The sequence below is a fragment of the Streptomyces sp. SAI-170 genome, assembly GCF_049739565.1.
In the GTDB taxonomy this organism is placed as follows: Bacteria; Actinomycetota; Actinomycetes; order Streptomycetales; family Streptomycetaceae; genus Streptomyces.
On record NZ_JBMGQD010000001.1, the window covers coordinates 1932177 to 1989847 of the forward strand.

Annotated in this window: 46 protein-coding genes and 2 pseudogenes (2 of these 48 cut by a window edge); 26 read left to right on the plus strand and 22 right to left on the minus strand. The window is 72.9% G+C overall.

What is annotated here, in order from left to right:
• Together RKD23_RS08825 and RKD23_RS08830 are read right to left on the minus strand one after the other, a co-directional pair.
• Window positions 1–63 carry the start of a pyruvate dehydrogenase gene (locus tag RKD23_RS08825; RefSeq protein WP_424853170.1) on the minus strand. It extends 1680 nt beyond the left edge of the window, so the window shows 63 of its 1743 coding nt (coding positions 1–63); its start codon is at window positions 61–63; its stop codon lies beyond the left edge, outside the window.
• Between the two features lie 77 nt (window positions 64–140).
• Complete coding sequence (locus RKD23_RS08830; RefSeq protein ID WP_424853171.1) at window positions 141–1145, minus strand: protein phosphatase 2C domain-containing protein; 1005 nt, start codon at window positions 1143–1145, stop codon at window positions 141–143.
• 1713 nt (window positions 1146–2858) lie between these two features.
• On the opposite strand from RKD23_RS08830, the gene RKD23_RS08835 reads away from it, so the two are divergent.
• From RKD23_RS08835 to RKD23_RS08845, 3 genes are all read left to right on the plus strand, one after another.
• Entirely contained in the window at window positions 2859–3842 is a 984-nt protein-coding gene (locus tag RKD23_RS08835) for a helix-turn-helix domain-containing protein (RefSeq protein WP_424853172.1), read from the plus strand.
• 55 nt (window positions 3843–3897) lie between these two features.
• On the plus strand, window positions 3898–4380 hold the full coding sequence (locus RKD23_RS08840) for a DUF456 domain-containing protein (protein WP_424853173.1): 483 nt from the start codon (window positions 3898–3900) through the stop codon (window positions 4378–4380).
• An 81-nt stretch (window positions 4381–4461) separates the two neighbouring features.
• Window positions 4462–4830 (plus strand): PPOX class F420-dependent oxidoreductase, encoded by a 369-nt coding sequence (locus tag RKD23_RS08845; protein WP_424853174.1) that lies wholly within the window; start codon window positions 4462–4464, stop codon window positions 4828–4830.
• On the opposite strand, the gene RKD23_RS08850 is transcribed toward RKD23_RS08845, so the two are convergent.
• The 5 genes from RKD23_RS08850 to RKD23_RS08870 all read right to left on the minus strand — a co-directional run bounded on the left by RKD23_RS08850 (window position 4827) and on the right by RKD23_RS08870 (window position 10239).
• A complete protein-coding gene (locus RKD23_RS08850; RefSeq protein ID WP_424853175.1) occupies window positions 4827–5309 on the minus strand; it encodes a methylated-DNA--[protein]-cysteine S-methyltransferase in 483 nt (160 codons plus the stop codon). The genes RKD23_RS08845 and RKD23_RS08850 overlap by 4 nt on opposite strands.
• On the minus strand, window positions 5306–6715 hold the full coding sequence (locus tag RKD23_RS08855) for a DNA-3-methyladenine glycosylase 2 family protein (protein WP_424853176.1): 1410 nt from the start codon (window positions 6713–6715) through the stop codon (window positions 5306–5308). Before RKD23_RS08855 ends, RKD23_RS08850 begins: the two co-directional genes overlap by 4 nt.
• Before the next feature lie 153 nt (window positions 6716–6868).
• Window positions 6869–7966, minus strand: coding sequence for a ribosome small subunit-dependent GTPase A (gene rsgA / locus RKD23_RS08860; RefSeq protein WP_424853177.1), 1098 nt, complete (start codon window positions 7964–7966; stop codon window positions 6869–6871).
• A gap of 211 nt (window positions 7967–8177) precedes the next feature.
• Window positions 8178–9506 (minus strand): radical SAM protein, encoded by a 1329-nt coding sequence (locus RKD23_RS08865; RefSeq protein WP_424853178.1) that lies wholly within the window; start codon window positions 9504–9506, stop codon window positions 8178–8180.
• A 58-nt stretch (window positions 9507–9564) separates the two neighbouring features.
• Complete coding sequence (locus tag RKD23_RS08870; protein ID WP_424853179.1) at window positions 9565–10239, minus strand: pyridoxamine 5'-phosphate oxidase family protein; 675 nt, start codon at window positions 10237–10239, stop codon at window positions 9565–9567.
• Window positions 10240–10339: 100 nt separating this feature from the next.
• Between RKD23_RS08870 and RKD23_RS08875 the strand changes: the two genes are divergently transcribed.
• The 7 genes and pseudogenes from RKD23_RS08875 (at window position 10340) to RKD23_RS08905 (ending at window position 20913) form a co-directional block, all read left to right on the plus strand.
• Window positions 10340–11584 (plus strand): FAD-binding protein, encoded by a 1245-nt coding sequence (locus RKD23_RS08875; protein WP_424853180.1) that lies wholly within the window; start codon window positions 10340–10342, stop codon window positions 11582–11584.
• A 135-nt stretch (window positions 11585–11719) separates the two neighbouring features.
• Complete coding sequence (locus RKD23_RS08880) at window positions 11720–12967, plus strand: ROK family transcriptional regulator (RefSeq protein WP_424853181.1); 1248 nt, start codon at window positions 11720–11722, stop codon at window positions 12965–12967.
• A 45-nt stretch (window positions 12968–13012) separates the two neighbouring features.
• Window positions 13013–14812: a glycoside hydrolase gene (locus RKD23_RS08885; protein ID WP_424853182.1), complete on the plus strand. Its 1800-nt coding sequence runs from the start codon at window positions 13013–13015 to the stop codon at window positions 14810–14812.
• 174 nt (window positions 14813–14986) lie between these two features.
• The gene (locus RKD23_RS08890; protein ID WP_424853183.1) at window positions 14987–16252 is read left to right on the plus strand and encodes an ABC transporter substrate-binding protein; all 1266 of its coding nucleotides are present in this window, start codon (window positions 14987–14989) and stop codon (window positions 16250–16252) included.
• A pseudogene (locus RKD23_RS08895) lies at window positions 16249–17200 on the plus strand (carbohydrate ABC transporter permease). The gene RKD23_RS08890 and the pseudogene RKD23_RS08895 overlap by 4 nt, the downstream one beginning before the upstream one ends.
• A gap of 59 nt (window positions 17201–17259) precedes the next feature.
• On the plus strand, window positions 17260–18042 hold the full coding sequence (locus RKD23_RS08900) for a carbohydrate ABC transporter permease (protein WP_424858200.1): 783 nt from the start codon (window positions 17260–17262) through the stop codon (window positions 18040–18042).
• 12 nt (window positions 18043–18054) lie between these two features.
• Entirely contained in the window at window positions 18055–20913 is a 2859-nt protein-coding gene (locus RKD23_RS08905) for a glycoside hydrolase family 2 TIM barrel-domain containing protein (RefSeq protein WP_424853184.1), read from the plus strand.
• 16 nt (window positions 20914–20929) lie between these two features.
• On the opposite strand, the gene RKD23_RS08910 is transcribed toward RKD23_RS08905, so the two are convergent.
• On the minus strand, window positions 20930–21442 hold the full coding sequence (locus RKD23_RS08910) for a hypothetical protein (RefSeq protein ID WP_424853185.1): 513 nt from the start codon (window positions 21440–21442) through the stop codon (window positions 20930–20932).
• Window positions 21439–23160 (minus strand): PHP domain-containing protein, encoded by a 1722-nt coding sequence (locus RKD23_RS08915; RefSeq protein ID WP_424853186.1) that lies wholly within the window; start codon window positions 23158–23160, stop codon window positions 21439–21441. Before RKD23_RS08915 ends, RKD23_RS08910 begins: the two co-directional genes overlap by 4 nt.
• A gap of 210 nt (window positions 23161–23370) precedes the next feature.
• Between RKD23_RS08915 and RKD23_RS08920 the strand changes: the two genes are divergently transcribed.
• Complete coding sequence (locus tag RKD23_RS08920; RefSeq protein ID WP_424853187.1) at window positions 23371–28020, plus strand: CHAT domain-containing protein; 4650 nt, start codon at window positions 23371–23373, stop codon at window positions 28018–28020.
• Between the two features lie 2 nt (window positions 28021–28022).
• Here RKD23_RS08920 and RKD23_RS08925 read toward each other — a convergent pair whose 3' ends face one another.
• Window positions 28023–29018, minus strand: a complete 996-nt coding sequence (locus RKD23_RS08925; RefSeq protein WP_424853188.1) for a hypothetical protein — start codon at window positions 29016–29018, stop codon at window positions 28023–28025.
• A gap of 87 nt (window positions 29019–29105) precedes the next feature.
• Between RKD23_RS08925 and RKD23_RS08930 the strand changes: the two are divergent.
• Window positions 29106–29691 (plus strand): annotated as a pseudogene (locus tag RKD23_RS08930) (TetR/AcrR family transcriptional regulator).
• Between the two features lie 5 nt (window positions 29692–29696).
• Here RKD23_RS08930 and RKD23_RS08935 read toward each other — a convergent pair.
• Both RKD23_RS08935 and RKD23_RS08940 read right to left on the minus strand, forming a co-directional pair.
• Complete coding sequence (locus RKD23_RS08935; protein ID WP_424853189.1) at window positions 29697–30596, minus strand: GNAT family N-acetyltransferase; 900 nt, start codon at window positions 30594–30596, stop codon at window positions 29697–29699.
• Window positions 30597–30650: 54 nt separating this feature from the next.
• Window positions 30651–31130 (minus strand): carboxymuconolactone decarboxylase family protein, encoded by a 480-nt coding sequence (locus tag RKD23_RS08940; protein ID WP_424853190.1) that lies wholly within the window; start codon window positions 31128–31130, stop codon window positions 30651–30653.
• 195 nt (window positions 31131–31325) lie between these two features.
• Here RKD23_RS08940 and RKD23_RS08945 point away from each other — a divergent pair, with 195 nt between their 5' ends.
• A complete protein-coding gene (locus RKD23_RS08945) occupies window positions 31326–32237 on the plus strand; it encodes an RNA polymerase sigma-70 factor (RefSeq protein ID WP_424853191.1) in 912 nt (303 codons plus the stop codon).
• Between the two features lie 77 nt (window positions 32238–32314).
• On the opposite strand, the gene RKD23_RS08950 is transcribed toward RKD23_RS08945, so the two are convergent.
• The 3 genes from RKD23_RS08950 to RKD23_RS08960 all read right to left on the minus strand — a co-directional run bounded on the left by RKD23_RS08950 (window position 32315) and on the right by RKD23_RS08960 (window position 36196).
• Entirely contained in the window at window positions 32315–33076 is a 762-nt protein-coding gene (locus RKD23_RS08950) for an isocitrate lyase/PEP mutase family protein (RefSeq protein ID WP_424853192.1), read from the minus strand.
• A 219-nt stretch (window positions 33077–33295) separates the two neighbouring features.
• The gene (locus RKD23_RS08955) at window positions 33296–34996 is read right to left on the minus strand and encodes a DUF2264 domain-containing protein (protein ID WP_424853193.1); all 1701 of its coding nucleotides are present in this window, start codon (window positions 34994–34996) and stop codon (window positions 33296–33298) included.
• A gap of 156 nt (window positions 34997–35152) precedes the next feature.
• A complete protein-coding gene (locus tag RKD23_RS08960; protein WP_424853194.1) occupies window positions 35153–36196 on the minus strand; it encodes a rhamnogalacturonan acetylesterase in 1044 nt (347 codons plus the stop codon).
• Between the two features lie 191 nt (window positions 36197–36387).
• On the opposite strand from RKD23_RS08960, the gene RKD23_RS08965 reads away from it, so the two are divergent.
• Window positions 36388–38067 (plus strand): rhamnogalacturonan lyase B N-terminal domain-containing protein, encoded by a 1680-nt coding sequence (locus RKD23_RS08965; RefSeq protein ID WP_424853195.1) that lies wholly within the window; start codon window positions 36388–36390, stop codon window positions 38065–38067.
• Here RKD23_RS08965 and RKD23_RS08970 read toward each other — a convergent pair whose 3' ends face one another.
• The 4 genes from RKD23_RS08970 to RKD23_RS08985 all read right to left on the minus strand — a co-directional run bounded on the left by RKD23_RS08970 (window position 38068) and on the right by RKD23_RS08985 (window position 43623).
• On the minus strand, window positions 38068–39462 hold the full coding sequence (locus tag RKD23_RS08970) for an RICIN domain-containing protein (RefSeq protein WP_424853196.1): 1395 nt from the start codon (window positions 39460–39462) through the stop codon (window positions 38068–38070).
• 1 nt (window position 39463) lies between these two features.
• Entirely contained in the window at window positions 39464–40498 is a 1035-nt protein-coding gene (locus tag RKD23_RS08975) for a family 43 glycosylhydrolase (protein ID WP_424853197.1), read from the minus strand.
• A gap of 76 nt (window positions 40499–40574) precedes the next feature.
• Window positions 40575–41492, minus strand: a complete 918-nt coding sequence (gene mmuM, locus RKD23_RS08980; RefSeq protein WP_424853198.1) for a homocysteine S-methyltransferase — start codon at window positions 41490–41492, stop codon at window positions 40575–40577.
• A 592-nt stretch (window positions 41493–42084) separates the two neighbouring features.
• Window positions 42085–43623: a carboxylesterase/lipase family protein gene (locus RKD23_RS08985; RefSeq protein ID WP_424853199.1), complete on the minus strand. Its 1539-nt coding sequence runs from the start codon at window positions 43621–43623 to the stop codon at window positions 42085–42087.
• 289 nt (window positions 43624–43912) lie between these two features.
• Here RKD23_RS08985 and RKD23_RS08990 point away from each other — a divergent pair, with 289 nt between their 5' ends.
• From RKD23_RS08990 to RKD23_RS09000, 3 genes are all read left to right on the plus strand, one after another.
• Window positions 43913–44956, plus strand: coding sequence for a LacI family DNA-binding transcriptional regulator (locus RKD23_RS08990; protein WP_424853200.1), 1044 nt, complete (start codon window positions 43913–43915; stop codon window positions 44954–44956).
• Between the two features lie 63 nt (window positions 44957–45019).
• Window positions 45020–45652, plus strand: a complete 633-nt coding sequence (locus RKD23_RS08995; RefSeq protein ID WP_424853201.1) for a VOC family protein — start codon at window positions 45020–45022, stop codon at window positions 45650–45652.
• A 58-nt stretch (window positions 45653–45710) separates the two neighbouring features.
• Complete coding sequence (locus RKD23_RS09000) at window positions 45711–46112, plus strand: VOC family protein (RefSeq protein WP_424853202.1); 402 nt, start codon at window positions 45711–45713, stop codon at window positions 46110–46112.
• Here RKD23_RS09000 and RKD23_RS09005 read toward each other — a convergent pair.
• Window positions 46101–46781 (minus strand): helix-turn-helix domain-containing protein, encoded by a 681-nt coding sequence (locus RKD23_RS09005; protein ID WP_424853203.1) that lies wholly within the window; start codon window positions 46779–46781, stop codon window positions 46101–46103. The two genes, RKD23_RS09000 and RKD23_RS09005, sit on opposite strands and share 12 nt — an antisense overlap.
• Before the next feature lie 17 nt (window positions 46782–46798).
• On the minus strand, window positions 46799–47770 hold the full coding sequence (locus RKD23_RS09010; protein ID WP_424853204.1) for an AraC family transcriptional regulator: 972 nt from the start codon (window positions 47768–47770) through the stop codon (window positions 46799–46801).
• A gap of 81 nt (window positions 47771–47851) precedes the next feature.
• On the opposite strand from RKD23_RS09010, the gene RKD23_RS09015 reads away from it, so the two are divergent.
• Window positions 47852–48679 carry an NAD(P)H-binding protein gene (locus RKD23_RS09015; protein WP_424853205.1) on the plus strand — a complete coding sequence of 276 codons (828 nt, stop codon included), beginning with the start codon at window positions 47852–47854 and terminating at the stop codon, window positions 48677–48679.
• A gap of 5 nt (window positions 48680–48684) precedes the next feature.
• Here RKD23_RS09015 and RKD23_RS09020 read toward each other — a convergent pair whose 3' ends face one another.
• Window positions 48685–49836: a YihY/virulence factor BrkB family protein gene (locus tag RKD23_RS09020; RefSeq protein WP_424853206.1), complete on the minus strand. Its 1152-nt coding sequence runs from the start codon at window positions 49834–49836 to the stop codon at window positions 48685–48687.
• Between the two features lie 112 nt (window positions 49837–49948).
• Here RKD23_RS09020 and RKD23_RS09025 point away from each other — a divergent pair, with 112 nt between their 5' ends.
• The 8 genes from RKD23_RS09025 to RKD23_RS09060 all read left to right on the plus strand — a co-directional run.
• Window positions 49949–51583, plus strand: coding sequence for an acyl-CoA dehydrogenase family protein (locus RKD23_RS09025; RefSeq protein WP_424853207.1), 1635 nt, complete (start codon window positions 49949–49951; stop codon window positions 51581–51583).
• 329 nt (window positions 51584–51912) lie between these two features.
• A complete protein-coding gene (locus RKD23_RS09030; protein WP_424858201.1) occupies window positions 51913–53187 on the plus strand; it encodes a GAF domain-containing protein in 1275 nt (424 codons plus the stop codon).
• Between the two features lie 147 nt (window positions 53188–53334).
• Entirely contained in the window at window positions 53335–54591 is a 1257-nt protein-coding gene (locus tag RKD23_RS09035) for a hypothetical protein (protein ID WP_424853208.1), read from the plus strand.
• A 93-nt stretch (window positions 54592–54684) separates the two neighbouring features.
• Window positions 54685–55257: a GNAT family N-acetyltransferase gene (locus RKD23_RS09040; protein WP_424853209.1), complete on the plus strand. Its 573-nt coding sequence runs from the start codon at window positions 54685–54687 to the stop codon at window positions 55255–55257.
• A gap of 127 nt (window positions 55258–55384) precedes the next feature.
• Entirely contained in the window at window positions 55385–55468 is an 84-nt protein-coding gene (locus tag RKD23_RS09045) for a putative leader peptide (protein WP_309486338.1), read from the plus strand.
• 126 nt (window positions 55469–55594) lie between these two features.
• Window positions 55595–57292: a nitrite/sulfite reductase gene (locus RKD23_RS09050; RefSeq protein ID WP_424853210.1), complete on the plus strand. Its 1698-nt coding sequence runs from the start codon at window positions 55595–55597 to the stop codon at window positions 57290–57292.
• Window positions 57289–57471: a hypothetical protein gene (locus RKD23_RS09055; RefSeq protein WP_404032896.1), complete on the plus strand. Its 183-nt coding sequence runs from the start codon at window positions 57289–57291 to the stop codon at window positions 57469–57471. Before RKD23_RS09050 ends, RKD23_RS09055 begins: the two co-directional genes overlap by 4 nt.
• Window positions 57468–57671: the beginning of a phosphoadenylyl-sulfate reductase gene (locus RKD23_RS09060; RefSeq protein ID WP_424853211.1), read on the plus strand. It continues 507 nt past the right edge of the window; the window shows 204 of its 711 coding nt (coding positions 1–204); the start codon lies at window positions 57468–57470; its stop codon lies off the right edge, out of view. The genes RKD23_RS09055 and RKD23_RS09060 overlap by 4 nt, the downstream gene beginning before the upstream one ends.

A 57671-nucleotide genomic window follows, 5' to 3' on the forward strand; every position in this document is an offset into this window, starting at 1 on the left:
GCGTCTGACCCCGGCGCGGGCGAGGATGTCCACGAACTGCTCGGCGACATTCTGCTTGGCCATGGCTGTGGTGTGCCCCTTCGGTCCGACGGAAGGATTCGCTGGGCTTCGCGCCTTCCATCAATCCACACCCGGCGCCGCTACGCCTCCCACACGGCGGCCGCCGTACGGTCGTCGGCGTACCCCTTGACCCGCACCTGGGTGTCGGCGAGGAACGCGGCGAGGCCGGGCGGTTCCTGGCCGGACCACCGCTCGGTGAGGTGCGCGGGCAGTTCCGGTTCGCCGCGCAGGGGTTCGGCGAGGCCGCCGGAGCACAGCAGGAGGGTGTCACCCGGCCGGGCTACCGAGGCGCGGAAGCGGAAGGGTTCGCGGGGCGGCTGCGGCGCCGGTTCGTAGGGGCTCGGCGGTGTGGGGATGCCGAGGTCCATGGTGAGCCGGTCGCCTTCGGGCGTCTCGGCGGGAGGGCCGGGCGGGCCGGGCGGTGAGCCGAACCCGACGACGGGTTCGCCGGTGACGTCCCCTGCCGTGGGCTCGATGTCCTGCCACACGCCGTCCCGCAGCCGGAACAGTCCGCCCGCGCCGACTCCGAAGAACACGCGCGTACGGCATTCCGGGTCGGCCGGGAGCAGCAGACAGCGCAGGGTGGCCGCGTACTCCTCCGGGGAGACGCCCTGCTCGACCGCGCTGGCGCGCAGCTTGCCCAGGCTGCGGTCGGTGAGGCGGTGCAGCCCGGACTTCAGGTCACCGCGCCGGGCCGCGCGAATGTCCTCGGCGAGCCGGGCGTGACTGCGGCCGACAGCCCGTCCGATCCACTGACACACCTCGGCCGCCGCCCGGTGCGCCCCCGCCGTCGCCCGCGCCCCGGTCGCCATCGCGACCAGCACCAACGCCTGCTCACCTGTGCCGAACCGCGCGACGAGCAACGAGTCCCGCCGCGGCTCCCCCCGATAGCGCGCCGAGTCCCCCCTGACCGACACCGCCCTGAGCGTCCCGCTCCCGCACCGAGCCCCCTCCAGGACGGTGTCCGCCACCAGCTCCGCGAGGTCCTCGGGGTCGGCCGACGGCAGAGCCGTGGGCTCCGGCTCGTACGTGGGCGGCCCCGACCCCACATGAGCGACCCGCGGCCTGTCCTGCACCCCGAGCACGTGCGCCTCACCCGTCGTCGCAGCGGTACTGCCCCCAGGGGCACCGGTCTCAGCCGCAAAGGTCGTCGGCCCTGCCGACCCGGCGGCCGGGGGCTCCCAGGGGGCACGCGGACGGAAGGGACGGGGGCGGGTGGATGGGGCCTGGGCGGGGCGGGGGTCGGCGGTGGTGGGACGGGGGTCCGCGACGGGACGGGGGTCCGCGACGGGAGGGCGGTCCGCGACGGGACGGGGTTCAGAGTCGCGACGGGGTTCAGAGTCGCGACGGGGGTCAGCGTCGCGACGGGGGTCAGCACCGCTACGGGGATCAGCGTCGCGATGGGGATCAGCATCGCGACGGGGTTCGGCGACGCCGGGGGACTCGCCGACCGGGGCGTCCCCCTCGGCGGAACCGGCCCCTGCGTCGGCTCGGGGCGCCGGTACGGGCCTGGGTGAGCCGACTCGGCCGCTGCCGGGCGGGCCCTGCACGGCCGGGGGCCCGTCGGCCGACGCGTCCTGCGCGACGGCGGGGCCGGCGGCCGCCGCATCCGGCACGACAGCAGGCCCCTGGGCCGACGCGTCCCGCGCGCCAGGGCGCCTCTCCGCCGACGCGTCCTGCACGACGGCAGGCCCGTCGACCGCCGCATCCGGCACGACAGCAGGCCCCTGGGCCGACGCGTCCCGCGCGCCAGGGCGCCTCTCCGCCGACGCGTCCTGCACGACGGCAGGCCCGTCGGCCGCCGCATCCGGCACGACAGCAGGCCCCTGGGCCGACGCGTCCCGCGCGCCAGGGCGCCTCTCCGCCGACGCGTCCTGCACGACGGCAGGCCCGTCGACCGCCGCATCCGGCACGACAGCAGGCCCCTCGCCTGGCGCGTCCCGCACCGCAGCCGGCGCCTCGCCGGACGCGTCCGGCACGACGGCAGGCCCCTCACCCACCGCACCCGGCGCCGCAGCCGACCCCCCACCCGGCACACCCGGCGCCCGCTCCGGCCGGGTGTCCTCGAGTGACGCGTCCGGCCGTCGGTCCTGCGGAGCCGCCGGCACCCCCGGCGACGGGACCTGCTCCCCCGGAGCGTCGGCCGGGCGGCGGGCCCCCGGGACGGTGCCCGGCAGGGGCTCGGACCGCGTGGTCGGACCGGTCGCCCCGTCCTTCGGGACCGTCAGCCCCGAGGCGGAGGCGTAGCGGTCGTCGAGGGAGTCCGGGGTGGGTGTGGGGCCGGTGTCGTGGGTGGAGTCGTCGTACAGCTGCCCCCACCAGTCGTCCTCGGGACCGGAACCGGTGGGCCTTCCCCCCTGCTGGCTCATGACCCTCATTGTCCACCGCACGGGCCGGTTGAAAACGGGGCATCCGGAAAATCCCGCGCCGGCGAGGGCTGCTGACACCCTGTCGGGGACGGGACGAACGGGCGTACGAGGGTGGCCACCGGGCGGTTCCACCCCCCACGGGAGAACCGCCCGGCGACATGGGAGTGACCCGGATCCGGGATCCCCTGCGCAGAACGCGTCTCGGACCCGGGCCACCGCCTGGGGAACGACCGCCGGCGCGTCGTCGCGCGGGCCGGCCTCGCCCAAGGAGAACGGGTGTCGAGGCACCGGCCACCGCGGCCGTGGACCCACCTTGGCAGAGTGATCGTGTGTACGGGGATGATGGGCGCGGCGGGTTTGCGCCGTGGCTGTTTCCCGCCACGGCCGGCCCGCGTGGAGTCGGCGATTCCGGGGAGGGACGACGCCTTGATGCTGGCGGCGATAGGGCTGGACGAGACGCACGAGTCGGCGTACCGGGCGCTGGTGGCGGTGGGCGCGGCCGACATACCGGACCTGGCCCGGCGGCTGACCCTGGGCGAGCAGGACACCGAGCGCGTGCTGCGAGGTCTGGAGCGGCACGGCCTGGCCGCGCAGACCCCGGCCCGCCCGGGCCGCTGGGTCGCCGCCCCGCCGGGCGTGGCACTGGGCGCCCTGCTCACGCAGCGGCGGCACGAGCTGGAGCAGGCGGAGCTGGCGGCGGCGCTGCTCGCCGAGGAGTACCGGGCGGCCGCGGCCGAGCCCGCCGTGCACGACCTGGTCGAGGTGGTGATCGGCGCGGCGGCCGTCACCCAGCGCTTCCTCCAGCTCCAGCTGGGCGCCGCGGAGGAGGTGTGCGCCCTGGTCACCGGCAACCCGGTGGCGGTCACCGGCATGGAGAACGAGGCCGAGGAGCGGGCCGCCGAGCGCGGGGTGCGCTACCGCGTGGTGCTGGAGCGCACGGTGCTGGACCGGCCGGAGGGCATGACCGAGCTGAGCGCCGCGCTGGGCCGGGACGAGCAGGTGCGGGTGGTGGACAAGGTGCCGACGAAGCTGGTCGTCGTCGACCGTTCGCTGGCGCTGGTGCCGCTGACCTCGCACACCGCCGAGCCGGCCGCGCTGGTGGTGCACGCCAGCGGCCTCCTGGAGCTGCTGTCGGGCCTGTTCGAGTCGGTGTGGCGGGAGGCGCTGCCGCTGCGGCTCGGCGCGTCCGGGGTCACCGAGCAGGGCCCCGACGGGCCGGACGCCGCCGACCTGGAGATCCTCTCCCTGCTGCTGGCGGGCCTGACCGACGCGAGCGTCGCCAAACAGCTCGACCTGGGCCTGCGGACCGTACAGCGCCGGGTGAAGCGCCTGATGGAGCTGACCGGTGTGACGACCCGCCTGCAACTGGGCTGGCACGCCTACGAGCGCGGCTGGGTCGCCCGCGAACGCTGACCCCTCGGGCGCCCTCCGACCTGCGACTCCCGCGGTCCTCCGGCACGCTGGGCAGATGGGCGTGTGGGAGCTCCTGCTGGTCGGCACGGTGATCCTGCTGGGCCTTGGCGGGGTGCTGGTGCCCGGTGTCCCGGGGTCGTGGCTGGTGTGGGCCGCGGTGCTGTGGTGGGCGCTGAAGGACCCCCAGCCGGTGGCATGGGCGGTCCTGGTCGGCGCCACCCTCGCGCTGTTCCTGTCCCAGGTGGTGCGCTGGGCGCTGCCGCCCCGCCGGCTGCGCGAGAGCGGCGCGACTCCCCGCATGGGCGTGTACGCGGGAGCCGGGGCGTTCCTCGGGTTCTTCCTGATCCCCGTGCTGGGGGCGATCCCCGGCTTCATGGCCGGCATCTACCTGTGCGAGCGGCTGCGCCTCGGCCGGCACGGCGCGGCGCGGGCGGCGCTGCGCACGGCCATGCGCCAGGGCGGCTCCAGCGTGCTGGCGGAGCTGTTCACCTGCCAGCTGATCGCGGGAGCGTGGCTCGGGGCGGTGCTGTGGGGGTGACCGGCGGGTGACCGGCGTAGGCGTCAGGCCCTAGGACGAGAACCCGATGTGCCGCCGGTGCGCGCGTGCTTGGCTGCTCGCATGACCGCATTCACGGAGGCCGAGCGCCTGTATCTGACGTCGCAGCGGCTGGGACGGCTGGCGACCGTCGACCCGAACGGCCAGCCGCAGGCGAACCCGGTGGGCTTCTTCCCCCAGGACGACGGCACCATCCTGGTCGGCGGCTACGCCCTGGGCCGCACCAAGAAGTGGCGCAACCTCCGGCAGAACCCGAAGGTGGCCCTGGTCGTCGACGACGTGGTGAGCGTACGGCCCTGGCGGGTGCGCGGCGTCGACATCCGCGGCGAGGCGGAACTCCTCACCGGCCCCCACGACCTGGGCGCCCACTTCAGCGAGGAACTCATCCGCATCCATCCCCGCCGCATCCACAGCTGGGGCCTGGAGGACTAGAGCACGCCCTCCAGGGCGAGCAGGTGCCGCTTGCGGTCCAGGCCGGCCGCGTAGCCCGTGAGGGAGCCGTCCGCGCCGATCACCCGGTGGCAGGGACGCAGCACGAGCAGCGGGTTGGCGCCGACGGCGGTGCCGACGGCCCGGACGGCGGCCCGGGAGGCGCCGATGCGGGCCGCGATCTCGCCGTAGCTGACGGTCGCCCCGTAGGGGACGGAGTCCAGGGCCTCCCACACCCGCTCGCGAAACGCGGTGCCCTCACCGCGCAGCGGCAGCCGGAACTCCTTCAGGTCGCCCGCGAAGTACGCGGCGAGCTGCTCCTCGGCCTCCCGGAACAGCTCGGGGTCGTGCCGCCAGCCGTCCCGCACGCTCCGGCCGCCCTTCTGCTCGGGCAGGGAGAGCGAGGTCAGGGTGCCATCGGGGTCGGCGGTCAGCAGGACGGGGCCGAGCGGGCTGTCCAGGCGGGTCCAGTGCGTGGTCATGCGTCGGTCTCCAGGTCTTCGGCCGTCCGCAGATGACGTACGGCGTACGAGCGCCAGGGGCGCAAGGTGTCGGGGACGTCCACGCCGGGCGGCGCGACGTCGGGGTCGCCGAGGGCGCGGGTGCGGATGGCGGCGACGGTCACGGGGTCCGCCTCGGGCAGCGCCAGCAGGGCCGCCTCGGCGTCGTCCCGGTCCGCGCCGGCGTCCAGGCGTACGGCCCCGTCGGCGAGGGCGACGGCCAGCGCGCCCGCCCTGCCGTGCGGCTCGGCCTCGGCGAGGACGGCCGGCTCGGGGAAGAGGTGGGTGAGGCTGCCGCAGGGCGCGTCGAGCGTCTTGCCGTACGCCTGGACGAGCCGCGCGGCCTCCGCCCGCCCGGCCAGCGCCCGCACGGCGAACTCCTCCGGGTCGGCCGCGCCGGGCGAGCGCAGCCCCGGCCGGGCGGCGATCAGCGGGGCGAGCCGCGGATCGGCGCCGAGCCGCTCGTCGACGGCGTACGGATCGGCGTCCAGGTCGAACAGCCGGCGCAGCCGCTGTACGGCGGTCGTCAGATCGCGCGGGTCGGTGAGGTGCAGCCGGGCGTCCAGCCAGCCGCCGGGGTGCGCGGCGGACGGTCCCGCCGAGGCCCCGCCGGGCCGCTCCTCGACGGCCACGATCCCGGTGCCGTACGGCAGCCGCAGCGTACGCCGGTAGACGCGCGCCCCGGCCGGACCGCTCATCTCCTCCACCCCGGGCACGGCCTCCCGCGCGAGCAGATCGAAGACACCGGCGGCGTGGTAGTGCCCCCGGTGGGCGAGCCGCAGCGGGATCCCGGCGGTCGGGGTGCCGCCCCGCCGGGGCCGGTGCCCGCCCCGGGGCGCCGCGGCGCGCAGGGCGCTCGGGGTGAGCGCGTACACGTCCTTGACGGTGTCGTTGAACTGCCGCACGCTCGCGAACCCGGACGCGAAGGCGATCTCGGTCACCGGCAGCTCGGTCGTCTGCAGCAGCACCCGCGCGGTGTGCGCCCGCTGGGCCCGGGCCAGCGCGACCGGCCCGGCGCCCAGCTCGGCGGTGAGCTGCCGCTGCACCTGCCGCGCGCTGTACCCGAGTCGCGCGGCAAGTCCTGCGACACCCTCCCGGTCGACGACGCCGTCGCCGATCAGCCGCATGGCCCGCCCGACGACATCCGCCCGCGCGTTCCAGTCGGCCGACCCCGGCACCGCGTCCGGCCGGCACCGCCGGCAGGCCCGGAACCCCGAGCCCTGCGCGGCGGCGGCCGTCGCGAAGAACCGCACGTTCCGCCGCCGCGGCGTCACCGCCGGGCAGCTGGGCCGGCAGTAGATCCCGGTCGTCGAGACGGCGAAGAAGAACTCCCCGTCGAACCGGGCATCCCGGCTCCGCACGGCCTCGTACCTGCTGTCCTCGTCCATCACACAATCAAGTGTCCGAGAGGACGGAGACCGCTGCTAGCGGAAATCGGACATGACGCTTTCGACGCCCTGAGGGGCAGCTGGCCTTCAAGGGGCGCGGGGAACTGCGCGAGCAACCACAGACCACCCGCACCCGGAGAACGACAGCAACCCCTAACGGCGCCCCCGCTTCATCTCCATCGCCGCCCGCCCCTCGGCCCCCCTCCGCTTCCACTCCTTACGGATCTCGGCCCGAAGCCGCGCATCGGTCTTGGCCACGATCCGCTGGTTCTCCCGCAGCAACTTCCGATAGCTCTCCAGCCGCCGCACGGGCAGCTCCCCGCTCTCCACAGCGGAGCGCACCGCGCAGCCGGGCTCGGCCTCGTGCGCGCAGTCGTGGAAGCGGCACCGGGAGGCGAACTCCTCGATCTCGGAGAACGTCTGCCCGACCCCGACCTCGGCGTCCCACAGCCCGACACCCCGCAGTCCGGGCGTGTCGATCAGCGCGCCCCCGCCGGGGAGCAGCAGCAGGTTGCGGGTCGTCGTGGTGTGGCGGCCCTTGCCGTCGACGTCCCGGGCGGCCTGCACGTCCATGACGTCCTGTCCGAGCAGCGCGTTGGCGAGGGACGACTTGCCCGCCCCGGACTGCCCGAGCAGTACGGACGTACCGCCGCCGACGACCGCGGCGAGGACATCGAGGCCGGTTCCGTCGAGGGCGCTGACGGTCAGCACGCTCACGCCGGGCGCGCTGGTCTCCACGTCCTGGACGAGGTGCGCCAGGGTGACCGGGTCGGGCACGAGGTCCGCCTTGGTCAGGACGACGATCGGCTGGGCCCCCGATTCCCAGGCCAGGGCGAGGAACCGTTCGACGCGGCCGAGGTCGAGTTCGACGGCGAGGGACACGGCGACGACGGCGTGGTCGACGTTGGACGCGAGGATCTGCCCCTCGGACCGCTTGGAGGAGGTGGACCGCACGAAGGCGGTGCGGCGCGGCAGATACGCGCGCACATAGCGGGGGTTGCCGCCGGGTTCGAGGGCGACCCAGTCGCCGGTGCACACGACCCGCAGCGGGTCGTGCGGGGTGACGAACGCGGTGTCGGCGCGTACGACCCCGTCGGCGGTGACGACGTCGCACTGCCCCCGGTCGACGCGGATCACGCGGCCGGGGAGCAGGCCTTCGAAGTCGTGGCGGGCGAACGCGTCCGCCCATGCCTCGTCCCAGCCGTAGGGAGCGAGAGCGGAGAAAACGTCAGCAGAGGTGCTGGAGTTCAACGGGGGAACCCTTCACAAGGTCTGGCCCCGGCGAAGGAGGTTCGAGAGTCAGCCGGTGGCCATGGAGGTGGACGTGATGATCTGAGTGCGGGCAGCGCCCATCGCAGTGACAGCCATCGGTCGACACCTCCTCCGAGAACTCACAACTCGCCTGAACAACAACGCTCACACCGTATCCGGGCCCCCCGTGGGCCCGTCAACGGGTTTTCCGCTACCCGACGGTCGCCGTCTCGTCGTCCTCCGCCGGGAGGCTGTCCATGAAGGAGCTGACGGAGAACACCGCGCGGCCGGGTCCGGGCCGGCCGTAGCCGGGCGGGGAGCTGAGGCCGAAGTCGTCCATGGTGGCGCGGTAGGCCTCCAGGAGGCGGATGTGGTACTCCAGCGGCGCGCCCTGCGGGTTGGCCTTGCCGAGCGGGGTGGTGGGCTCGGGGCACCAGGTGGTGAAGCGGGGCGTGATGCCGTGCGACATGAAGAAGCGCAGGCCCTCGGTGGTGGAGGCGATGGCCTCGTCGACGGAGGTGAAGCCGAAGGGCTCGGCCATCTCCACGCCCGCCACGAAGTTGGGGATGACGTTGCGGGCGCCGAAGATCTCCGCCGAGTCCAGGATGCGCTTGTGCCACTCGTCGCGGCCGACGTAGCGCTCCTTGCCGGGGCAGTACATCTTGAACAGGTACTCGTCCCACACCTCGTAGTTGGGGTGGTAGATCTGCACGCCGTAGTCCTTGAAGCGCTGGACGTCGTCGCGCGGCAGTGCCTGGGCGACGACCTTGCCGATCCAGCGGCCGGGGAAGCGCTCCTCGATGGCCTTGGCGTACTGGCCGTAGAAGTCGGCCTCGTCGCGGCCGGCGACGGTCTTGGTGATGGCGCCGCCGGTCAGGGTGTACGCGGTGGACGCCTTGGCGGTGTCGTACCGGTCGATGATCTCCAGCGCCTCCAGGACCTCCTCCACGTCCTTGACGCCGGTGTACGGCCGCCCGGCCGCCTTGTGCTGGCGCCAGTTGTGGTTGATGTCGCAGTACTGGCACTCCTCCTTGGCGCCGAAGTACTGGCAGACCCGGAAGACCGTCAGGTAGATCAGGTAGCCCCACTGGATGGTCGGGGCGACCTCCATGACGGACTTGCCGTTGGAGAGCTTGTGCCGGTAGTACTCCGGCATCGGCGGCACACCGACGTCGGCGATCCTCTTGCCGTCGAGGTAGAGGCCGAGCAGGCCCTCCTCGTCGGCGGCTACGCGGTAGGGCGAGGCGGGGTTCACCCGGACGGAGACGACCGTGCGGCGCAGGTCGTAGGGGCCGCCGGTGAGGATGATCTCCTCCGGCGGGCGGCGCAGGGCGGCCTCACCCAGCTCGGGGAGGGTGCCGTGGTCGAAGGAGAAGATGAAGTAGGACTTCGGCTTCACCTCGCCGCCCTCGTTGTCGCTGAGGGCGGACGCGTCGAAGGCCACACCTCCGCGGAGCAGGTCCTCCTTGAAGACGGCCTCCCGCGGCACATGCGGGAAGCGCTCCATCAGATCCTCGACGAGCGCGGTGCGGCTGCCCATCCCGTGTCTCCTCCCGATTCGGACGTACGACTCCTCACGGTATGCCCCCGCCTGAGCGTCACCCCTGCCGGGTCCCCTCCCGGCGCGCGATGTGCCCCGGGACGGGGGTGTCCGGCGAGAGCACGGGGTCGGCGACGGGGGCGCCCCAGACGGTGGTGAGCGGCAGGGTGCCGGCCCACAGGCCGAGGGCGGCGTCGGGTCCGGTGCCGTCGTCGGGCGCCCCGGTGCGGATCTTGACCGAGGCCTCCTGAAGGGACACGGCGAGGAGGGTGGTGGCGGCGAGTTCCTTGCGGCTGGGGAGGCGGGCGTACGACCACTGGCCCGGGGCGGCGTGCTCGGTGAGCAGGCGCAGCCCCTCCAGCTTCTCCTCGGGGTCGGTGACCGTGCGGGCCTCGCCGTGGATCACGGCGCTGCGGTAGTTCACGCCGTGCTCGAACACGGACCGGGCGAGGACGAGCCCGTCGACATGGGTGACGGTCACGCACACGGGGACCTCGCCCGCGAGGCTGCGGCTGGCCACGGAGCCGTGGAGGTAGAGGTTCAGGTCGTCGCGGCCGTACACGGTCGGCACGACCAGGGGCCGTCCCTCGATCACGACGCCGAGATGGCAGACGAAGGCGGCGTCTAGGATCGCGTGGAGATCGTTCCGGGACAGGCTGCCCTGCTCGCGCAGGCGGCGGTGCCGGGTCAGCTCGGTCTGCGGGAGGGTGGCGGCGGGCGGCTGTGAGGTCATACGCCGGAAGCTATCGAATTCGCCCGCCGGAGCGCCATGCCGCTGCGAAAACAGTGGCTCGAAGCAGCATGTTCGACGAAATCAGTGGAGGGGATCGTCGATGGCCGAAACGGTGACCAACTGGGCGGGCAACATCACCTACGCCGCCGGGGAACTGCACCGCCCGCACTCGCGCGACGCACTCAGGGCGCTGGTCGCCGAGAGCGCGGCGGTGCGGGTGCTGGGCAGCGGGCACTCCTTCAACGAGATCGCCGAGCCGGGGGCGCACGGGGTGCTGCTCTCGCTGGACGGGCTGCCCGCCGAGATCGACGTGGACACCGCGGCGAGGACCGTACGGGTCGGCGGCGGTGTCCGGTACGCCCGGCTCGCCGACGCCGTGCACGCGCACGGGCTCGCGCTGGCGAACATGGCCTCGCTGCCGCACATCTCGGTCGCCGGGTCGGTGGCGACCGGCACCCACGGGTCGGGCGTGGGCAACGGGCCGCTCGCGGCGGCCGTGCGCGAGGTGGAGCTGGTCACGGCCGACGGCTCCGTCCTTGTGATCGGCCGGGGCGACGCACGCTTCGGCGGAGCGGTCACCGCCCTCGGCGCGCTCGGGGTCGTCACCGCGCTCACCCTGGACCTGGAGCCCGCCTTCGAGGTCGAGCAGCATGTGTTCACCGAACTCCCCCATGCCGGGCTGGACTTCGAGCAGGTAGCCGGGGCGGCGTACAGCGTGAGCCTGTTCACCGACTGGCGGGCGCCGCGCTTTGGGCAGGTGTGGCTCAAGCGGCGCACCGACCAGCCGCTCGGCTCCTTCCCCTGGGCCGCGCCCGCGACCGAGAAGCTGCACCCGGTGCCCGGGATGCCCGCGGTGAACTGCACCGAGCAGTTCGGCGTGCCGGGGCCCTGGCACGAGCGACTGCCGCACTTCCGGGCCGAGTTCACGCCCAGCAGCGGGCAGGAGCTGCAGAGCGAGTACCTGATGGCGCGCTCCGACGCGCCGAAGGCGCTGGACGCGCTCGACCGGGTGCGGGACACGATCGCGCCCGTCCTGCAGATCTGCGAGGTGCGCACGGTCGCCGCCGACGAGCAGTGGCTGAGCCCGGCGTACGGGCAGGACTCGGTCGCCGTGCACTTCACCTGGATCGCGGACACGGCGGCCGTGCTGCCGGTGGTGCGGGTGGTGGAGGAGGCGCTGGAGCCGTTCGGCGCGCGGCCGCACTGGGGGAAGGTGTTCGCGACACCGGCGGCCAGGGTGCGCGCCCTGTACCCGCGGCTGGACGACTTCGCCGCGCTCGTACGGGAGTTGGACCCGGCGGGGAAGTTCACCAACGCGTTCGTGCGCGGGGTCCTCGAAGGCTGACCTCGCGACGGGCGACTTCGTAAACCCCCTTTCCTAACCCCTTGTAGAAAGCCCGCGCAGCCCATAGCCTGGCGCGGCGCCGGAGCGCTGTGACCCGGCGGCTTCGGCAAGGGAGACAAGGGAGGGGACAGGCCGGTGAAGCGCACCTCACGTGACATCCGCACCGCGAACCGCTACGAGGTGCTGCGCCAGATCATCGCCGCGTCCCCCACCTCCCGGCAGGAGCTGGCGGCCGCCACGGGGCTCAGCCTCGCCACGGTCGCCACGCTGGTCGGCGAGCTGCTCGACCTCGGCATGATCACCGAGGTCGGCTTCGAGGACTCGGCGGGCGGCCGGCCGCGCGGCCTGGTCGCGGTCAACGCCTCCGGCGGCGCGCTGATCGGGGTCGACATCGCGGAGACCTACGTCCATGTCGAGCTGTTCGACCTCGCACTGAACGTGCTGGCGCGGGCCGAGGAGGACATGCGGCCCGGCGAGAGCCGCCCCGAGCAGGTGGTCGGCCATGTGGCGGCCGCCGTGGGCTCGGTGGTCGCCCAGGCCGGGGTCGAGGGCGCCCGGGTGCTGGGCGTCGGGGTGAGCGTGCCGGGGCAGGTGAACCGGGACACCGGCGTGTCGGAGTACGCCCCGAACTGGGACTGGCACGACGTGCCGCTGCTCGACCTGCTCGGCGAGCACATCGCCTACCCGCTCCACCTGGACAACCCCTTGCGCGCCTGCGCGGTGGCCGAGCTGTGGTTCGGCGCGGCCCGCGGCCACGCGGACGCCGTCGTGGTCAACCTCGGCACCGGCGTCGGGGCCGGCCTGGTGCTCGGCGGCGGGCTGCACCGCGGGGTGAGCAACAGCGCCGGCGAGTGGGGCCACACCACGCTCGTGCTGGACGGGCGGCTGTGCCACTGCGGCAACCACGGCTGTGTGGAGACCTATGTCGGCGCGCCCGGGATCATGCTGAATCTGCGGGAGCTCAGCCCCGGCTCGGCCCTGCTGCACCCCGGGGACCAGACCGCGACGATCGACGCGCTGGCTCGCGGGGTCGACTCGGGCGACCCGGTGGCGGTGAAGGTGGTCCGCGACACCGCCCGCTACCTCGGCGCCGCGATCGCCGACCTGGTCAACGTCCTCAACCCCGAGGTGGTCGTGCTCTCCAGCTGGGTCGCGGCCGGCCTCGGCGAACCGCTGCTCGCCGAGGTGCGCGAGGCCGTCGCCCGGCACGCGCTGAAGCGGCCGCTGGCCGCCACCGAGATCGTCCTCTCCCCGATCCCCACCGACCCGGTGTGCCTGGGCGCGGCCACGTTCGCGCTCGAAGGCGCGCTGCAGTCGGTCGGGCAGAGGAACAGCACCAAGCGCACCACCCCCGCAAGGAGCCGTACCGCACCACCTTCATGACGACGGAAGGGATGCATGTTGACGCGCACCGAGAGATTCGCCCTGGTGACAGCCACAGCCGCGCTCACGGGGGCGCTGCTCGGCTCCCCGCCCGCCAGTGCCGCCGCACCGGCCGCGGCCGAGGTCTCCCCCCACGCCGCCCAGACCATCGACAACATCGGCGCGTCCGGCGCCTGGTGGGTCAACGACCTGAAGAACTTCGACCCGGCCGTGCAGGCCCGCGTGGCACGGCTGCTGTTCTCGCCGAACGGCCTGGACCTGAGCAGTTACCGCTACAACATCGGCGGCGGCGGTACGTCCGTCACCACCCCGTCCCGGGCTCCGGAGGACTTCCGCGACGCCGACGGGACGTACGACTGGAGCAGGGACCGGGGCGGCCGTACGTTCCTGAAGTACGCGGCCGAGTACGGCGTCGAGGACCTGATCGCCTTCGTGAACAGCGCGCCGGCCGAGTGGAAGACCAACGGCAAGAGCTGCGGCGGCTATCTGAAGGAGGAGAACACCCAGGACTTCGCCCGCTACATCGCCGACGTCACCGACCACTTCGCCGCGCAGGGCGCCCGGTTCGACTACATCAGCCCCTTCAACGAGCCCACCAACAGCTTCGACTCCTGCGGCCAGGAGGGCATGCTGGTGCCCGTCGCCCAACGCGACGACGTCGTACGCGCGTTGGGCGCAGAGCAGCGCGCCCGGCAGCAGCGGACCGGCATCATCGCCGACGAGTCCAGCTCCACGGTGAGCTTCAACACCGAGGTGCCGCAGTGGATCTCGCAGCCGGGCACCGCCCAGTACGTCTCCAAGCTCGCCCATCACACGTACAACAACCCCGGTGACGATCAGCGGGCGAAGATCTACGAGACGTCGAAGTCGGTCGGGAAGCAGTCCTGGTCGACGGAGATCTGCTGCTTCGGCAAGGGCGGCACCGGCTGGGCGCAGGAGTACGACCCGACCATCGACGGCGGCCTCAACCTCTCCCGGATCATCCACAAGGACTTCGCCACCGCCCATGACTCGGCGTTCCAGTGGTGGGTGGCCCTGTCGGAGATGGTCGGCACGGACCCGTACGCACGCAACGACTCCGGCTGGAACGACGGCCTGCTCTACTACGACCCCGAGTACGCGACGAACGGCAACCAGACGCTGTACTTCACCAAGCGGTACTACGCGCTCGGCCAGTACAGCAAGTTCGTGAAACCGGGCGCGGTGCTGCACGACGTCACCGGGGCGCCCGCGGGCGTCGAGGTCAGCGCCTACGCCCACAAGGGCCGGTGGATCGTGGTGGTCAACAACCACAACACCACCGACACCGCCCTGAACCTGCACTTCAACAAGTCCGGCCCCGGCAAAGCCCTGAAGGCGGTGCGCACCTCGGCGACCGAGAACTGGGCGAAGGCGGCCGAGCCGTCCGTGTCCGACGGCACGCTCTCCGCGACGCTCGCGGCCCGCTCCATCACGACGTACGTCCTCGACGGCAAGGGCGGCGAGTCCTCCGCGGTGACGGGCGCCTGGCAGGGCCGGCACTCCGGCAAGTGCCTGACGGCGGACGCCTCGGGTGCCGCGATCCGCACCTGTACGGGCGGGGCCGAGCAGCAGTGGTCGTACGACGCCCAGGGCGCGCTGAAGGGGCCCGACGGGTTTCTCACGGCCGGGAGTTCGGGTCTCAGCACGACCGCCGGTTTCACCGGTGACGCCGGGCAGCGGTGGCTGCTGAACGGCAACGGGCAGATCGTGAGCGAGGCGTCCGGGAAGTGCCTGGACGTCAGCGGGCAGGCGACCGCGGACGGCAGCAGAGTGATCCTCTACAGCTGCACCGGCGGCACCAACCAGGCCTGGTCCAGGTACTGACAACCCCCTTGCGGCGGGCCGTCGTTGCGGCGGCCCGCCTTCGTCACGTCCGTGATACCGAACGCCGCGCAACGCTTCGCACAGACTTCGTCCAACCCCTTGCCGAAGCCTTAGCCGAAGGTTAACGTCCCCGCACCGCAACCACCCTCTTCGAGCCGAGACAAGGACGTCACCATGTCGGCATTCAGCAACACCTCCTGGGACCGCCGATCCGTGCTGCGGGCCGCGATGGGCCTGGCCGCCGCCGGCGGTCTCACCGCGTGCGGCGGCAACAACGGCCGTGGCGGCGGGGCGGGTTCCGGCACGAACCTGGTGCAGTACTTCCACGCGTACGGCGAGGCGGGCACCGAGCAGGCCGTCAAGCGGTACGCGAAGGACTACGGCAAGGCGAACGTGACCACGCAGTGGATCACCGGCTCGAACTTCGAGAGCAAGCTGTTCTCGGCCCTGCTGACCGACAACGCCCCGGACGTCTTCGAGTTCCACCCGCAGATCCAGCTCGTCCGCAGCGGCCAGGTGGCGGATCTCAGCGACCTGGTGAACCCGGTCAAGGACGACTTCAACCAGGCCGACATCGCCTCGCACACCATCGACGGCAAGATATGGGGCGTCCGGATGATCGACGACCCGCAGTTCTTCTACTACCGCAGGTCGATGCTGGAAAAGGCGGGCGTCGAGCCGCCCACCACCCTCGACGAGCTGGTCGAGGCGGCCGCCAAGCTCACCACCGACAAGGTCAAGGGCGTCTTCATCGGCAACACCATCGTGCCGGTGATGAACCCGCTGATCTGGGCCTCGGGCGCGAACACCCTCGACGACAAGAACCGGATCGCCTACCACACGCCCGAGGTCGCGGCCGGTCTGAAGAAGCTGCGCGGCATGTTCGCGGACGGGCATCTGCTGCTGGACGCGCCCGCCGACTGGTGGGACCCGTCGGCGATCACGCAGGGCCTGGTCGCCATGCAGTGGTGCGGGATGTGGGCGATGCCGGTGATCCAGAAGGCGCTCGGCGACGACGTCGGCATCATCCCCTTCCCCAGCGCGGCGAGCGGCGCGAAGCCCGCGGTCGTCAACGGCGGCTGGTCGATGTTCGTCAACGCCAAGTCCAGCCACGTCGACGAGGCGAAGGAGTACGTCAAGTGGCTGTGGATCGACCAGCAGCAGCACCAGGAGGACTGGGCGCTGTCCTACGGCTTCCACATCCCGCCGCGCACCTCGCTCGCCGCGTCCGCCGACAAGCTGAAGTCGGGCCTCGCCGCCGAAGGCGTCAAGCTGTTCAACGAGTTCGGGCACTTCGACAACCCGGCCTGGACACAGGCGATGATCGTCGCCCTGGAGGGTGTGATCGCCGACTCGGTGCGCAAGGGCGGTGACCCGGAGGCCGCGCTCGACAAGGCCGACAAGATCGTCGACCGCGAGCTGAAGAAGCTGTTCGGATGACCGCCACCGTGACACGGCCGCGCGAGGCCGGGGCCGTCCCCCGGACACGGAGACGCGGCGTCCGGGGGCCGTACGCTCAGCTTCTGGCTGTTCACCGGGCCGTTCCTGATCGGGCTCGCGGTCTTCGTCTACATCCCGATCGGCTGGAGCGCCTACCTCTCCTTCTTCGAGGCGCGCTACACGGTCACGCCGAGCACGTTCGTCGGGTTCGACAACTACCGGTACATGCTGACGAACGACAAGTTCGTCGACTCCCTCGTCACCTTCACCGTGTTCGCCGCGATCATCGTGCCGATCACCTGGGCGCTGTCGCTGGGACTCGCGCTGATGGTGCACCGGCTGCGGTTCATGCGGGCGTTCTTCCGGTCGGTGTTCTTCCTGCCGACGGCCGTCAGTTTCGTGGCCGCCTCGCTGATCTGGAAGATGTCCGTGTTCAGCGGGGTGCGGTTCGGCCTGGCCAACACCGTGCTCGGCTGGTTCGGCGCCGACACCATCGCCTGGCTCGCCAACCCGGACCCACCCTGGTACTGGCTGGTCATCGTCACCGTACGGCTGTGGCTGCAGGCCGGCTTCTACATGATCCTGTTCCTGGCCGCGCTGCAGAACATCCCGCCGGAGCTGTACGAGGCCGCCGCCATCGACGGGGCGAAGCCGGGCTGGCAGACCTTCCGGCATGTCACCCTGCCGCAGTTGCGGGCGACCTCCACGGCGGTGGTCCTGCTGCTGCTCGTGGCGGCGTACCAGGCCTTCGACGAGTTCTTCAACCTGCTCACCAAGACGACCTGGGGCCGTCCGCCGCTGGTCGAGCTGTACTACACGGCGCTCGGCGAGAACCAGGACTACGGCGCCGGCAGCGCGGGCGCGATGGTCCTGACCCTGCTGATCTGTGTCGTCACCCTGCTCCAGGGCAAGGTCATGGGATTCGGAAGGGGGGAGGAGTCCAGGTGACCACCAAGGTCCGACGCGGCAGCGTCCTCGGCTCCACCGGCCTCTACATCGCCACCGGCATGGCCGCGCTCCTCTTCCTCGTCCCCTTCTATCTGATCGTCCGCAACGCCCTGTCCACGGACGCCGAGATCACCGGCGAGAACTGGAAGTTCTTCCCCACGGACATCCAATGGGGCAATCTCACCGAGCTGTTCGACGACCCGACGGTGCCCTTCGCGCAGTCGCTGTGGAACTCGGCCGTCGTCGGGGTGCTGCACACCCTCGGCACCCTGCTGGTGTGCTCGCTCGCGGGCTACGGCCTGGCCCGCATCCCGTACCGGCACGCGAACAAGATCTTCTACGGCGTGCTGGTGACCCTGATGGTGCCGACGGCCGTCACGTTCGTGCCGAGCTTCGTGCTGGTGTCGTCCCTCGGCTGGGTGTCCTCCTTGCGCGGGCTGGTGATCCCGGGGCTGTTCAGCGGCTTCACCTGCTTCCTGTTCCGGCAGTACTTCCTGGGCTTCCCCCGGGAGCTGGAGGAGGCGGCGCGGGTCGACGGGCTCGGCTACTGGGGCGCGTACTGGCGGATCGTGGTGCCCAACTCGCTGAACTTCTTCGCCGCGATCGCCACCATCACCTTCATCAGCGGCTGGAACGCCTTCCTGTGGCCGCTGGTCATCGGCCAGGACGAGCAGGCCTGGACGGTGCAGGTCGCGCTCTCGTCGTACATGACCAACCAGACCGTCAACTTCCATCTGATCTTCATGGCCACCGCCATCTCCGTCCTGCCCCTGGTCTTCGTGTTCCTGTTCCTCCAGCGCTGGCTGGTGCAGGGCGTCGCGCAGACCGGCATCAAGGGCTGAACCAGGAGTCCCATGTCTTTCCGTACGACCTCTTCCTCGGCCGGTTACGTCGAGGACGTCTCTCCCGGCAGGGGCGCCCTGCCGCCCCGCGCCTGGTACCCCGAGTCCGATGCGAAGTCGGTCTCGTTGAACGGCAGTTGGCGCTTCCGCCTGTCGGCGACGGCGGACGCCGAGGACGATTCCTTCGCCGCGCCGGGCTACGACGCCTCCGACTGGGCCTCTTTGACCGTGCCCGGGCACTGGGTGCTGCAGGGTCATGGCGCGCCGATCTACACCAACCACCTCTACCCCTTCCCGGTCGACCCGCCGCGGGTACCGACCGAGAACCCCACCGGCGACCACCTCCGCCACTTCGACCTGCCCCGGGGATGGCCCGCGGAGGGAGGCGCGACCCTGCGCTTCGACGGCGTGGAGTCGTGTGCGCGGGTGTGGCTGAACGGCACGGAACTCGGCGAGTTCAAGGGCTCGCGGCTGCCGCACGAGTTCACGGTCGGGCATCTGCTGAAGCCGAGCGGCAATGTGCTCGCCGTGCGCGTCCACCAGTGGTCGGCCGGCTCGTACCTGGAGGACCAGGACCAGTGGTGGCTGCCGGGCATCTTCCGTGACGTGACACTGCTGCACCGCCCGGCGGGATGCGCGCGCGACTTCTTCGTGCACGCCTCCTACGACCACGTCACCGGCGAGGGCACCCTGCGCGTCGACTCGGAGGCCGAAGGCCGGGTCCTCGTACCGGAGTTGGACCTGGACGTGGCGGCCGGCGAGCCGGTGACCGTCCCCGTCGAGCCGTGGACGGCGGAGACGCCCCGGCTGTACGACGGGGTGCTGGCCACCGACGGCGAGCGGGTGCCGCTGCGGATCGGCTTCCGCACGGTCGCCTTGGAGAACGGCCTGATCAAGGTCAACGGCAGGCCTGTGCTGTTCAAGGGCGTCAACCGGCACGAGTGGCATCCGCGCACCGGGCGCGCGCTGGACCTCGCGACCATGCGCGAGGACGTGCTGCTGATGAAGCGGCACAACATCAACGCGGTCCGCACCTCGCACTACCCGCCCCACCCGGCCTTCCTCGACCTGTGCGACGAGCTCGGCCTGTGGGTGATCGACGAATGCGACCTGGAGACCCACGGCTTCACCGAGCAGGGCTGGCGGGACAACCCCGTCGACGACGACCGCTGGACCCCGGCCCTGCTGGACCGGGCCGCACGGATGGTCGAGCGGGACAAGAACCACCCGTCGGTCGTGATCTGGTCCCTCGGCAACGAGGCGGGCACGGGCCGGGGGCTCACGGCGATGGCCGAGTGGATCCACGCCCGCGACAGCTCCCGGCTGGTGCACTACGAGGGCGACCTCGACTGCCGGGACACGGACATGTACTCGCGGATGTACGCCGACCACGCCGAGGTCGAGCGCATCGGGCGCGGCCTGGACGGCGGCACGGGAAGACGCCGCCGGCTGCCCTTCATCCTCTGCGAGTACGCCCACGCCATGGGCAACGGCCCCGGAGGACTGGCCGACTATCAGCGGCTCTTCGAGACGTACGACCGGCTCCAGGGCGCCTTCGTCTGGGAGTGGATCGACCACGGCATCGAGCACCCCGAGCTGGGCCACGCCTACGGCGGCGACTTCGGGGAGGAGCTGCACGACGGCAACTTCGTCTGCGACGGTCTGCTCTTCCCGGACCGGCAACCCTCCCCCGGGCTCCTTGAGTTCAAGAAGGTGATCGAGCCGGTCCGCATCGAGGGCGACGGCACTGCCGTCCGGGTCACCAACCTCCAGGACTTCGCCGATCTGTCGGCCCTCGCCTTCGAGTGGTCGTACCAGGTGGAGGGCGAGACCGTGGCGCACGGCACGCTGGAGGTGCCCGCTCTGGTGCCCGGTGAGTCGGCCGAGGTCAAGCTGCCCGCGGCGCCCGCGGACGTACGGGGCGACGGCGAGACCCGGTGGACGGTGCGGGCCCTGCTGGCCGAGGACACGGCGTGGGCGGGCCGGGGTCATGAGCTGGCCTGGGGGCAGGTGGCGGTGAACCCGCGGCCCCGGCCCACCGTGGCCGCCACGGAGCCGCCGGTCCGGGGCGAGCGGCTGATCACGCTCGGCCCGGCCGCCTTCGACGCCCGCACCGGCGCGCTGTCCGCCATCGGCGGCGTCCGGGTGTCGGACCTCCGGCTGGACGTGTGGCGGGCCCCGACCGACAACGACGAGGGCGCCCCCTGGCAGCCCGACCTGCGCTACGGCACGCTGTGGCGCACCCTTGGCCTGCACCGCATGCGGCACCGGCTGGACGCGGTCGAGGCGGGCGAGAATGCGCTGACCGTCCGCACCCGGGTGGCGCCGGCCGCGCGCGAGGTGGGCCTCGCGACGGTGTACCGCTGGACGTCCGACGGCACGCGGCTGAAGCTGACCGTGTCCGTGACGCCCGAGGGCGACTGGACGGTGCCGCTCCCCCGGCTGGGCATCCGCTTCGGGTTGTCCTCGGCGGACCGGGTGCGCTGGTTCGGGGGCGGTCCGGGCGAGGCCTACCCGGACACCAAGGCCGCCTCTCTCCTGGGCCGTTGGGAGGCGGCGGTGGACGCCCTCCAGACGCCGTACGTCCGCCCGCAGGAGAACGGCGCCCGCGCGGACGTCCGTTGGGCCGAACTGGGCGGTCTGCGGATCGAGGGCGACCCGGAGTTCTGGTTCACCGCCCGGCGGTGGACGACCGAGCAGCTGGACGCGGCCGCGCACCGCACGGACCTGGTGCCGGGCGACACGGTGTGGGTCAACCTCGACCACGGGCAGCACGGCATCGGCTCGCAGTCCTGCGGTCCGGGGCCGCTGCCGCAGTATCGCCTTGCCGCCTCTCCCGCGGAGTTCTCGTTCGTGTTCACCGCGGACTGAGGCTGATCACGGCCGTTCAGTGGTCGGCGCAGCAGGGCGTCGGGTGCGGGACCTCGAACGGCACGAGGACCCCGCCCGCGGCGGGCTGGACGGCGAGGACCAGAGCGCCGTCCAGCCACTGCGGGCGGACGTGGTCACGCGTCACCACACGCGTCCGCGGGTCCGGCTCGCCCGCGGCGCCGAGGACCGTCACCCGGTCGATCGCGCTGCGGGACAGCAGCTCGGCGACCATGAGCGCGCCCGTCAGCGTGCCGGCGCCCGGGTAGAGGACGGCGCGGCCGGCGGTCCCCGGGAGCCCGTCCGTCACGTCGTACGACCGGGCGGTCAGGCGGGTGCGGGTCCCGCTCCGCGTCTCCTCGGCGGGGAAGGTGAGCGAGACCACTACGCGCGGCCGGCCGTCGTGCAGCAGGTGCGTGCAGCCGAACGTGCCCTCGGGGAGGGCGAGTTCGGCGGCCAGCGCGTGCAGCAGGCGGTCGGCCGCGCGCAGGTCCGTCAGGCCCGCGTCCACGGTGAGGACGCGGCCGGTCATGCGGGCAGGACCCACACCGGGTTGGAGTAGAACCACAGGTCCCGCCACGGGTCGGCGTCTCCTACGACATCCAGGGCCGGGCCCGCCGGGTCGACGGCCGCGCCCAGCGCGCCGACCGCGCCGCGGTTGCCGTCGGTGCCGCGCAGCCGGACGTAGACGGGCCGGTCGACCCGGCCGAGGTCGTAGGTGAGGCGGACCGTGCCGGTCGCCTTGTTCACCTCGTACGACTTCACGACCCTGGCCGTCGGCGCGGTGAAGGTGTCCTTGTCCCGCACCTCGCCCGTCACGTCGCCCTGGATGACGTCGACACGGGCCAGCTTGGGCAGGAACCCGGCCCAGTTGGGGCCGCCGGCCAGGGCGATGTCCACGCTCAGGGTGACGCCGGTGCCCTTCTTCACCTGAAGAGCGCCGCCCAGGGTGGCCCAGCGGCCGCCGCCGACGAGACGGGCGTCGAGGCCGCTGATGAGCTGTCCGTGGTCGACCCAGATGCGCCCGGCGCGGATGCCGTCCATGACGGCGGCGTAGGAGAAGCCGTCGGCTCCGACATGGGTACGGCTGTACTGGCCGGGCCAGTAGTCGCCCTGGGTGACGTCGATCTTGCCGCCGTAGACCGGGTCCTGGTAGCGGCCGTCGGCGTTGAAGTCGCCGCCGGGGCCGCGTACGGCGGTGTCGGCGTAGACCTGGTGGGAGTCGGAGTTGGCGGTGATCCACCAGGGCTTGCCCTCGGCGAGGAGGCTGTCCCACAGGCCGCCGACGGTGGCGGTCATCCAGTCGAAGCCGCCCCAGGTGCGGTAGCTCTCCAGCGGGTAGCCGGGGAAGGAGTTGGCACTGGGGTTGTTGTCGTAGATGCCGCGGGCGCGGCCCATGCCGAGCGGGGCGGGCAGCCCTGCGGCCTGGTGACCGGGGGCGCCCTCGAAGCCGACGGCGATCTGCCGGCCGGGGGCCGTGGCGTCGCGCCAGCCGCGGATCTCGTGCGGGGAGTCCACTCCGCGCCGCGCGGGGTGGTTGGCGAGCATCAGGGCGTCCTTGACCTTGCGGCGCCGCACCTGCTCCGCGAGGAAGTTCAGGCCCGCGACGGCCAGGGCCTCGTTGGCGGGCGTGGAGTCGGAGGCGCCCTTGACGCTGCCGTCGTAGTCGGTCTCGAACTGCTTGAGGACCTCGACCTCGTTGCGGCCGGGGTGCACGAAGACCGTGCCGTGCTCGGCGGCCGGGATGTTCCACTCCAGGCCCTGGAAGACGAGGGTGTCCTCGTAGGCCTCACGGGCCTCGCGGATGTCCGGGTTGACCTTCTCCACGCCGATCTTCGCGTGGGTGGCGCTGCCGTGGTCGGTGATGACCAGCCAGTCCATGCCGTGCCGGGCGCCCTGGCGGACCTGGTCGACGACACGGTACTTGCCGTCGCTGCTGTACTGGGTGTGGATGTGGTGGTCGCCGGCCAGCCACAGGAAGCCGTCCCGTCTGCGGGCGACCGGGGCGGTGTCCGCCGCGGCCGCCTGCGGGGTGAGGACGCTCGCGGCGGCGAGGCCCGCGCCGAGCAGGCCCGCCCGGCGCAGCAGGGAGCGGCGGGAGTGCTGCTCCGGGGTGAGCGCCTCGTCGGGCACCGAGGTGTCGAAGGCGGCGGGCAGGGCGGACGCCTCGTGCGGGTGCTCGTGGGGGTGGCTGTGGTCGTGGTCATGGTCGTGGTGTTGCGTGTGTCCGTGGTGGTGTCCGTGACCCATCGGTGCCTGCCTTCTGGATGCCGCCGCTCTGCCGTCGTGGGGAGAATCCCGGCGGAAGGTGAACGTTGAACGACCAGGGCATGAGAGGCGGGTGCCGGGCGCACGACGGGTCGCCGTGCGGTTCACAGGGTCCTCGACTCCCTTGTGTGCAAGGCTGGTTGGGACGACTGGGCTCCGGGGCGGACGGCGGACGGCGGACGAGGAGACGGGATGAGCGACCGGGACGAGCTGCTCTCCGACTTAGCGGGCCGGGCGGATGGGGACGGGGCGCCCTCCGATTCGAGGGGCGAGGTTGACCGGGACGAGCTGCTCTCAGACTTAGCGGGCCGGGACGACCGGCACGAGCCGCCCTCGGACTCGACGGGCGAGGTTGACCGCCACGGGCTGCTCTCCGATCTGCGCGGGCGGATCGACCGGGCGGTGGAGCGGCAGGAGCCGGCCGGGCTGTTCGCGCCCGAGGCCGAGCGGGTGGCTGCCGCGCTGACCGCCGTCACCGATCCGGTGGCCGACCCGGAGGCAGGGCATGTCCTCGGCTGGTACCGCTGGCTGCGCTACGAGACGTCCGCCGACGGAGGGCAGGACGAGGCGGTGGAGGCGGTCCGGCTGCTCGCCCCGGTCCACGCCGCCGCCCCGGATGCGGTGCCCGAGCTGGTGGGGCTGATGCTGGCGGGCGGCCCCGAGGACGGCGTCGTCGGTGACGTGGCCCTCGAACTCGGGCTCGCTGTCACCCTCGCCTACGAGCGCGGACGCCAACTATCCCTGCTGCACCGGGCCCTGATGCTGTTCCGCATGGCCGTCGCGGGGCCCTTCGAGGAGCCGCTGGACCGGGCGATGAGCCTGAGCAACCTCGGGCACGTGCTGCGGATGCTGCACGAACAGGGCGCCCGCGACGGGGAGCTGGACGAGGCGGTCGCCGTCACCCGGGAGGCCGTACGGTTCACCGCCCATCCCGAACTGGCCATGTTCCGCAGCAACTTGGGGCTCGCCCTGCTCCATGTGTACTGGCGCGACCATCAGGTGCCGGTGCTGGAGGAGTCCGTCGCCCTCACCCGCGCGGCCGTCGACGCGACCCCGCCGGGTCACCCGAACGTGGCGACGTACCGCAACAACCTCGCCCTCGGCCTGCACGCCCTGGCCGAGCGGCGCGAGGACGCGGCGTCGGCCGAGGAGGCGATCGCGCTGACGCGGACCGTCCTCGCCGCCGTACCGGAGGGGCCGGCCCGGGCCGCCCAACTGCACATCCTGTCCTTCGCGTTGCGGGCGCAGTACGAACGGCTGCGGGAGCCGGGGCTGCTGGACGAGGCCGTGGCCGTCGGGCGTCAGGCCGTCGCCGCCACGCCCGAGGGCGATCCCGCACGCGCCGAACGCCAGGACAAGCTCGCCATCTGTCTGTACCTGCTCTTCCGCCGCTCCGGGGGCCCGGCCGCCCTGGAGGAGGCGATCGACAGGGCCCGGGCCGCGACGAACGCGCCCGTCGCCCCTGATCGCGGGCGCCGCCAGTCGAACCTCGCGGAGCTCCTGCGCACCCTGGCCGAGCACAGCCACCGGCCGGAGGCGGCGTGGGAGGCGGTAGCGCTGGCGCGGGCCGCGGTGGAGGCGGTGGGGGCGAGGGGTGCGGAGGCCGGGCGTGACGCGGTGCGGGTCGGCTCGGACGGCGCCGGGGCCACCTCCGAAGGCGTCGGGGATGTGTCCGGCGCCGACGCGGTCGACTCCGCCGCGGCCGGTGCCGATGCGGCCGGTGCCGATGCAGCCGGTACGGATGCAGCCGGTGCCGATGCGGCCGGTGCGGATGCGGCCGATTCCATCGCGGCCGGTTCCACAACGGCCGGTTCCGCCGCGGGTGACACCGACGTCCGCGCGGCGCGGCTGAGTGGGCTGAGCGCCGCCCTGCACACGCTGTACCTGTACACCTCCGACCTCGATCACCTGACGGAGGCCGTGCAGCGGGGGCGTGAGGCCGTGGAGGGGACACCCGCGGGCCGTCCGGACCGGGCGAGGGCGCTGAACAACCTGGGGTTCGGGCTGCGGGTCCTGCACGAGGCCGTCGGTGACGACGAGTTGCTCGACGAGGCGATCGAGGTGAGCCGGCGGGCGCTGGCCCCGCTGTCGGAGGACGACCCGTACCGGCCCACCGTGCTGACCAACCTCGCCAGCGCCCTCATCCGCAAGTACGAGCGGTCCGACCGGGTCGAGCACGCCGACGAGGCCGTCGCCCACGCCCGCGCGGCCGTCGACCTCACGCCCGCCGGGCACCCCGACCGGCCCGGCTGGCTCAACAACCTCGCGCTCGCGCTGTACGGCGTCGGCAACCGGCTCGGGCGGCCGGAGCCGCTGCGGGAGGCCATCGCCGTGTGCCGGGAGGCGCTGGCCGCGCTGCCCGACGGGCATCTGCGCCGGGCCACCGTCCTGAACAACCTCGGCAACTGCCAGGCCGTCCTCTTCGAGCACCTCGGGGACATCGCGCTGCTGCGCACCTCCGCCGAGACCGCGCGGGCCGCCGTGGAGGCCACCCCGCCGGGCCATCCGCACCGGGCGATGAACCTCAACGGGCTGGGCCGCATCCTCCAGCACATCACCTGGTACACCGGTGACTCCGCGCCGCTGTCGGAGGCGGTCGCCGCGTGCCGGGCCGCCGTCGGCGCGGCGCCCCGGGGCACGCTGCGGCAGATGTTCCTCGGCAACCTCGGGTCCGCCCTGGACCTGTCGTTCCGCCGTACCGGGCGCCGCGAGGACATCGCCGAGGCCATCACGTCCTGCCGCGACGCCGTGTCGGGGTTCGCCCCGGACCACCCGCTGCGGGTGCAGCAACTGCACGGTCTGACCACGGCGTTGCTCGTCCACGCGCTGCTCGGCGACGGCGGCCCCGAAGTGGTCGACGAGGCGATCGACACCGCCCGCGCGGGCCTCGCCGCCACGCCCCTCGACCACCCCAACCGGGTCCGTATGCTGGCCGACCTCGCCTACGCCCTGCGCGCCCGCACGCTGCTGCGCCGGGACCCGGCCCCGCTGACGGAGGCGACCGCCGTCACCCGGGAGGCCCTCGCCCTCGCCCCGCCCGGCCTGCCCCTGCGCTCCGGTCTGCTCAACGACCACGCGGTCACCCTGCACCTCCTCCACGAGCACACCCACGACCCCGCCCTGGTCCCGGAGATCCTCGCCGTGTCCCGCGAAGCGGCGTCGGACGCGTCGGCCTCGATCGCCGTACGGGTGGCGTCGTACCGGAGGATCGCGGTCCTGGCGACCGGGGCGGACCCGCAGGGGAGGGCGCCGAGCGAGGCGCTCGCCGCCGCGGAGGCCGCTGTCGCGCTGTTGCCGCGGATCGGGATCGACGGGCTGGATCTCGGGGACCGGGGGCATCAGATCGGGGAGGCCGGCTCGCCGGCGACCGCCGCGGCGGCGGCCGCGCTGGACGCCGGACTGCCGGGGCGGGCCGTGGAACTGCTGGAGCAGTCGCGGGGGGTGCTGACGGCCGAGTCGGTCGCCGCCGGAGGCGCCGATCTGCAGCGGCTGCGCACCGCCGTACCCGAAGTGGCCGAGCTGTTCGAGGAGGTGCGCTCCCGGCGCGAGACCCTGAACCGGCCCGCCCCCGAGGCGTCCGCCGACCCCCCGGCGCCGCACGACGTGCGCGCCGCCGCCCGCCGGGACGCCCAGGCCGAGTGGGACGCCGTGCTGGCCCGCATCCGCACCCTCGACGGTTTCGCCGACTTCCTCGCCCCACCCGGCGCGGACCGGCTCACCGCCGAGGCCCGCGAGGGTCCGGTGGTGTACGTCTCCGCCGCCCCGACCCGCGGCGACGCGCTCGTCCTCGACGGCGACCCCGCCCACCCGGTCCGGGTCGTCCCGCTGCGCCTGACCGAACCCGACCTGCTGCCCCGTATCCGCACCCTGGGCACGGCCCTGGACCGCGCGACCGACCCCACGGTCGGCCCCGACGGCCGCCAGGCCGCGCAGCGCGACATCCTCGGTGTGCTGGCCTGGCTGTGGGACACCGTCACCGAGCCGGTCCTCACCGCCCTCGGCCACACCCGGCCGCCGGCACCCGGCGCCCCCTGGCCGAGGCTGTGGTGGTGCCCGGTCGGTCTGATGGCCTACCTGCCCCTGCACGCGGCCGGCCACCACGAGGACGTCACCACGTCCGGCGACGCCCCGCGCACGGCGCTGGACCGAGTCGTCTCCTCCTACACGGCCACGGTCCGCGGCCTGTCCCGGGCCCGCGCCCACCGCGACGAGGCGGCTGCGGCGGATCCGGGGAAGGCGCGGACGACAGGCGGGGCGGTCGTCGTCGCGGTGGGCGACGCCGCCGGTGTCGCCGGGCTGCCGGGCGCGGTCACCGAGGCGGAGCTTCTCACCGGGCTGATCCCCGGCGCCACGGTGCCGCAGCGGCCCACCCGCGCGTCGGTGCTGGCCGCGCTGCCCGGTCACCCGGTGGCCCACTTCGCCTGCCACAGCGAGCCGCACCGCATGGACCCCTGGCGCGGCCGGCTCGTCCTGCACGACCACGAGACGGACCCGCTCACCGTCGCGGACATCGGCGCCCTGCGCCTGGGCGGCGGGCTCGCCTTCCTGTCCGCCTGCAACACGACCCTCACCACACCCCGGCTCGCCGACGAGGCCCTGCACATCACCGGCGCGTTCCAGCTCGCCGGCTATCCGTATGTCGTGGGCACGCTGTGGCCCGTCTCCGACCGCGCCGCCCACCAGCTCGCCGCCGACTTCTACACCCGCCTCACCGCCGGCGGCACGACCGCCCCCGACCCCACTCGCTCCGCCGAGTCCCTCCACCACGCCACCCGCCGTCTGCGCGCCCGCTACCCCCTCACCCCGACCCTGTGGGCGGCCCACACCCACACGGGCGCCTGAGATCAGGCTCCGTCCAGGGCCGCCTGTATCTGTCTCTGTGTCGTCCGGTGCGACACCGGGCCGGCCAGGCGCCGCAGTTCGCCGTGGCCCGCCCTGTCGGGCAGGTCACCGAGGGCGCGCACGGCCGCGCTGGTCAAGGCGGTGTGCAGGGGCGGGAGTTCGACCAGGGCGGCCAGGGTGGGGGCCGCGTCGGGATGCGGGGCGCGCAGGGTGAGCAGCCGTATCAGGCCCAGGAGGGCCGGGAGGTTGTACGGGTCGAAGGCGCCGTCCGGCCGGCCCCCTCCGGCGGAGGCGAGGTGCAGCCAGGGCGTCACCGTACGGCGGATGTCGTCCGGGCCGACCGGGGCGGCGAGTTCGAGCAGGCCCCGCTCCCAGGTGCGGGTGGGACGGCCCTGCCGCGTGCGCAGGGCGTGCTCTATGAGGCCGGGCCAGGGCTCGCCGAGGCCGGGCAGGTCGGCCAGCAGCCGGTCGGACCACGGCTCGCCCGGGCTGAGCACCGGCCCCGGGACGCGGTCGAGGACGAGGTCCGTGCACTCCGAGGGCCAGCCGTGCTCGCGCGCGGAGCAGCGCAGCAGCCGGACCACGTCCGCGGCCAACGGCCGGTCCGCGTCCAGCAGGGCGTGTGCCAGCGTCCACATGTCGTCCGACAGGCCCGAGGACCACCACCTGCGCGCCATGCCGGCCAGCAGGTCCTCCCACGCGGCGCACCAGGCGTGCTCCGCGAACCCGCCCGACACGGCCGCGAGCAGGACCAGGGCACGCTCCCGCACGGCAGGGCCGTGCTCGGCGCTCCGCGCCTCCCGCGCGCACATCCCCGCGAGCACCGCGCGGTCCGACTCAGGCAGCCCCCGCAGCAGGGTGACGACACCGAAGCCGTCCGTCCACGCGTCGGCCTGCGTCAGCGCGCCCAGCAACGCGGCCGGCTCGCCCCGGCCGGCCAGCGCGCGGATGTGCTCCACGCGTTCCGCGGACTCCCACGGAGACGTCACAAGATCCATGCCTTCGAGACTAGGGGCGACCACTGACAACGCCCCCGCCCCTTAGGCTTGCGCCGGAACACCCCCCGTTTCTCCCCAGGAGGCTGCATGGCGCGCGTCGGCGTCACCGCGGAGCGGCTCGTGGCCGCCGCAGCCGAACTCGCGGACGAGGAGGGCTTGGAGAAGGTCACGCTGTCCGGGCTGGCGCGTCGTTTCGGGGTCAAGGACGCGAGCCTGTACGCGCATGTCCGCAGTCTGCAGGACCTGCGCACGCGGCTCGCCCTGTACGCGGGCGGTGAGCTGATCGACCGGATCGCGGAGGGCGGTGGCGGGCCGCGCGGGCAAGGACGCGCTGGTCGCCTTCGCCGACGCGTACCGGGAGTACGCGCTCCAGCACCCCGGCCGGTACGCCGCCACCCAGATCCGGGTCGACCAGGCCCTCGTCGCCGACTCCCCCGCCCTGCGCCGCACCGCCGACATCACGTACGGCATGCTGCGCGGCTACGGCCTGGCCGAGCCCGACCTCACCGACGCCGTACGCCTGCTGCGCAGCACCTTCCACGGGTACTGCGCGCTGGAGGCGGCCGGCGCCTTCGGTGCGCCGCGCGATGTGCGGCGGTCCTGGGAGCGGGCGGTCGACGCGCTGCACATCGCCCTGGAGAACTGGCCGCCGGCCGTCGACGCGGAGGCCTGACCGGGTCAGAGCGTGAGCTGGAACTCGTACGCCGTGTGCGTGGGCAGGTAGCCGAGCCGGTCGTTGACCGCGCGCATGTGCGGGTTGTTGTCGGCCACGTCGGTGAGCAGTCCGCCGAGTCCGGGGTGGCGTTCGTGGGCGTGAAGGATCGAGGCGGCCTTCATCCAGGTGCCGAGGCCGTGGCCGCGGTGCTCGGGCAGGACGCCGGTGCCGTAGTGGATGCCGTCGCCCTGTCCGCCGCCGGGGACGACGAGTTCGGTGAAGCCGACGAGGGAGCCGTCCGAGGTGTCGACGGCGGCGACGGTGTGCAGGACGTCCCCCCGCTCGGCGACGGCGGCGGCCGCCGCGCGCACCCGGTCCAGGTCCCAGACGACCCGGCCGTAGTCGACTGCGCCCATGGGCATGTCGTCCATGGCCCGGCGCGAGGCGACGAAGCGGTCGGCGAGTGCGTCGGGGACCGTGCCCTCCCAGGTGGTGAGCGCGTATCCGGCGGGTGCGGACTCCACCAGCGCGGTGAGCGCGGGTACGTCCGCCTCGGCCAGCGGCAGGCGGGCGTAGATCAGGGTCATCGCCGTGGCGAAGCCGCGGGCGGCGAGGAAGCCGGCGCCGGGGCTGTCGCCGTCGGCCTGGGCGACGACACTGCGCCGGCCGTCCTTGCGCGCGGCCTCGACGGCGGCGTCGAGCAGCACCGACCCCACGCCGCGCCGCCGTTCGGCCGGGTGGACCTGGACGTCGGCCTCGGCGAGGTGCTGCTGTCCCTCCTTGTCGAAGAGGCGGAGGGAGGCGGTGCCGAGCGGGGCGCCGTCCGGCCCCGAGGCGAGCCACACGAGCCGGCGGGAGCTGCCCGGCGCGGGGTCGACGAGGGCGGTGAGACGTGGGGGCGAGTCGGTGTGCGAAGTAGTCACGGGCGTAACTCTGCGCACACCGCTCTCAGCACCTCAACACCATTTCCCCACTGGTCAGTCGGCCAGGGCGGCGAACATGCCGGGTTCGTAGGAACCGCCCGGGTTGCGCACGATCACGTTCATCCGGGTCGCCGCGTTGATCAGCGAGATCACACAGACCAGCGCGCCGATCTGGTCGTCGTCGTAGTGCTTGCGGACCTCGGCCCAGGTCTCGTCGGACACCCCGCGGTCGCCGAGCAGGGTGCCCTCGTCGGCGAGTGCCAGGGCGGCCCGCTCGGCCTCGGTGAACACGGTGCTGTGGCGCCAGGCGGAGACCAGGTGGAGCCGGACCGCGGACTCGCCCGCGGCCGCCGCCTCCTTGGTGTGGATGTCGACGCAGAAGCCACAGCCGTTGAGCTGGCCGACCCGCAGCTCGACCAGTTCCCGCAGCGCCTTCGGCAGCGTCGACTGTTCCAGGGCCAGCCCGGCGTTGAAGAAGCGCTTGACGACCTTCGCCGCGGTCGGGCTGTCGAACAGGTTGAAACGGGGTTCCATCACTTCGTCCTCACTCATGGACACGCGCCGCGTCGTTGGCCCGCGGCGTCCTGACGAGCAAGAGATGCCGCCGCTCCGCCCCCTGTGACGCCCCCGCGCTGTGACGTACGCCACCCGCCACCGCTGTCACAGAACCGGCGCGCGCGGCATCTCGTGCGTGTGGCAGCGTCGAGAACCGACAGACAGGAGCCGACCGTGCACCAGCGCGAGACGGACGTACCCCAGGCAGGCCGCGTGGACGCCGCCACCGAGGCGTTCGTCACCCACCGCAACCTGCTCTTCACCGTCGCCTACGAGATGCTCGGCTCGGCCGCCGACGCCGAGGACGCCCTCCAGGACACCTGGCTGCGCTGGGCGGACGTCGACCTCGACACGGTGCGCGACCGGCGCGCCTACCTGGTGCGGATGACGACCCGCCAGGCCCTGGTCCGGCTGCGCGCGCTCGGCCGGCGCAAGGAGTCCTACGTCGGCCCCTGGCTGCCCGAGCCGCTGCTCACCGCGCCCGACGTGGCCGAGGACGTGGAGCTGGCCGACAGCGTCTCGATGGCGATGCTGCTGGTCCTGGAGACGCTCGCCCCGACCGAGCGGGCGGTGTTCGTGCTGCGCGAGGTCTTCGGCCTCGACTACGAGGAGATCGCCGACGCCATCGGCAAGAGCCGGGCCGCGGTCCGTCAGATCACCCACCGGGCCCGGGCCCATGTCGCCGCGCGCCGGCCCCGTACGGAGGTCTCCGCAGCCGAGACCGGCGCCGCGCTGGAGGCGTTCCGCGGGGCGGCCGAGACGGGCGATCTCCAGGGCCTGCTCGACGTCCTCGCGCCCGACGTCGTCTTCCTGGGCGACGGCGGCGGGCTCGCGCAGGCCGCCCTGGAGCCCGTCGTGGGCGCCGGGCGAGTCGCCGAGCTGGCCGCCGGGTTGAGCCGCTTCGGCGTCGCCTCGCTGCGGCCGGTCCGCGTCAACGGCCACCCGGCCCTGGTGCTCCGGCTCGACGGCCGGGTCGACACCGTCCTCGCGGCCCGCGTCGAGGACGGCCTCATCACCGGCCTGTACGCGGTCCGCAACCCGGAGAAGCTGTCCCGCATGGACACCGAGACGCTGCTGTGCCGCTGAACCGGCCGCCCGGCAACGTCGCGCAGCCACTGAACCGGCCGTCCCGCTGCGTCACGTAACCGCTGAACCGGCCGCCCCTACGTCGCGAGCCGCTGCACCTCCCCGTACGACGGCAGCCCTCCGTCCGGCTCCCGCCCCTCCCTGACCGCGAGGGCCGCCTCCACCGCGGCGCCCAGCGCGCGCCGGTAGAGGAGGGAGCCGAGGCTGACGCGGTGGACGCCGAGGTCGGCGAGGCGGGGGACGGAGGGGCCGCCGGGGGTGTACAGGACGTTCAGCGGGACGTCGAGGTCACGGAGCACGGCCGTGATCTCGGCAGGTCCCGAGAGCCCGGGGACGAACACGCCGTCCGCGCCGGCCTCTTGGTAGGCGGCGAGCCGCTCCCTGGTGCCTTCCCCGTCCCCCGTCCAGTACGTATCGGTGCGGGCGTTGACGAAGAACCCCGGGGCGGCGGCCTTCACGGCGGCGATCTTCTCGGCGTGCAGGGCCACCGGCCCCAGGCCGTCCTCCAGATTGACGCCGACGGCCCCGACAGCGGCCAACTCGACGGCCAGCTGCGCCACTTCCTCCGGGTCGTCGCTGAATCCGCCCTCCGCGTCGACCGACAGCAGGAACGGCTCCGACCCCAGGGCCAGGGCGAGGCGCAGGGTCTCGTCCCGGGTCGCCGAGGAACCGTCGGGCAGTCCCGCGGCAGCGGCCACGCCGAGACTCGTCGTACCGATCGCGGCGAACCCCTGGGCGGCGAGGGCCGAGGCGGAGGCGTGGTCCCAGGCATTGGCCAGCAGCAGCGGATCACCGGCCCGGTGCAGGGCGGCGAAGGTAGGGGATGCGGTCTCGCTCATAGAGGGACGGTAGCCCCGCGACACTTAGGCGGAGACCGAACGATCGCGTCCCCGAAGGGGCGCGGGGAACTGCGCGAGAAGCGCCCACGGGCCGGCATCCCGCAACGCGCGATCACCCCACGGCGAAGCCCGGCAACCTCGGCCCACCCCCGCGGCGACACCAGGGCATGACACCGACCACCGACCCCGGCCACCACAACGCCCGCCAATGGACAGCCCTCACCAGGGCGTCACCGACCACGACGAGGTTCTCCCACCTGCAGCCGTGAACCGGAACCGCAGGGGCGTCCGGCCGGTCCAGCGAAGGGTCACGTCGAAGCCGTCGCCCACGTCCACCGACACAAGGCCGGTGAGCGGCGGCGGCTCGGACTCCCCCGTCAGACGGGCAAGGGCCACGAACAGGGTCGGGCCGTCCTCCGTGACCCCGCTGTCGCCCGACAGCCCGTGCACGGGAAGGAGTTCGCTGTGCATCCCCTCCCCGGCCGCCCACCCGGTGACCCGCACCGGCGTCCCCGGCGCCACCCCGCTCACCAGATACGCCCTCACCTCCACCGCCCCCTCGGCCGCCACGAGGCTGACGACCTCCGCCCCACCGCCGGCCCGGTGCCGGGAGGCGGCCCAGCCCTCGCCCACCCCCAGCGGCACGATCCCGCTGCGGCTCGGATCGCCGCCGACGAAGACGCTGTTGTCGTACGACGACGAGGGCCGGGTCACCGTCGAGTAGCCGAGCCTCGTGTAGTAGGGGTCGTAGCGGACGTCCTCGCTGCCATGGTTGTGCAGCCGGACCACGCCGTCCGAACGGGTCGACTGCAGCAGCCAGTTGGGCGCTGCGACCGGCGTGACGGCGTCCTCGCGCTCGGCCGGGCCCGGTTCCTCGGGCGCCGTCCACACCGGATGGTCGGCGGGCAGCAGCAGGCCGAGGAAGCCCTTGCTCGCCCAGTACGGGGAGGCGGGGCCGGAGTAGCGCTGCGCGACGGAGGTGTCGGGGCCGTGCCAGCCCAGGGTGAGCAGGCCCCGCTCGTCGACCGCGCCGTGCCGCAGGAAGTAGGTCAGCGCGCCGGACGCCAGCCGCCGGGTCTCGCCCGGGGCGAGCGGGGTGTGCCCGGTCAGGGCGCCCAGCCACAGCGGCGCGGCCGTCGCGAAGCGGTAGGTGAGGGAGCGGCCCTGGTGCAGGGGGGCGCCGTCGCCGCCGAACAGGCGGGCGTAGTCGGCGAGGTGGGCCTTCAGGCGACCGCCGTAGAGGTCGAGGAGCCGGGTGTCGTCGGCGAGCCAGGCGTGCAGCACCGGGTACAGGTGCATGGCCCAGCCGTTGTAGTAGTCGTACTTGCGGCCGTCGCCGTCGGTGTACCAGCCGTCGCCGACGTACCACTGCTCGATGCGCTGCAGGCCGTGGTCGACTGCCTTGCGGGCGGCCTCCGGCTCGTGCCCGATGTCGGCGAGGAAGCCGCCGACGGTGACGGGGAACAACTCCCAGTTGCAGGGCCAGGGTTCGGCGGTGAGGGCGTCCGTGAGCCAGTCGGCCGCCCGTTCGCGCACCTCGTCGGACAGCCGGTCCCACAGCAGCGGGCGGGTCAGCCGCAGGGCGAGTGCGACGGACGCGGCCTCGACGAGCGGCTGGCTGTGGTCCGTGACACGCGGCCACACCCCGGCGACCCCCGCGGCGAGACCGTCGGCGTACCGCTCCAGCGCGGTCTCGTCACGACGGAAGGCCGCCAGCAGCAGCGTACGGGCGTACCCCTCCAGTCCGTCGGAGAGCCGGCCGGAGGCGCTCACCTGGCCGCCGGGCAGGTCGTAGAGGGCGAAGTCCTCGCTGGCGTACGGCTCCACGGCGGCGAGCAGCGCGTCGGCGGCCGCCTCCCAGTGGGCGCGGGTCCACCCGGTGCGCGGGCTGAGGGTGTGATCGGGCTCGGGCAGCTGCATGGGCCGTCCTTCCGGCGCTCGGGGCATGGGCCGCCCGCAGGTCATCACACCCGCCCCACCGGAGCAAGCGCTTTCACAAGCCCTTCCGCGATCGTCCCGCGGTGCCCTGCCGGTGGACCTGGGGCGCCCCGGTTCCGGTCGGGGCGCCCCAGGGGTTCATCCCACCCGCACCAGGCCCTCGGGCACCAGATGCCGGGCGACGAGTTCGTCCCGCACAAACCCCGCGTAAGCAGTGGCCCCCCGCACGGACGTGTGCGTGTTGTCGCGCTTCTCGTTGTAGAGGTACAGCGCCTTGGAGGCCTCCGGGCCCAGCTGTTCGACGAGCGCCTTGGAGTGGGCGGTGAGGTCGATCAGGGGCACGTCGTGGGCGGCGGCGACGGAGCGGATGACGCCCGGATGGTCGACGCCGAGGCCGTTGACGAGGAGGGCGGTGTTGTTGTTCAGGGTGCCGTCGGCGTTGAACCAGCGGCGCACGATCGGGGTCACGAGGACCGGCTCGCCGCCCTTGGCGCGCACGCCCGCCACGAGGGCCTCCAGGTTGGCCCGGTAGGTGGCCTCGTCGGTGGTCTTGTCGTTGTGGGCGAGCTGGATCAGCACCAGGTCGCGCGGCTGGATGCGAGCCTCGACCGTCTCCCACAGCAGGGGGTTGGACAGGAAGGTGACGGTGCTCTCGCCGCTGTCGGCGTGGTTGGCGACGGACAGGCCCTTGCGCAGGTACTGCGGCAGCCGCTGGCCCCAGCCGGTGTAGGGGTCGCCGGGCTGGTCGCAGACGGTGGAGTCGCCGATCAGCAGGATCTGCCGGGCGTGCCGGGCGGGCGTGACGCGGATGTCGGCGAGGGCGGGCGCGGAGCCGCCGATCACCAGGTCCAGTCCGGGAGTTCCGGCAGCGCCGGTGGGCTCGCCCTCGGGGGTGCGGACGTCCACGGTGAAGCTGCGGGCGACGCGCTCACCGGCCGGGACGGCCGTCTCGGGGAGCAGGGCGCGCCGGGTCTCGCCGGACACGGCGGTGCTGGAGTCGGCGTCGCCGCCGAGGAGGACCTTCACGTCGTACGTGCCGGGCGGCAGGTCGAAGTGGCAGGCGCCGGCGGCGCAGTTGTCCGGCCCCAGGGCGTCCTCGCGGGCGTGGGCGGCGGGTCCGGCCGTCAGGGTGGCGGCCCCCAGCGTCGCGGCCACCAGCGCGGCGGTGGTGAATCGTCTCATCAACGGCTCCTCGGTCGGTGCGATGTGTCCGGCGCTGGGACCGTACCCGCCCCGACAAGCGCTTTCTACCCCTTCGACGAATCTTGTAAATAACTCAACGTTCACTCAGCGAAAGCCCTTACGAAAAAACGATTCAACTGTCACCCTGCCTAGCACCCGCACACCCCACACCTCCCGAAGGAGGCACTCCCATGTCCGAGACCGCGCACCGACCGGTCGGACGCCGCGCCTTCGTCCTCGGCACCGCGGCCGCCGCCGGCACCGCCGCCCTGGCCGGGCCGCTGTCCGGCACCGCGCGCGCCGCGGCCTTCGGCTGGAGCGACGACGGCTCCAACTACGTCGTCGACACCGGCGCGAACCTCGTCTTCAAGGTCAGCAAGACCAACGGCGACCTCACCTCGCTGGTCTACCGGGGCGTCGAGTACCAGGGCTACGGCGGCAAGAACTCGCACATCGAGTCCGGCCTCGGCACCTCCACCGTGACGCTCACCCAGTCCGGCTCGACGATCCTGATCTCGGTCACGTACGGGACGCTCAGGCACTACTACGCGGCCCGCAGCGGCGAGAACAACATCTATCTGTGGACCAACAAGGCCGACAGCTCGGTCACGGCCACCCGATTCATCCTGCGCGTGAAGAAGGGCCTGTTCCTCAACGACGAGCCCGACTCCTACACCTACGCGCCGACCACCATCGAGGCCTCGGACGTGTTCGCCAAGTCCGACGGCCAGACCCGCTCGAAGCACTACTCACGCCTGCGCGTGAAGGACTACGACCACATCGGCTGGACGACCGGCGGCGTCGGCCTGTGGATCGTGCGCAGCAACCACGAGAAGGCCTCCGGCGGCCCGTTCTACCGCTCCCTGCTGCGCCACCAGAGCGCGGACGGCGGCGGCCTGTACGAGATCCTGTACTACGGCCAGAACCAGACCGAGGCCGAGCGCTTCGGCCTCCAGGGCCCGTACGTCATCGCCCTCACCGACGGCGGCGCCCCCTCCTCCGCCCTCTTCCCCGGCACCCTCACCACCCCGTGGGCGGACTCCCTCGGCCTCGCCGGGTACGTCGGCGCGAGCGGCCGGGGCCGGGTGGCCGGGGTCGGCATCACCGGGCGGGACACGGCCCACCCGTACACGGTCGGCCTGGCCAACTCGACGGCCCAGTACTGGGGTTCGGCGCGCGCCTCGGACGGCTACTACTCCATCCCGGGTGTCCTGCCGGGGACGTACACCCTCACCGTCCACAAGGACGAACTCGCCGTGTACACCACGACGGTGACGGTCGCCGCGGGCGCGACCACCACCCTCAACACGATCGCGATCCCCTCCTCCAACGACCCGTCCAACGCGACCGCGATCTGGCGCGTCAACGACTGGACCGGCACGCCCGCCGGCTTCAAGAACGCCGACCTGATGACGTACGCGCACCCCTCCGACGTACGGGCGGCCCCCTGGACGGGCAACGTGGTGATCGGCAGCGGCACCGAGACGTCCGGCTTCCCCTGCTACCTGTGGAAGGACGTCAACAGCGGCATCACGATCTACTTCCGCCTCACGGCCGCCCAGGCCGCCGCCGCGCACACCCTGCGCATCGGCGTGACGACGGCCTACGCCAACGGCCGCCCGCAGGTCGTCGTCAACGACACCTGGACCTCCGCCATCCCCTCACCGCCGACCCAGCCGAGCACACGGTCCCTGACCAACGGCTCCTACCGGGGCAACAACCACACCTTCACCTACAGCGTCCCGGCGTCCGCCTGGCTGACGGACCCGAACGCCTACAACACGCTGAAGATCAATGTGGTGAGCGGCTCGGGGACGACCTCCTACCTCAGCGCGGGCACCGCGATCGACGCGATCGACCTGCTGGCCTGATCAAGTGCCGCGCGTCCACTGCTGGTTGCTCTGCCCGTTGCAGGCGTACGTGATGAGGGCGGCGGAGTTGGCGGTGGACGCGCCACTGACGTCCAGGCACTCACCGGAGGAGCGCGCGACAAGGCGCGTGTAGCCGCCGGAGGAGGTCACGCTCCACTGCTGGGAGGCCGCCGAGGAGCAGTCCTCCTGGGTGACACCGCCGGCGCTGTCGGTCAGGCACAGACCGCTGCCGCGCACGACCAGCTGGTGGTATCCACCAACCGGCTTGAACCAGAACCTCTGGTTGCCGCCGCCGTTGCAGGTGTACTGCGTGAGCGCGACGCCCTGCCACAGCGACTGGTCCGGCACATCGGCGCACTTGCCGGAGTGCCGGGCCACCAGCGTCTCGTACGTGGCGGAGGTGCCGGTCACCGTACCGGCGGCGGTGTCGACGGAGATCTCCGGCGACCAGGTCATCGACATCGAGGTGGCGGTCGGGAAGGCCAGCGGCAGCCACACGTACCGCGAGTCGTTCACGGTCCCGCCGAAGGAATTGCCCCACCGGTCCCCCAGGTACAGATACGCCGTCCCCGAAGTCCCCTGCACCGCCTGCACATAAGCGGTCTGCGACCCGAAGCCCGTCGAGTCCCCGACATTGCTCATCGCGGACCACGGCCCTCCGATGCTCCGGGCGGTGGCGTACTGCTGCTGGTTGGGGTTCCACCCGGTCGCGCCGGACGTCAGCATGAAGTAGACGCCACCCCGCTTGAACAGCGCCGGCGCCTCACGATGACCACCCGGCCAGGGGTTGGCGACAAGGCTCTCGACGGCGGTGTAGTCGGCGCTCAGCCGGTAGATGTGCAGGTCGTAGTTCTCCCGGGCGGCGGAGACCATGTACCCCACCCCGTCACTGTCGACGAACACGGTGATGTCCCGGGACATGTGCTGCCCCAGCGGCCGGAAACTGCCCCGCCAGGCGTAGTTCCCGTCGACGGTGTCGGACACCGCGACAGCGGCCCGCGCCTCGCCGTAGTCCGTCCCGTTCTCCTTGTGCATCCACATCACGAACTTGCCCGTGGCCGCGTTGTACATGACCTTGGGCCGCTCGATGTTGGCGTCGGCCAGCTCGGGATCACTGGCCTCGCTCAGCACATGGTTGCGGAACTCCCAGTTCTTCAGGTCGGACGACCGGTAGGCGTCGACGTACCGGAAGGTGTTGTCGGCGTTGCGGTGCTCGCCGAACCAGTAGTAGTAGGAGCCCACTTTGAGCACCCCGCCACCATGGGCGTGGACGGGCGAGCCGGCGACATCCCTGAACTGCGTCCCGTTGACGACGACCTGCGGCGCGGCATACGCGGCCCCGACACCGGCGAAAGCAAGAAAGAGGGCGACCAGAAGAACCCAGACCCGCCTCATCTCACACCCCCTCCCGCACGCTGTCCGCGACAGGCACGCCGAAGTCGGGGCTGCCGTCCGCCTTCCACCTCACCGGCTGAACCCGGGTGTGCCGGTTGGGATCGTCCAGCGGATCACCGACGATCTCCTTGTACTGACGGGCGTGATACACGAGCACATCGGTCCGCCCGTCCTCGGCGACGGTGAAGCAGTTGTGCCCGGGCCCGTACTGCCCGGTGCGCTCATCACTGGCGAACACCGGAACAGGCGACTTGACCCAACTCCCGGGATCCATCAGATCGCTGTCGTCATCAGCAGTCAGCATCCCGACGCAGTAGTGATGATCCGTGGCGCTGGCGGAGTAGGTCATGAAGATCCGGCCGTTGCGCTGGAGCACATACGGCCCCTCGTTCACCTTGAAGCCGACACACTCCCAGTCCAACTCAGGCGTGGTCAGCCGGACTTGCGGCCCCTCCAGGGTCCAGGGGTTCGCCATCCGTGAGAGCCAAACAGCGGTGTTGTTGTCCATGCCGGGCTCGTGCTGGGCCCACGCCAGATAGCGGGTGCCCCGGTGCGTGAAGGTGGTGGCGTCGAGGGAGAAGGTCTCCCACGCGGTCCGGACCTGCCCCCGCTCGACCCAACTCCCTTGCAGCGGATCGGGATGGGAGTTCTCCAGCACCCATATCCGGATCCGCCACACGTCCTCGGCGGGCGCGGCGGCGAAGTACAGATACCACTTGCCGTCGATACGGTGCAGCTCGGGCGCCCAGATGTGCGCGCCCATGTCCCCGGCCGGATGGGCCCGCCACACCACGCTCTCGGCCGAGGTGGCGAGCCCCCTCAGGGTGCGCGAGCGGCGCAGGACGATGCGGTCGTACTCGGGGACGGTAGCGGTGAAGTAGTAGAAGCCGTCCGTGTGGCGGTGGATGTGCGGGTCGGCGCGGTGCGGGACGAGCGGGTTCACGTAGCGGGCTGCTTTCGGCGGTGCGGCGGCGAGGGCGCCCGCCCCCAAGGCGGCGCCCTTCAGGACGAGTCGGCGGTGCGGAAGGCGGCTCATGCAGACTGCCTTTCGATATTTCGAACACCATCTGCCATTCCGAACGCGCACAACGTAGAGGCGCACCCCCGCGAGGTCAACGGGTCGCGCCTCCCACAGCGTCCGCGATCGCCTTCACACCCTCCGGCCCCACCCGGCAGCACCCCCCGATCAGCCGCGCACCCAGCCCCTCCCAGCCGAGCACCTGCTCGCCGTCGAAGGTGGCCCGCCCGTCCCAGGCCCGCGCCCGCGCGTCCCAGGTCTCCCCGCTGTTGGGATAGACGACCACCGGCTTGCCCGTGACCCGGCGCGCGACAGCGACCGCCCCCGCCACGTCCTCGGGCGCACAGCAGTTGACCCCCACCGCGATGACCTCCGGCGCCTCGGCAGCCACCGCGAAGGCCTCCTCCAACGGCTGCCCGGCCCGCGTCCGGTCCCCCTCGACCGTGTACGACAGCCAGGCCGGCACCCCGACGCCCCGCACCGCCCGCAGCAGCGCCTTCGCCTCCTCCACGTCGGGCACCGTCTCCAGCGCCAGCACATCGGGCTCCGCCGCGACCAGCGCCTCCACCCGAGGCCGGTGGAACCGCTCCAGCTCCCCCGCACTCACCCCGTACCGCCCCCGGTACTCGGACCCGTCCGCCAGCATCGCCCCGTACGGCCCCACCGACGCGGCCACCCACAAGGGCCGCCCCGCCCCAGCCCGCAGAGCCGCCTCCCGGGCCACCCGCACACTGACCCCGAACAGTTCGACAGCCCGCTCCCGCCCGATCCCCCGCCCCCCGAACCCCTCGAAACTCGCCTGATAACTGGCCGTGATCGCCACGCTGGCTCCCGCCTCGAAGTAGGCCAGATGCGCCTCCCCAATCGCCTCCGGCCGATCCGCCAACAACCGAGCCGACCACAAGGAGTCACTGAGATCATGCCCAGCCGCCTCCAGCTGATTGGACATCCCCCCGTCCAGAACAACGGTCCCAGCAGCAAGAGCATCGGCAAGCAAGACAGAACTGGTCATCCCCTCACGCTAACCGCCCTTCCCCTTCCCGCCGTAGGCGACCGCGGCCCGCCGTGGGCCGATCGCGCAGTTCCCCGCGCCCCTGAGGACGTGGACCCTCCCCGCCGTATACGACCGCGGGCCGCCGTCGGCCGATCGCGCAGTTCCCCGCGCCCCTGAGGTCGTGGGCCCTTCCCGCCGTATGCAGCCGCGGGCCGTCGTGGGCTGGCCGCGCAGTTCCCCGCGCCCCTAAGGGCACGACCGCCAGCCCCGTACAACCGCAAGCAACCGCGGCCGAAGGCCAGTGCAGCCGGCCGCGTACGGCCGTAAGCAACCACGGCCGGTGGGCGTTGCGGCCGCGGCCGCGTACGGCGGGACGGCATACGCGCGGTGGGCGTCGGTCAGTCGCGGACGGCGGGGAGGGGACGAGACGGGGGGTTGTCCGCCCGCAGCGGCCGGCGGAAACAGAGTTCGACCCCCGTAGCCGACCAGATCGCCGGACCGAGGACGGACAACCCCCCGGCCCGGCCCCGTCCCACCACCGAACCGGATGCGCTACAGCAACCCCCACCGAACCCGCGCAGGCCGCCGCAGGCATCCCGACGGCGAAACCTCAGTCCGGAGGCACGACGGCAGCGGCCACAGAGACCGACCCCGACCCCGCCCAAAGCGCCAGCTCGCGATCGCGCGGCCCGAAGGCCGTGTACGGAGGCAGCACCTCACCGCCCGAACCCCCCGAACCCCCCGACTCCTCACCGAAGACTCGCACCGGATGCCCAGCCCCCCAAGCCTCCCACCCCGCCTCACCGTCGGAGACAAACCGCACCCAGGCCCCATGCATCGCATCCGCCACCCCCCGAGGCGCCCCCTCCCCCGCCAGCTTCGCCGACTCAGGCGCCTCCCCGGTGTCGAACACGAACCCCAGCTCGAGCGCATGGCAGGACCCGAGCCCGGGCAGCCGCGAGGGCCAGGCGAACTCGTAGACGTACGCCGACCCCACCCGCGCGTCCGCCAGCCGATGCAACGGCACCCGCAGCAGATGGTCGGTCACCATCTGCCCGACGATCTCCGCGGCCCCCGCGGAGGGGTACAGCGCCCGATACCCCCGCGTCACCTCCGGCCCGCACCGGCACCGCGCCCGCGCCCCCGCCAGCGCGACCGCCCCCAGCCGGTCCACCCGCTCCAGCAGCCCCCCGGGCACGAGCCACAGCCGGTACTCCTCCCGGGTCCACCCCAACAGCAGCTCACACCCCACCGCGACGGACCCGTCGACCAGCGCCTCCAGCGGATCACGCGGCACGAGATCGCCGTCGACCACGATCCCGAAGGCGGGCCCGCCCAGCACAGGGCTGCTCAGCCGCCCGACCTCCGCCTGCGTGCGCAGCAACAGCTCCCGGTCCACTCCCGCGAAGGCCTCCGCCGTGGCCGGCACCTTCAGCCGGGCCGCCATCCGGCGGACCATCCGCCGCACCTTGTCCCGCTCGCTCGCCTCGGGCGGCCCGCTCTGCAGCACGGCCCGCCGGAACAGCCCCTGCGCCTGCGGGGCGGCGATGAGCGCGCCGACGCTGATGGCCCCGGCGGACTGCCCGGCGAGGGTGACCCGGTCGGGGTCGCCTCCGAAAGCGGCCACAGCCTCATGCACCCACCGCAGCGCGGCGAGCTGGTCCCGCAGCCCGGCATTGGGCGGCGCGTCGGGGAACAGCCCGTAACCCTCCACGCCGAGCCGGTAGTTCACCGAGACGACGACCACCCCGTCCCGGGCGAAGGCCCGCCCGTCGTACACGGGCACCGCGGACGAGCCCCGGGTCAGGGCCCCGCCGTGGAACCACACCAGCACCGGCAGCCGCGCCCCGGGCGCCGGGTCGGGCGTCCATACGTTGAGGTTCAGACAGTCGTCACCGGGCACGACCGGATCGGACAGGTACTGCGCGAAGGCGTCGGAGTACGGCGGCTTCGGCGGCGTCGGCCCGAAGGCGCCCGCGTCCCGCACCCCGTCCCACGGCTCGGGCGGCTCCGGCGGCCGGAACCGCCGGGGTCCGAAGGGGGGCGCGGCATAGGGAATGCCGCGGAACACGGCCACGCCGTGCTCGTACCGGCCGCGCACGGCCCCGTGAGGCGTCGTGACCACCGGCTCCGACCGGTCCTCCGACATCAGCCCACCAGCCCTTCACCCGGCCCGTGACCTCTCCGTTCACATCAGAGCATCACACCGCCCGTATGTATTCCGACGGGGTTGCGGCGAACGGGGATGTTCCTTGGGCTACTTGGCGTACATCAGGCTGCCGGACCCGAGCTGGTCCTACCCGCCACTGGTTCCGGCACTCCGATGATCGGCCCCCCTTCACGTCTCCTCTCCGCCCACCTAGGGTAGGAAGCGCTTTCTGTCGCGCTTTCTGTCCAGCTTTCGTCGGCCCTCGGGCGGGCCGGAGAGGTGGTTTCCGATGGTCCGTACGGCAGCTGCGGGCACGACAGCCGGACCGACGCTGGCGGTCGTGGCCCGCGAGGCCGGGGTGTCGGTGCCGACCGCGTCCAAGGTGGTCAACGGCCGCGAGGACGTGGCGCCCGAGACCCGTCGCCGGGTCACCGAGGCGCTGGACCGGCTCGGCTACGTCCGCAGGCCCCGCTTCGACGCCTCCCGGGCGCCCGCGCTCGTCGACCTCGTGGTGCACGCGCTGGACACCTCCTGGTCGGGGGCGGTGCTGCGGGGGGCCGAGCGGGCGGCGCGCGACGCGGGCCTGGACCTGGTGGTCTCGGCCGCGCTCACCCGGGGCGGCGGCGGCCGACCGGAGCGCGGCTGGCTGGACAAGCTGACCGTCCGCGGCTCGGCCGGGGTGCTGTTCAACCTCGCCGAGCTCACCGACTCCCAGCACGCCTGGCTGGACCAGCACCGCATCCCGTACGTCATGATCGACCCGGTCCTCGAACCGCCGCCGGGCGCCGTCTCGGTGGGCGCGGCGAACTGGCAGGGCGGTGTCAGCGCCACCGAGCACCTCCTCACCCTCGGGCATGAGCGCATCGCCGTCGTCGCCGGGCACCGCGCGACACCCTGCAGCGCGGCCCGGGTGGCCGGCTACCGCTCGGCGCTGACCTCGGCGGGGCTCGCGCACCGCCCGGAGTACGTCCGCCACGCGGGCTTCGACGCGGCCCTCGCCCGCCGCCGTACGCACGAACTGCTGGAGCTGCCCGAGCCGCCTACGGCCCTGTTCGTCTGCTCGGACCGGATGGCCCTCGGCGTCTACGACGCGCTGGCCGAGCGCGGCCTGCGCATACCCCACGACGTCAGCGTGGTTGGCTTCGACGATCTGCCCGAGTCCCGGTGGACCGTCCCGCCGCTGACCACCGTGCGCCAGCCGGTCGCCGAGATGGCGGCGACCGCTCTGCGCCTGCTGGTCCGCATGATGGACGGCGACCGCCCGGAGAGCACCCGCACGGAGCTGTCCACGACCCTGGTGGAACGGACCAGCACGGCCCCGCCGCCCACCTGAGGACCGAGCCCATTGCCGTACATACGTTCCCCTCCCGGGCCGGGACTGCGTAGCCTCGACGCGATGGACACGATTCCCGCACATCTCGACCACCTCGTGCTCGCGACGCCCGATCTGGCCGCGACCGTCGCCGACTTCGCCCGGCGCACCGGGGTACGGCCGGCGCCCGGCGGCGTCCATGTCGGCCTCGGCACCCGCAACCACCTGGTCTCGCTGGGCGGTTCGGGCTATCTGGAGATCATCGGGCCGGACCCCGAGCAGCCCGCCCCGAAGGGCCCGCGCCCGTTCGGCGTCGACGCGCTGCCCGCGCCGCGCACCCTGACCTGGGCGCTGCGCACCACCGACCTGGACGCCACCGTCGCCGCCGCGCGCGCCCGCGGCCACGACCCCGGCCCCGTCCGCCCGATGAGCCGCCGCACCCCCGACGGCACCCTGCTGAGCTGGCGTCTCACCGACGGCGCCGACGGCCACCCCTGCGGCCTGGTGCCGTTCCTCATCGACTGGGGCTCCTCGCCCCACCCCACGGAGGCCGGCCTGCCCGTCACCCCCCTGCTCGCCCTGTCCGCGACCGCGCCCGACCCCGAGGAGCTGCGCCCCGTGCTGGCCGCCCTGGACGTCGAACTCCCGCTCAACCAGGGCCCGGTGGGCCTCTCCTTCACGGTGGACTCGCCCCGCGGCCCGGTGACCTTCGGCTGAGCACGGCGTGTCCGATTCCTTCAAGAAGGCCCCGCGGGCCCGTGCCTACCGTGGCCGCATGACTCCACGTTTCGATGCCATCGGCCTGGTCGTCACCGACATGGCCGCCTCCGTCGCCTTCTACCGCCGCCTCGGCTTCGCCTTCCCCGAGGACGCCGCCCGGCAGCCGCACACGGAGGCGCGGCTGCCGGGCGGTACGCGCCTGCTGCTCGACACGGAGGAGACCGTACGGTCCTTCCACCCCGGCTGGCAGGCACCCTCCGGCAGCGGCCGCGCCGCCCTCGCCCTGCTGTGCGACAGCCCGGCCGAGGTGGACGCCGTCTACGAGGATCTGGTCGCCGCCGGACACCACGGCGAACTCAAGCCGTGGGACGCCTTCTGGGGCCAGCGCTACGCCGTCGTCCACGACCCCGACGGCAACGGCGTCGACCTGTTCGCCCCGACGCCCTCAGCCCAGTAGCCGACCCGGCGTCGTCCCCGTCAACTCCCTCACCTCGCGGGTGAGATGCGCCTGGTCGGCGTACCCGGCGCGGGCGGCGGTGTCGGCGAGGGCCACGCCGGAGCGGACCAGCCGCAGGGCGCGCTGGAGCCGCAGGATGCGGGCGAGCGTCTTGGGCCCGTAGCCGAAGGCGGCCAGGGACCTGCGGTGCAACTGCCGTGCCCCGAGGCCGACTTCGTCCGCGACTCCGCCGACCGGGCGCCCGGCGTCCAGCTCCTCGACCAGCCGGCGCAGCAGCGGATCGGGCGCCCGCGCCTCGGCCGCCCTGCCCAGCGCCACCTCTTCGAGCCCGTCCGCCGGATCGGCCGCGGCGTTCACGCGCGCGGTGAGACTCCTGACCTCGCGGGCCGACCAGAGATCGGCGAGGTCGACCCGCCGGTCGCGCAGTTCGTGCGCGGGCACCCCGAGGAGGACGGGCCCGTCCCCCGGCCGGAAGCGCACCCCGGCCCAGGCGCCGCCCGCGCCCTCGGTGACGTAGGCATGCGTGTCGGGCCCGGCGACGAGCAGCCGCCCGTCGTGCCAGAGCAGATCCATGCAGCCGTCGGGAAGGACACGGCCGTCGCCGGGCACGGAGGGGCTGTTGCACCACACAACGGCCCCGGTGACGAGGGACGGCCGCTCCCAGTACATGAGAACAAGCCTAGGGGTCAGCTACCAGGGGCGCGGGGAACTGCGCGATCAGCCCCCACGGCCCGCACCCGAAATTCCTGCGGACTCACCCCGTACACCCTCTTGAACGCGCTGGACAGCGCGAACGCGCTCCCATAGCCGACCTCCCTCGCAATGGCCTCCAACGTACGGTCGCCCTCCCGCAGCGCGTCCGCGGCCATCGCCAGCCGCCACCCCGTGAGGTAGCTCATCGGCGGCTCCCCCACCAGTTCCACGAACCGCCGGGCGAGGGCGGCCCGGGACACCCCGGCCTTGGCCGCGAGCCCGGCGACCGTCCAGGCGTACGCCGGATCGTCCTGGATCAGCCGCAGCGCCCGCCCCACGACCGGGTCCGCCAGCGCCCGGTACCACGCGGGCGACTGTCCGTCGGGCCGGGAGAACCAGGCCCGCAGCGCGGCGATCACCAGCAGGTCCAGGAGCCGGTCCAGGACGACCTCCTGCCCGGGTTCGTCGCGGACGATCTCCGCCATGAGCAGCGGCGTGAGGGCGCAGTCCCAGGTGTCGGACGTGAGGGACAGCAGCGGCGGCAGCGCGTCGAGGAGCCGGCCGCCGACCTCGCCGGGCCACAGGTAGGTGCCGATCAGCATCAGGGCCTGACCGTCCGCGGCGGAGCCCCAGGTGCGCACGCCGAGGTCCATGGAGCCGTTCAGGGGCCGTCCGTCGGGGTAGCTGCACTCGCCGCCGGGCAGGACCACGGCCTGCGGGGCGGTGCCGGGGTCGTCGGCGCAGGTGTAGGGGTCGGGGCCGCGGGCGATGGCGAGGTCCCCGGCGCGCAGCAGCACCCGCTCGCCCGCGTCGGGCACGATCCATGCCTCCCCGCGCACCATCAGCATCACGGTGAGCGGCGCCCGGTCCTCCACGCGCACGCACCACGGCGGGTCGAAACAGGCCCGGATCATGAAGGCTCCGCGGGCGCGGGGCCCGTCCAGCAGGCCGGCGAGAGGGTCCATGGGGGCAGCGTAGACGCCCGCTTATGGGGATGAGCGGCTCGGCGATGGGCCCAGGTCCCGCACGGCAGTTGACTTGAGGGCATGACAGAGAACAAGGACATGACCGTCGTGGTGACAGGAGCCTCCGGGCGTACCGGCAGCCGGGTGGCCGAGGCGGCGCGGGCCGCGGGGCTGACGGTACGGCCGGCCTCGCGGGCGCACGGTTTCGACTGGAGCGACCCGGCGACCTGGCCGGGCACCCTGCGCGGCGCCGACGCCGCCTACCTCGCGCACCCCACCGACGTGGGCTCGCCGCAGGCCACCGAGGAGGTCGGCGCCCTGGCCCGGGAGGCGGTGGCGCTCGGCGTACGGCGGCTTGTGCTGCTGTCGGCGCGCGGCGAGGAGCAGGCGCTGCCGACGGAGGCGGCGCTGCGGGAGTCGGGCGCGGACTGGACGATCGTACGGGCGGCGTGGTTCATGCAGAACTTCAGCGAGGGCCCGCTGGCGGTGGAGCTGCGGGAGAGCGGGGGTCTGGTGTTCCCGGCGGGCGAGGTGGGTGAGCCGTTCGTCGATGTGCGGGACATCGCGGAGGTGGTGGTGGCCGCGCTGACCTCCGACGGGCGGTACGGCGGGGAGACCATCGAGGTGTCGGGGCCGCGGCTGCTGACCTTCGGGGAGGCGGTCGCCGAGGCGGGGCGGGCGGCCGGGCGGGAGCTGGCGTACCGGGCGGTGTCGCCGGAGGAGTACCGGGCGAACCTCACCGGGTTCGGGCTGCCGCCCGCGGAGGCCGCCTTCCTCGTCGGCCTGTTCGCCACGCTGCTGGACGGCCGCAACGCCCGCCTGTCGGACGGGGTCGAGCGGGTCCTCGGGCGCGTGCCGCGCGACTTCTCCGGCTTCGTGGAGGAGGCCGCGGGAGCGTGGAAGGGCTGAACCCGTCACTTCTCCGGCGGTGTCTCGGTGGACCCGTTCGTCTTGCCCGCGGGCTTGACGTGGGTGCGCAGCCGGGACGTGACGTCCTCCGGGGGCAGGAAGCGGGACCAGCGCTCGGGGAACTCCGAGGGCATGTCCGGGTCGTCGGGGTCGGTGTCCAGGTGGGCGGCGGCGCGGGCGACGTACTCGGCGACCTGGGCCTGCCGCATCCGCTCGTTCGCCTCACGGGCGGCGGCGGTCGCGGCGGCGGGCCAGACGCGGTCGATGGCGGCGTTGACGGCGGCGCCGACCAGCACCGCGAAGGCGGACACACCGATCCACAGCAGGACTGCGACGGCGGCGGCCAGGGAGCCGTAGATCGTCGCGCCCTCGACGGTGTTGGTGAGGTAGATCCGCAGCAGGAAACTGCCGAGCACCCACATGCCGAGCGCGACCAGCGCGCCGGGCACGTCCTCGATCCACGGGGAGCGCACGGGCACCGACACGTGGTACAGGGTCGTGAGGAAGGCGATCGACAGGACCATGACCACGGGCCAGTACAGGACCTGCACGACCGTCGTCGACCAGGGCAGGATCCGCAGGACCGCGTCCGGTCCGGCCACCATCAGCGGCAGCGCGACCGAGCCGATCAGCAGGGCCACGATGAACAGCAGGAAGGCCAGCAGCCGGGTCTTGACGATGCCGCGGACGCCGTCGAGGCCGTACATGACGGTGATGGTGTCGATGAAGACGTTCACCGCGCGCGAGCCCGACCACAGGGAGAACAGGAAGCCGATGGAGATGATGTCGGGCCGGCCGCCGTTCATGACGTCGTCCAGGATCGGCCGCGCGATCTGGTTCACGCCCTTGTCGGACAGGACCGTGCGGGAGGCCTCCAGGAGGTTGTTCTCCAGGCTGGTGATGGTGTCGGTGCCGGTCCAGCCGTCGACGTAGCCGAGCAGGCCGATCATGCTCAGCAGCAGCGGCGGCACGGACAGCAGGGTGAAGAACGCGGCCTCCGCGGCGAGGCCGAGGATGCGGTACTCGATGCACGAGTTGACGGTGTCCTTGAGCAGCAGCCAGGCGGTCCTGCGCTTGGAGACGTTCCGGTAGAGGGCTCGCGCGCGGTGGAGACGCCCGGAGGGCTGCCTCGGAGGGGTTTCACTTGCTGGCTGCACGACCCAAAGGTATCCGCCGAGAAGCAGTGCACTCACCCTGGTGGGACGGCGGGCCTGTGCGGGACCGTGTCCCGGTGGTGAGCGATCCCCTACCCCGGGGTAGGTTCCGGGCATGGCGCGCAGCACCCACACCGTGACCAACCAGCCCCCGCCGCTCACCGGCTACGACGTCTTCGGCGCCGACCGCGCGCTCGTCGCGGCCGTCGAACGGCATCTCGCGCCGGAGCTGCTGGACGGGGCGCTGGACGAGCTGTCCGGGCTCGGCCGCACCTCGGGCTCGGCGCAGGTGCAGGAGTGGGGGGTGCTGGCCAACGAAAATCCGCCCCGGCTGCGCACCCACGACCGGTACGGCAACCGCGTCGACGAGGTCGAGTTCCATCCGGCCTGGCACCGGCTGCTCGGCAAGGGCGTGTCGGCGGGGCTGACGGCGGCCTGGGCGCGGCCGGGCGGGCATGTGCGGCGCGCGGCGGCGTTCCTGGTGTGGACGCAGGTCGAGGCGGGCAACGGCTGCCCGCTGTCGATGACCCACGCGGCCGTGCCCGCTCTGCGCACCGACCCCGCCCTCGCCGCGGAGTGGGAGCCGCGGCTGACGTCCACCGTCTACGACCGTGAGCCGCGGCCGGCCGGGCAGAAGGCGGGCGCCCTGTTCGGGATGGCCATGACGGAGAAGCAGGGCGGCAGCGACGTACGCGCCAACACGACGGCGGCGCGGCCGCTGGCGGAGGCCGGGACGTACGAGCTGACCGGGCACAAGTGGTTCTGCTCGGCGCCGATGTCGGACGGGTTCCTGGTGCTGGCCCAGGCTCCGGAGGGGCTGACCTGCTTCCTGGTGCCGCGCGTGCTGGCGGACGGCACCCGGAACACGTTCCTGATCCAGCGGCTGAAGGACAAGCTGGGCAACCGGTCCAACGCCTCCGCCGAGGTCGAGCTCGACGGCACCTGGGCGCGCCGGGTCGGTGAGGAGGGGCGCGGGGTGCGGACCATCATCGGCATGGTGGCGGCGACCCGGCTGGACTGTGTGCTGGGCTCGGCGGGGCTGATGCGGCAGGCGGTCGCGCAGGCCGTGCACCACACGTCGTATCGCGAGGCGTTCGGCGGGAAGCTCGTCGACAAGCCGCTGATGCGCAACGTTCTGGCCGACCTCGCGCTGGAGTCGGAGGCGGCGACGACGCTCGCGCTGCGGCTCGCGGCGGCGTACGACGACGGCGGCGAACAGGAGCGCGCGTTCCTGCGCCTGGCGGTGCCGGCCGCCAAGTACTGGGTGACCAAGCGGTGTACGCCGGTTGCGGTGGAGGCCGCCGAGTGCCTGGGCGGCAACGGCTACGTCGAGGAGTCGGGGCTGCCCCGGCTGGTGCGCGAGTCGCCGCTGAACTCGATCTGGGAGGGTGCGGGCAACGTCCAGGCGCTGGACGTGCTGCGGGCGTTGCAGCGCGAGCCGCAGGCGCTGAACGCCTACCTCCAGGAGGTCGGGCGGGCGCGCGGGGCCGACCACCGGCTGGACGCGGCGATCAAGGGGCTGCTGACCGAACTGGCCGATCTGGAGGGCATCGAGGCGCGGGCGCGCCGCCTTGCGGAGCGGCTGGCGCTGGTGCTCCAGGGGTCGCTGCTGGTGCGGTTCGCGCCACCGGCGGTCGCGGACGCGTTCTGTGCCGCCCGGCTGGGCGGGGACGCCGGCGCGGCCTTCGGCACACTGCCGCACACGCTGGATCTGGCGTCCGTCGTGGAACGGGCCCGGCCGGTCGTCTGACCTGCGGCGGGGGTGGTGCTGCGCCGACACGGCACCACCCCCGCACACCTGGCCCGTGACAAGGCCACGGACGCCGCACGGGCGGCGTTGCTCAATTTTCAACCAACGTCCTGCTGTTCGCCAGGGTTGCAGAGGGTTGCAACTTTGCGGGGCGGTGACCGGACTGTGCCCCTCCGTCCCCGGCGGGCGGCAGTATGGACGAACCATCAGTACACGACCGGAAACCGGCGGCCGCAGGCCTTGACATGTCCGAGGTCATGCCATGCCGACAGCCTCGGTGTCCGGTCGCCGCAAGCTCTTCCCGGGAGGATCCCGTGGCGAACCCGCCGATGAACGTGACGCAACTGGCCGCCGTGGACACGGCGCGCGCGGCACGGATGCTCAGCGAGGTGCGCGAGGCGACGCTCTCCGGGCAGCGGGGGCCGCTCGCGCCCCGGCCGGTCATCGAGGACTCGTGGGGGCGCATGCTGCGCAGCGGGGTCGATCCCGACCACGACTTCCGGTCCGGGCTGCTGTCGCCGGAGGAGGTGCGCAGACGGCGGGAGGAGTCGCCGCTGCGCCATGTGCTGCCGGTGCTGCGCGAGGGCCTGCTGTCGGTCGCGGACACCGCCCGGCACATCATGGTCGTGGCCGACGCGGACGGCCGGGTGCTGTGGCGGGAGGGCAGTACGTCCGTGCTGCGCAAGGCGGACGGCCTCGGTTTCGAACTCGGCGCGGACTGGCGGGAGGACGTGGTCGGCACCAACGGGGTGGGTACGCCCGCGGTGGTGCGGCGCCCCGTCCAGGTGTTCGCCTCCGAGCACTTCGTCCGCAGCCACGCGTCCTGGACGTGCGCGGGCGCGCCCATCACGGACCCGCGCGACGGCCGGCTGATCGGCGTGGTGGACGTCAGCGGGCCGCTGGAGACGATGCATCCGGCCACGCTCGCCTGGGTGGACTCGGTGGCCAAGCTCGCCGAGGCGCGCCTGCGGGAGGCGCATCTGACCTCGCTGGAGCGGCTGCGGGCGGTGGCGGCGCCGGTGCTGGCCCGGATCGGCGGGCGGGCGCTGGTGATGGACCGGGACGGCTGGACCGCGGCCGTCACGGGGATGCCGTACACGAGCCGGACCGCGCTGCCCAAGACGCTGTCGGCGGGGCAGCGGTGGCTGCCGGGGCTGGGGCTGTGCTCACTGGAGCCGCTGGCCGGGGGCTGGCTGGTACGGGCCGCGGCGGACCGGCCGCAGCCTCGCACGCAGACCCGGATCGTGCTCGATGTGACGCAGCCGCGCCGCTGGACGGTGACGGTGTCCGCAGGGGCGGGCGAGTGGTGCCGTGAACTGAGCCCGCGGCACGCGGAGTTGCTGTATCTGCTGGCCCGCCGTCCGGCCGGGCGCAGTGCCGCGGGGCTGGCCGAGGACCTGTTCGGCGACGCGGGGCGCACGGTGACGGTGCGGGCGGAGATGTCCCGGGTGCGGCGCTATCTGGAGGGCTTCCTGGAACACCGCCCGTATCGCTTCTGCGACGAGGTGGACGTCCGGGTCCTGCTGCCGGACGACCCGAGCGACCTGCTCCCCCACTCCAGCGCCCCGGCGATCCGGCAGGCCCGCCACAAGGCGGTGAGCTGACCACTCGGCCCCGATTTACCCGGACCGCGTCCCTCGGCGCACCCGGCTGCCGTAGCATCCCTACGGGCCGTCCCAACAGCTCCTTGATCAACGTACGGATCAGCAGGCGCAGTTGACGCGGCCCGGGCGAGCCGGGAGAGGGAAGTCATGAAGCAGCGCGGCAGACACCGCAGGCGCAGGCGGGGCAGGGCGCTGCGCGCGTTCCTGACCGGAACCGCGCTCGCGCTGACCGCCGCCGCGACCATGATCAGCGCCTCCCAGGCCACGGTCGACGAGGACCCGGGTCCCCTGCAGCCCCTCTCCGTCGCGGGCCCGGCGCTGACCGAGGACGCCGTCCCGGTCCGCGCCCTGGACCGGCTCACGGCATCCCTGGGCGGTCCCGTCACCCTCGGCAGCCTCCTCGCCGACCCCGACGACACGCTGCGCCCGGCCGCCGCCTGCTCCCCCGCCGACCGCGCCGCGCTCCCCGTCGCCCCGGCCGTGACCCGCGCCCACTGCTGGGGCGCGGCCGGCACCCGGGGCTGGCGGGCGGGCGCCGTGACCACGTCGGCCGACGCGGACGACGACGGCCGCTGGGGTGCCCACCGGGTGATCGTGTCCGGCTGGTCCGGCGGTGAGGTCTCTGGCGGTGCGGCCTCGGGTCGTACGGCGGATGCCGGAGCGCACGGTCTCGCCCGGGTCGCCTTCGTCGACGCCGGTGCCCATGGCCGGCCCGCTGTCACCTCGGCCCTGCTGGTCGTCCCGGCCGACGGCGGGCACGGCTACCGGTCGCTGGAGTCGGACCTGTCCGGGATGGTCTGGTACCAGGACAAGCTGCTGGTCACCGCCGACGACGGCCTCTACGTCTATGACGTCCGGCGGGTGCTGCGCGCCGGTGCGAGCACCAGGGCGCACGGGCAGCGTTACGTCCTGCCCGCGGTCGGCGCCTACCGTCTCGGCGCCGACAGCCCCCGCCTCGGCACCCTGGCCCTGGACCGCGGCACCGCGCCCGACAGCCTGGTCGCCACCGAGCGGACGTCCGGCCGGGGCGAGGGCGGCACGCGACTGTGGCGCTACTCCTTCAGTACGGACCCCCTGCGACCCGGTCTGCTCGCCACGGACGCCGCGGGGCGGGCGACCCCCACGGAGGCGTTCCGCACGAAGGCGTCCGGGGTGCGGGGCGTCCTGTCGTACGGCTCGCGCTGGTATCTCAGCGGCGGCGACGGCGACGGGCCGGGCGCACTGTGGCGCCAGGACACCGACGGCGCCCAGGTCGTCCGCTGCGGCAGCGACGACTCCTCCCGCTGCTGGAGCCGCTCGACACCCTCCCTGTCCTACTCCGCCGCGACCGGCGAGGTCTGGACCCAGTCGGGGCGCATGCTGTTCGCGGTGGAGCTGGACGCGATCGACGGGGCGCTGGGCTGAGCACCGTACAGCCGTAGTGAGCGACCGCTGGGCCGACGACCGCACTCCGGACGCGATCGACAGATATCGGGACCAGATGATTCCCTGGCGGGCATGACCAACATCGCCGTGACCACCTGGTCCCTGGAGCAGACCGCGCCCACCGACCTCCTCCCGGCCGCCGCGCCGGAGGGCGACGTGCGGATCGTGCGCGCCGAGGTGCCCTCCCCCGAGTTCAGCCGCTTCCTGTACGCGTCCGTCGGCGGGGACATCCTGTGGACCGACCGGCTCGCCTGGACGTACGCGCAGTGGCAGGAGCACCTGGAGCGCCCTGGGGTGGAGACCTGGGTGGCCTACGAGCGGGGCACGCCCGCCGGGTACGTGGAGCTGAGCCCGCAGGACGACGGGGTCGTGGAGATCGAGTACTTCGGGCTGATCCCGGCCTTCCGCGGCCGGCGCCTCGGTGGCCATCTGCTGTCGTACGGCACCGCCCGCGCCTGGGACCTCGCCGACCGCTGGCCGGACCGGACGCCGACCAAGCGGGTGTGGCTGCACACGTGCAGCAAGGACGGCGAGTTCGCGATGGACAACTACCAGCGCCGGGGCTTCAAGCTGTTCGACACCAAGGTCGAGGAGGAACAGGTCCGCCCGACCCCGGGCCCCTGGCCCGGCGCATACCCTGCCTGACCTGCGCCGACAAGCCCCTGCGCCGATGTTGTGACCGACGACACCCTTGTCCCACATTCCGGGACAAGGGTGTCCACATGTCGGACGAAGCTGGACTGTGTCCAGATCGCCGTGACACGCTTCCGTCATGTCTGGAACTGGAATTGCCTTGGTGAGTCGGCGGCACGTCGACCTCGGCCGCATGTCCAGCGCCATCTGTCCGGCGAGCTGACACCGCCGGCACCGCCGCATCCAGTTCCCCCCAGTCTCCCTTGCGCGACGATGCGCAGGTATGCCCGCATGCGCTCATACGCGCAGGTCAGAGCCGCATTCCCCGGTCCCGAAGGACGTAACAACCATGGCCGCCAACCCGCAGAACCCTGCCGCCGCGACTCCCCGCCGCAAGGTGAGCCGTCACCGTGGCGAGGGTCAGTGGGCCGCGGGACACTTCACCCCGCTCAACGGCAACGAGCAGTTCAAGAAGGACGACGACGGTCTCAATGTGCGGACACGCATTGAGACGATCTACTCCAAGCGCGGCTTCGACTCGATCGACCCCAACGACCTGCGCGGCCGGATGCGCTGGTGGGGCCTGTACACGCAGCGCAAGCCCGGGATCGACGGCGGCAAGACCGCGATCCTGGAGCCGGAGGAGCTGGACGACAAGTTCTTCATGCTGCGCGTCCGCGTGGACGGCGGCCGGCTCACCACCCAGCAGCTGCGGGTGATCGGCGAGATCTCGCAGGAGTTCGCGCGCGGCAGCGCGGACATCACCGACCGGCAGAACATCCAGCTGCACTGGATCCGCATCGAGGACGTCCCGGAGATCTGGAACCGCCTGGAGGCGGTCGGGCTGTCCACGACCGAGGCCTGCGGCGACTGCCCGCGTGTCGTCATCGGCTCGCCGGTCGCCGGTATCGCCGAGGACGAGATCGTCGACGGCACCTGGGCGATCGACGAGATCCACGACCGCTACATCGGCAGCAAGGAGTTCTCCAACCTGCCCCGCAAGTTCAAGACGGCGATCTCCGGCTCCCCGCTGCTCGACGTGGTCCACGAGATCAACGACGTCGCGTTCGTCGGCGTCGAGCACCCCGAGCACGGCCCCGGCTTCGACCTGTGGGTCGGCGGCGGCCTGTCCACCAACCCGAAGATCGGCGTCCGGCTCGGCGCCTGGGTGCCGCTGGAGGAGGTCCCGGACGTCTGGGCCGGTGTGATCGGCATCTTCCGTGACTACGGCTACCGCCGCCTGCGCAACCGCGCCCGCCTGAAGTTCCTCGTCGCGGACTGGGGCCCGGAGAAGTTCCGCGAGGTGCTGGAGAACGAGTACCTCGAGCGCGCTCTGGTCGACGGTCCCGCGCCCGCCGAGCCCACGGAGCGCTGGCGCGACCACATCGGCGTGCACCGGCAGAAGGACGGCCGTTTCTACGTCGGTTTCGCCCCGCGCGTCGGCCGCGTCGACGGTGCCACGCTCACGAAGATCGCCGACGTGGCCGAGGCCCATGGCTCGGGCCGGGTCCGGACCACCGTCGAGCAGAAGATGATCGTCCTCGACGTCGAGGAGGCCCAGGTCGAGCCGCTGGTCGAGGCCCTGGAGGCGCTCGACCTGACCGCCCGGCCCTCTTCCTTCCGGCGCGGCACCATGGCCTGCACCGGCATCGAGTACTGCAAGCTCGCCATCGTCGAGACCAAGGCGCGCGGCGCCTCGCTGATCGACGAGCTGGAGCGCCGCATCCCGGACTTCGACGAGCCGATCACCATCAACCTCAACGGCTGCCCGAACGCCTGCGCCCGTATCCAGGTCGCGGACATCGGTCTCAAGGGCCAGCTGGTCCTGAACGACCAGGGCGAGCAGGTCGAGGGCTACCAGGTGCACCTGGGCGGCGCCCTGGGCCTGGAGGCCGGTTTCGGCCGCAAGGTCCGTGGCCTGAAGGTCACCTCCGAGGAACTGCCCGACTACATCGAGCGGGTGCTCAAGCGGTTCCAGGCCGAGCGCGAGGACGGCGAGCGGTTCGCCACCTGGGTCGGGCGCGCCTCCGAGGAGGCCCTGTCGTGAGCGAGCGCGCCGCCCCCTTCTACTGCCCCTACTGCGGCGACGAGGATCTTCGGCCGAACGCCGAAGGCAGCCACGGCGCCTGGGAATGCGCGGCATGCAACCGCGCATTCCAGTTGAAGTTCCTCGGGCTCCTCGCCCAGGGACTTCAGCCCAACTCATCTGGAGGGGACCGGATATGACGACGGCTCAGGAAGTGCGTACGGCCGACGAACTGAAGGCGCTCGCCGAGCAGGCGGGCCGCGACCTGGAGGACGCCTCCGCGCTGGAGATCCTCCAGTGGGCGGTGGACACCTTCGGCAAGCGGTTCTGCGTGACGTCCTCGATGGAGGACGCGGTGGTCGCCCACCTCGCCTCGCGGGCCATGCCCGGCGTGGACGTC

Excerpts from the sequence above, each read along its gene's own strand:
- RKD23_RS08835 (WP_424853172.1), top strand. The coding sequence starts at position 2,859 with ATGCTGGCGGCGATAGGGCTGGACGAGACGCACGAGTCGGCGTACCGG.
- RKD23_RS08840 (WP_424853173.1), top strand. The coding sequence starts at position 3,898 with ATGGGCGTGTGGGAGCTCCTGCTGGTCGGCACGGTGATCCTGCTGGGC.
- RKD23_RS08845 (WP_424853174.1), top strand. The coding sequence starts at position 4,462 with ATGACCGCATTCACGGAGGCCGAGCGCCTGTATCTGACGTCGCAGCGG.
- RKD23_RS08850 (WP_424853175.1), bottom strand. The coding sequence starts at position 5,309 with ATGACCACGCACTGGACCCGCCTGGACAGCCCGCTCGGCCCCGTCCTG.
- RKD23_RS08855 (WP_424853176.1), bottom strand. The coding sequence starts at position 6,715 with ATGGACGAGGACAGCAGGTACGAGGCCGTGCGGAGCCGGGATGCCCGG.
- RKD23_RS08865 (WP_424853178.1), bottom strand. The coding sequence starts at position 9,506 with ATGGGCAGCCGCACCGCGCTCGTCGAGGATCTGATGGAGCGCTTCCCG.
- RKD23_RS08870 (WP_424853179.1), bottom strand. The coding sequence starts at position 10,239 with ATGACCTCACAGCCGCCCGCCGCCACCCTCCCGCAGACCGAGCTGACC.
- RKD23_RS08875 (WP_424853180.1), top strand. The coding sequence starts at position 10,340 with ATGGCCGAAACGGTGACCAACTGGGCGGGCAACATCACCTACGCCGCC.
- RKD23_RS08890 (WP_424853183.1), top strand. The coding sequence starts at position 14,987 with ATGTCGGCATTCAGCAACACCTCCTGGGACCGCCGATCCGTGCTGCGG.
- RKD23_RS08900 (WP_424858200.1), top strand. The coding sequence starts at position 17,260 with ATGGCCGCGCTCCTCTTCCTCGTCCCCTTCTATCTGATCGTCCGCAAC.
- RKD23_RS08905 (WP_424853184.1), top strand. The coding sequence starts at position 18,055 with ATGTCTTTCCGTACGACCTCTTCCTCGGCCGGTTACGTCGAGGACGTC.
- RKD23_RS08910 (WP_424853185.1), bottom strand. The coding sequence starts at position 21,442 with ATGACCGGCCGCGTCCTCACCGTGGACGCGGGCCTGACGGACCTGCGC.
- RKD23_RS08915 (WP_424853186.1), bottom strand. The coding sequence starts at position 23,160 with ATGGGTCACGGACACCACCACGGACACACGCAACACCACGACCATGAC.
- RKD23_RS08920 (WP_424853187.1), top strand. The coding sequence starts at position 23,371 with ATGAGCGACCGGGACGAGCTGCTCTCCGACTTAGCGGGCCGGGCGGAT.
- RKD23_RS08925 (WP_424853188.1), bottom strand. The coding sequence starts at position 29,018 with ATGGATCTTGTGACGTCTCCGTGGGAGTCCGCGGAACGCGTGGAGCAC.
- RKD23_RS08940 (WP_424853190.1), bottom strand. The coding sequence starts at position 31,130 with ATGGAACCCCGTTTCAACCTGTTCGACAGCCCGACCGCGGCGAAGGTC.
- RKD23_RS08950 (WP_424853192.1), bottom strand. The coding sequence starts at position 33,076 with ATGAGCGAGACCGCATCCCCTACCTTCGCCGCCCTGCACCGGGCCGGT.
- RKD23_RS08955 (WP_424853193.1), bottom strand. The coding sequence starts at position 34,996 with ATGCAGCTGCCCGAGCCCGATCACACCCTCAGCCCGCGCACCGGGTGG.
- RKD23_RS08960 (WP_424853194.1), bottom strand. The coding sequence starts at position 36,196 with ATGAGACGATTCACCACCGCCGCGCTGGTGGCCGCGACGCTGGGGGCC.
- RKD23_RS08965 (WP_424853195.1), top strand. The coding sequence starts at position 36,388 with ATGTCCGAGACCGCGCACCGACCGGTCGGACGCCGCGCCTTCGTCCTC.
- RKD23_RS08970 (WP_424853196.1), bottom strand. The coding sequence starts at position 39,462 with ATGAGGCGGGTCTGGGTTCTTCTGGTCGCCCTCTTTCTTGCTTTCGCC.
- RKD23_RS08975 (WP_424853197.1), bottom strand. The coding sequence starts at position 40,498 with ATGAGCCGCCTTCCGCACCGCCGACTCGTCCTGAAGGGCGCCGCCTTG.
- mmuM (WP_424853198.1), bottom strand. The coding sequence starts at position 41,492 with ATGACCAGTTCTGTCTTGCTTGCCGATGCTCTTGCTGCTGGGACCGTT.
- RKD23_RS08985 (WP_424853199.1), bottom strand. The coding sequence starts at position 43,623 with ATGTCGGAGGACCGGTCGGAGCCGGTGGTCACGACGCCTCACGGGGCC.
- RKD23_RS08990 (WP_424853200.1), top strand. The coding sequence starts at position 43,913 with ATGGTCCGTACGGCAGCTGCGGGCACGACAGCCGGACCGACGCTGGCG.
- RKD23_RS08995 (WP_424853201.1), top strand. The coding sequence starts at position 45,020 with ATGGACACGATTCCCGCACATCTCGACCACCTCGTGCTCGCGACGCCC.
- RKD23_RS09000 (WP_424853202.1), top strand. The coding sequence starts at position 45,711 with ATGACTCCACGTTTCGATGCCATCGGCCTGGTCGTCACCGACATGGCC.
- RKD23_RS09005 (WP_424853203.1), bottom strand. The coding sequence starts at position 46,781 with ATGTACTGGGAGCGGCCGTCCCTCGTCACCGGGGCCGTTGTGTGGTGC.
- RKD23_RS09010 (WP_424853204.1), bottom strand. The coding sequence starts at position 47,770 with ATGGACCCTCTCGCCGGCCTGCTGGACGGGCCCCGCGCCCGCGGAGCC.
- RKD23_RS09015 (WP_424853205.1), top strand. The coding sequence starts at position 47,852 with ATGACAGAGAACAAGGACATGACCGTCGTGGTGACAGGAGCCTCCGGG.
- RKD23_RS09025 (WP_424853207.1), top strand. The coding sequence starts at position 49,949 with ATGGCGCGCAGCACCCACACCGTGACCAACCAGCCCCCGCCGCTCACC.
- RKD23_RS09030 (WP_424858201.1), top strand. The coding sequence starts at position 51,913 with ATGAACGTGACGCAACTGGCCGCCGTGGACACGGCGCGCGCGGCACGG.
- RKD23_RS09035 (WP_424853208.1), top strand. The coding sequence starts at position 53,335 with ATGAAGCAGCGCGGCAGACACCGCAGGCGCAGGCGGGGCAGGGCGCTG.
- RKD23_RS09040 (WP_424853209.1), top strand. The coding sequence starts at position 54,685 with ATGACCAACATCGCCGTGACCACCTGGTCCCTGGAGCAGACCGCGCCC.
- RKD23_RS09045 (WP_309486338.1), top strand. The coding sequence starts at position 55,385 with ATGTCTGGAACTGGAATTGCCTTGGTGAGTCGGCGGCACGTCGACCTC.
- RKD23_RS09050 (WP_424853210.1), top strand. The coding sequence starts at position 55,595 with ATGGCCGCCAACCCGCAGAACCCTGCCGCCGCGACTCCCCGCCGCAAG.